Source organism: Streptomyces sp. NPDC028298 (assembly GCF_055565895.1).
On the sequence record NZ_JBVHTL010000002.1, the window covers coordinates 1123166 to 1179796 of the forward strand.

At 72.2% G+C, this 56631-nt stretch carries 51 protein-coding genes, 1 tRNA gene and 1 pseudogene (1 of these 53 running past the window's edge); 28 read left to right on the forward strand and 25 right to left on the reverse strand.

From position 1 onward, the window contains the following. From ACZ4TO_RS13435 to ACZ4TO_RS13450, 4 genes are all read right to left on the reverse strand, one after another. A partial coding sequence (locus ACZ4TO_RS13435) for a tetratricopeptide repeat protein (protein ID WP_468024202.1) occupies window positions 1-2589 on the reverse strand: 2589 nt, incomplete at its 3' end. Window positions 2590-2759: 170 nt separating this feature from the next. Continuing rightward, the gene (locus ACZ4TO_RS13440; protein WP_382789644.1) at window positions 2760-3092 is read right to left on the reverse strand and encodes a trypco2 family protein; all 333 of its coding nucleotides are present in this window, start codon (window positions 3090-3092) and stop codon (window positions 2760-2762) included. Window positions 3093-3541: 449 nt separating this feature from the next. Beyond that, window positions 3542-4114, reverse strand: a complete 573-nt coding sequence (locus ACZ4TO_RS13445) for a DUF4232 domain-containing protein (protein WP_382789647.1) — start codon at window positions 4112-4114, stop codon at window positions 3542-3544. A gap of 389 nt (window positions 4115-4503) precedes the next feature. Continuing rightward, entirely contained in the window at window positions 4504-4944 is a 441-nt protein-coding gene (locus ACZ4TO_RS13450; protein ID WP_382789650.1) for a hypothetical protein, read from the reverse strand. A 531-nt stretch (window positions 4945-5475) separates the two neighbouring features. Between ACZ4TO_RS13450 and ACZ4TO_RS13455 the strand changes: the two genes are divergently transcribed. The 8 genes from ACZ4TO_RS13455 (at window position 5476) to ACZ4TO_RS13490 (ending at window position 14176) form a co-directional block, all read left to right on the forward strand. Next, window positions 5476-6420: a hypothetical protein gene (locus ACZ4TO_RS13455; RefSeq protein WP_468024203.1), complete on the forward strand. Its 945-nt coding sequence runs from the start codon at window positions 5476-5478 to the stop codon at window positions 6418-6420. Window positions 6421-6682: 262 nt separating this feature from the next. Then, window positions 6683-9280 carry a YncE family protein gene (locus ACZ4TO_RS13460; RefSeq protein WP_468024204.1) on the forward strand — a complete coding sequence of 866 codons (2598 nt, stop codon included), beginning with the start codon at window positions 6683-6685 and terminating at the stop codon, window positions 9278-9280. A 448-nt stretch (window positions 9281-9728) separates the two neighbouring features. Continuing rightward, entirely contained in the window at window positions 9729-9851 is a 123-nt protein-coding gene (locus ACZ4TO_RS13465; RefSeq protein ID WP_382789658.1) for a lasso RiPP family leader peptide-containing protein, read from the forward strand. 6 nt (window positions 9852-9857) lie between these two features. Beyond that, the gene (locus ACZ4TO_RS13470) at window positions 9858-11711 is read left to right on the forward strand and encodes an asparagine synthase-related protein (protein WP_468024205.1); all 1854 of its coding nucleotides are present in this window, start codon (window positions 9858-9860) and stop codon (window positions 11709-11711) included. After that, window positions 11689-11949, forward strand: coding sequence for a lasso peptide biosynthesis PqqD family chaperone (locus ACZ4TO_RS13475; RefSeq protein ID WP_382789664.1), 261 nt, complete (start codon window positions 11689-11691; stop codon window positions 11947-11949). Before ACZ4TO_RS13470 ends, ACZ4TO_RS13475 begins: the two co-directional genes overlap by 23 nt. Continuing rightward, window positions 11946-12380, forward strand: coding sequence for a lasso peptide biosynthesis B2 protein (locus ACZ4TO_RS13480; protein ID WP_468024206.1), 435 nt, complete (start codon window positions 11946-11948; stop codon window positions 12378-12380). The genes ACZ4TO_RS13475 and ACZ4TO_RS13480 overlap by 4 nt, the downstream gene beginning before the upstream one ends. A 283-nt stretch (window positions 12381-12663) precedes the next feature. After that, a complete protein-coding gene (locus ACZ4TO_RS13485) occupies window positions 12664-12948 on the forward strand; it encodes a DUF1876 domain-containing protein (RefSeq protein ID WP_382790438.1) in 285 nt (94 codons plus the stop codon). Between the two features lie 232 nt (window positions 12949-13180). Further along, window positions 13181-14176, forward strand: coding sequence for a tetratricopeptide repeat protein (locus tag ACZ4TO_RS13490; protein ID WP_468024207.1), 996 nt, complete (start codon window positions 13181-13183; stop codon window positions 14174-14176). Between the two features lie 30 nt (window positions 14177-14206). On the opposite strand, the gene ACZ4TO_RS13495 is transcribed toward ACZ4TO_RS13490, so the two are convergent. Then, the gene (locus ACZ4TO_RS13495) at window positions 14207-14404 is read right to left on the reverse strand and encodes a hypothetical protein (RefSeq protein ID WP_385045024.1); all 198 of its coding nucleotides are present in this window, start codon (window positions 14402-14404) and stop codon (window positions 14207-14209) included. A gap of 542 nt (window positions 14405-14946) precedes the next feature. On the opposite strand from ACZ4TO_RS13495, the gene ACZ4TO_RS13500 reads away from it, so the two are divergent. Beyond that, window positions 14947-15342, forward strand: coding sequence for a hypothetical protein (locus ACZ4TO_RS13500; protein WP_468024208.1), 396 nt, complete (start codon window positions 14947-14949; stop codon window positions 15340-15342). A gap of 197 nt (window positions 15343-15539) precedes the next feature. Then, entirely contained in the window at window positions 15540-16661 is a 1122-nt protein-coding gene (locus tag ACZ4TO_RS13505) for an endonuclease NucS domain-containing protein (RefSeq protein ID WP_468024209.1), read from the forward strand. A 272-nt stretch (window positions 16662-16933) separates the two neighbouring features. Here ACZ4TO_RS13505 and ACZ4TO_RS13510 read toward each other — a convergent pair. After that, window positions 16934-17009 (reverse strand) — tRNA-Arg (locus ACZ4TO_RS13510). Window positions 17010-17319: 310 nt separating this feature from the next. On the opposite strand from ACZ4TO_RS13510, the gene ACZ4TO_RS13515 reads away from it, so the two are divergent. The 4 genes from ACZ4TO_RS13515 (at window position 17320) to ACZ4TO_RS13530 (ending at window position 23881) form a co-directional block, all read left to right on the forward strand. Then, window positions 17320-18927: a dynamin family protein gene (locus ACZ4TO_RS13515; RefSeq protein ID WP_382789673.1), complete on the forward strand. Its 1608-nt coding sequence runs from the start codon at window positions 17320-17322 to the stop codon at window positions 18925-18927. Beyond that, entirely contained in the window at window positions 18924-21182 is a 2259-nt protein-coding gene (locus ACZ4TO_RS13520) for a YfjP family GTPase (RefSeq protein ID WP_468024210.1), read from the forward strand. Before ACZ4TO_RS13515 ends, ACZ4TO_RS13520 begins: the two co-directional genes overlap by 4 nt. 566 nt (window positions 21183-21748) lie before the next feature. Then, window positions 21749-22216 carry a single-stranded DNA-binding protein gene (locus ACZ4TO_RS13525; protein WP_385045012.1) on the forward strand — a complete coding sequence of 156 codons (468 nt, stop codon included), beginning with the start codon at window positions 21749-21751 and terminating at the stop codon, window positions 22214-22216. Between the two features lie 279 nt (window positions 22217-22495). After that, window positions 22496-23881, forward strand: coding sequence for a Cys-Gln thioester bond-forming surface protein (locus ACZ4TO_RS13530; protein WP_468024211.1), 1386 nt, complete (start codon window positions 22496-22498; stop codon window positions 23879-23881). A 184-nt stretch (window positions 23882-24065) separates the two neighbouring features. Here ACZ4TO_RS13530 and ACZ4TO_RS13535 read toward each other — a convergent pair whose 3' ends face one another. Then, the gene (locus tag ACZ4TO_RS13535; protein ID WP_468024212.1) at window positions 24066-24839 is read right to left on the reverse strand and encodes a YcnI family protein; all 774 of its coding nucleotides are present in this window, start codon (window positions 24837-24839) and stop codon (window positions 24066-24068) included. Window positions 24840-24870: 31 nt separating this feature from the next. Further along, the gene (locus ACZ4TO_RS13540) at window positions 24871-25458 is read right to left on the reverse strand and encodes a hypothetical protein (RefSeq protein ID WP_468024213.1); all 588 of its coding nucleotides are present in this window, start codon (window positions 25456-25458) and stop codon (window positions 24871-24873) included. A gap of 128 nt (window positions 25459-25586) precedes the next feature. Between ACZ4TO_RS13540 and ACZ4TO_RS13545 the strand changes: the two genes are divergently transcribed. Both ACZ4TO_RS13545 and ACZ4TO_RS13550 read left to right on the forward strand, forming a co-directional pair. After that, a complete protein-coding gene (locus ACZ4TO_RS13545; protein WP_468024214.1) occupies window positions 25587-26546 on the forward strand; it encodes a D-2-hydroxyacid dehydrogenase family protein in 960 nt (319 codons plus the stop codon). Window positions 26547-26766: 220 nt separating this feature from the next. After that, on the forward strand, window positions 26767-27069 hold the full coding sequence (locus tag ACZ4TO_RS13550) for a chaplin (protein WP_382789692.1): 303 nt from the start codon (window positions 26767-26769) through the stop codon (window positions 27067-27069). 141 nt (window positions 27070-27210) lie between these two features. On the opposite strand, the gene ACZ4TO_RS13555 is transcribed toward ACZ4TO_RS13550, so the two are convergent. The 8 genes from ACZ4TO_RS13555 to chpG form a co-directional block, all read right to left on the reverse strand. Beyond that, window positions 27211-28077, reverse strand: coding sequence for a tyrosinase family protein (locus ACZ4TO_RS13555; RefSeq protein WP_382789695.1), 867 nt, complete (start codon window positions 28075-28077; stop codon window positions 27211-27213). Then, complete coding sequence (locus ACZ4TO_RS13560; RefSeq protein WP_468024215.1) at window positions 28061-28642, reverse strand: tyrosinase family oxidase copper chaperone; 582 nt, start codon at window positions 28640-28642, stop codon at window positions 28061-28063. Before ACZ4TO_RS13560 ends, ACZ4TO_RS13555 begins: the two co-directional genes overlap by 17 nt. 155 nt (window positions 28643-28797) lie before the next feature. After that, complete coding sequence (locus ACZ4TO_RS13565) at window positions 28798-29316, reverse strand: hypothetical protein (RefSeq protein ID WP_382789700.1); 519 nt, start codon at window positions 29314-29316, stop codon at window positions 28798-28800. A gap of 116 nt (window positions 29317-29432) precedes the next feature. Further along, the gene (locus ACZ4TO_RS13570) at window positions 29433-30086 is read right to left on the reverse strand and encodes a vitamin K epoxide reductase family protein (protein ID WP_468024216.1); all 654 of its coding nucleotides are present in this window, start codon (window positions 30084-30086) and stop codon (window positions 29433-29435) included. Further along, window positions 30086-30583, reverse strand: a complete 498-nt coding sequence (locus ACZ4TO_RS13575) for a DUF5949 family protein (protein WP_382789706.1) — start codon at window positions 30581-30583, stop codon at window positions 30086-30088. Before ACZ4TO_RS13575 ends, ACZ4TO_RS13570 begins: the two co-directional genes overlap by 1 nt. A gap of 165 nt (window positions 30584-30748) precedes the next feature. Further along, window positions 30749-30988 (reverse strand): chaplin, encoded by a 240-nt coding sequence (locus tag ACZ4TO_RS13580; protein WP_382789709.1) that lies wholly within the window; start codon window positions 30986-30988, stop codon window positions 30749-30751. 99 nt (window positions 30989-31087) lie between these two features. After that, on the reverse strand, window positions 31088-31390 hold the full coding sequence (locus ACZ4TO_RS13585) for a hypothetical protein (protein ID WP_382789712.1): 303 nt from the start codon (window positions 31388-31390) through the stop codon (window positions 31088-31090). Between the two features lie 186 nt (window positions 31391-31576). Beyond that, the gene (gene chpG / locus ACZ4TO_RS13590; RefSeq protein ID WP_339129423.1) at window positions 31577-31816 is read right to left on the reverse strand and encodes a chaplin ChpG; all 240 of its coding nucleotides are present in this window, start codon (window positions 31814-31816) and stop codon (window positions 31577-31579) included. 324 nt (window positions 31817-32140) lie between these two features. Between chpG and ACZ4TO_RS13595 the strand changes: the two genes are divergently transcribed. The 9 genes from ACZ4TO_RS13595 to ACZ4TO_RS13635 are packed head-to-tail and all read left to right on the forward strand — an operon-like array spanning window position 32141 to window position 42034. Continuing rightward, window positions 32141-32443, forward strand: a complete 303-nt coding sequence (locus tag ACZ4TO_RS13595; RefSeq protein WP_468024217.1) for a hypothetical protein — start codon at window positions 32141-32143, stop codon at window positions 32441-32443. Between the two features lie 40 nt (window positions 32444-32483). Then, window positions 32484-33683 carry a glycosyltransferase family 4 protein gene (locus ACZ4TO_RS13600; protein WP_385044983.1) on the forward strand — a complete coding sequence of 400 codons (1200 nt, stop codon included), beginning with the start codon at window positions 32484-32486 and terminating at the stop codon, window positions 33681-33683. After that, window positions 33680-35119 (forward strand): exopolysaccharide biosynthesis polyprenyl glycosylphosphotransferase, encoded by a 1440-nt coding sequence (locus ACZ4TO_RS13605; protein WP_468024218.1) that lies wholly within the window; start codon window positions 33680-33682, stop codon window positions 35117-35119. The genes ACZ4TO_RS13600 and ACZ4TO_RS13605 overlap by 4 nt, the downstream gene beginning before the upstream one ends. Before the next feature lie 4 nt (window positions 35120-35123). Beyond that, complete coding sequence (locus tag ACZ4TO_RS13610; protein WP_468024219.1) at window positions 35124-36536, forward strand: O-antigen ligase family protein; 1413 nt, start codon at window positions 35124-35126, stop codon at window positions 36534-36536. Next, window positions 36533-38374, forward strand: a complete 1842-nt coding sequence (murJ, locus tag ACZ4TO_RS13615; RefSeq protein ID WP_468024220.1) for a murein biosynthesis integral membrane protein MurJ — start codon at window positions 36533-36535, stop codon at window positions 38372-38374. The genes ACZ4TO_RS13610 and murJ overlap by 4 nt, the downstream gene beginning before the upstream one ends. Before the next feature lie 52 nt (window positions 38375-38426). Next, on the forward strand, window positions 38427-39122 hold the full coding sequence (locus ACZ4TO_RS13620) for a polysaccharide deacetylase family protein (protein WP_382790443.1): 696 nt from the start codon (window positions 38427-38429) through the stop codon (window positions 39120-39122). Further along, a complete protein-coding gene (locus ACZ4TO_RS13625; protein WP_468024221.1) occupies window positions 39119-40231 on the forward strand; it encodes a glycosyltransferase in 1113 nt (370 codons plus the stop codon). Before ACZ4TO_RS13620 ends, ACZ4TO_RS13625 begins: the two co-directional genes overlap by 4 nt. 16 nt (window positions 40232-40247) lie before the next feature. After that, the gene (locus ACZ4TO_RS13630) at window positions 40248-40907 is read left to right on the forward strand and encodes a YveK family protein (RefSeq protein ID WP_382789734.1); all 660 of its coding nucleotides are present in this window, start codon (window positions 40248-40250) and stop codon (window positions 40905-40907) included. Further along, on the forward strand, window positions 40904-42034 hold the full coding sequence (locus tag ACZ4TO_RS13635) for a GNAT family N-acetyltransferase (RefSeq protein ID WP_468024222.1): 1131 nt from the start codon (window positions 40904-40906) through the stop codon (window positions 42032-42034). The genes ACZ4TO_RS13630 and ACZ4TO_RS13635 overlap by 4 nt, the downstream gene beginning before the upstream one ends. 516 nt (window positions 42035-42550) lie before the next feature. Here the strand turns inward: ACZ4TO_RS13635 and ACZ4TO_RS13640 are convergent. From ACZ4TO_RS13640 to ACZ4TO_RS13655, 4 genes and pseudogenes are all read right to left on the reverse strand, one after another. Then, window positions 42551-43924 (reverse strand): annotated as a pseudogene (locus tag ACZ4TO_RS13640) (glycoside hydrolase family 26 protein); the annotation flags it as partial. 637 nt (window positions 43925-44561) lie between these two features. Next, entirely contained in the window at window positions 44562-45806 is a 1245-nt protein-coding gene (locus ACZ4TO_RS13645) for a chaplin (RefSeq protein WP_468024223.1), read from the reverse strand. Between the two features lie 106 nt (window positions 45807-45912). After that, complete coding sequence (locus ACZ4TO_RS13650) at window positions 45913-46170, reverse strand: chaplin (protein ID WP_361683647.1); 258 nt, start codon at window positions 46168-46170, stop codon at window positions 45913-45915. A 314-nt stretch (window positions 46171-46484) separates the two neighbouring features. Then, window positions 46485-46898 carry a rodlin gene (locus ACZ4TO_RS13655; RefSeq protein ID WP_382789742.1) on the reverse strand — a complete coding sequence of 138 codons (414 nt, stop codon included), beginning with the start codon at window positions 46896-46898 and terminating at the stop codon, window positions 46485-46487. A 251-nt stretch (window positions 46899-47149) separates the two neighbouring features. On the opposite strand from ACZ4TO_RS13655, the gene ACZ4TO_RS13660 reads away from it, so the two are divergent. Together ACZ4TO_RS13660 and ACZ4TO_RS13665 are read left to right on the forward strand one after the other, a co-directional pair. Beyond that, on the forward strand, window positions 47150-47560 hold the full coding sequence (locus ACZ4TO_RS13660) for a rodlin (RefSeq protein ID WP_382789745.1): 411 nt from the start codon (window positions 47150-47152) through the stop codon (window positions 47558-47560). Window positions 47561-47762: 202 nt separating this feature from the next. Then, complete coding sequence (locus ACZ4TO_RS13665; RefSeq protein WP_382789748.1) at window positions 47763-48170, forward strand: rodlin; 408 nt, start codon at window positions 47763-47765, stop codon at window positions 48168-48170. A 127-nt stretch (window positions 48171-48297) separates the two neighbouring features. Here the strand turns inward: ACZ4TO_RS13665 and ACZ4TO_RS13670 are convergent, their stop codons facing one another. From ACZ4TO_RS13670 to ACZ4TO_RS13685, 4 genes are all read right to left on the reverse strand, one after another. After that, window positions 48298-50232, reverse strand: coding sequence for an AMP-dependent synthetase/ligase (locus ACZ4TO_RS13670; protein WP_468024224.1), 1935 nt, complete (start codon window positions 50230-50232; stop codon window positions 48298-48300). Window positions 50233-50324: 92 nt separating this feature from the next. Next, entirely contained in the window at window positions 50325-51947 is a 1623-nt protein-coding gene (locus tag ACZ4TO_RS13675) for a vWA domain-containing protein (RefSeq protein ID WP_468024225.1), read from the reverse strand. 159 nt (window positions 51948-52106) lie between these two features. Then, window positions 52107-52970 carry an ABC transporter permease gene (locus tag ACZ4TO_RS13680; protein ID WP_382789756.1) on the reverse strand — a complete coding sequence of 288 codons (864 nt, stop codon included), beginning with the start codon at window positions 52968-52970 and terminating at the stop codon, window positions 52107-52109. After that, entirely contained in the window at window positions 52967-55651 is a 2685-nt protein-coding gene (locus ACZ4TO_RS13685) for an alpha/beta fold hydrolase (RefSeq protein WP_468024226.1), read from the reverse strand. The genes ACZ4TO_RS13680 and ACZ4TO_RS13685 overlap by 4 nt, the downstream gene beginning before the upstream one ends. Window positions 55652-55767: 116 nt before the next feature. On the opposite strand from ACZ4TO_RS13685, the gene ACZ4TO_RS13690 reads away from it, so the two are divergent. Further along, entirely contained in the window at window positions 55768-56178 is a 411-nt protein-coding gene (locus ACZ4TO_RS13690) for a GNAT family N-acetyltransferase (RefSeq protein WP_385044953.1), read from the forward strand. 52 nt (window positions 56179-56230) lie between these two features. Here the strand turns inward: ACZ4TO_RS13690 and ACZ4TO_RS13695 are convergent, their stop codons facing one another. Further along, window positions 56231-56631, reverse strand: the 3' portion of a protein-coding gene (locus ACZ4TO_RS13695) for an APC family permease (protein WP_382789764.1). 1012 nt of this gene lie beyond the right edge of the window; 401 of the gene's 1413 nt are visible here — the last part of the coding sequence; its start codon lies off the right edge, out of view; its stop codon occupies window positions 56231-56233.

The window sequence follows — 56631 nt, forward strand, 5'->3', positions numbered from 1 at the left end:
GTTCAGCGACATGGCGAAGTTGGGGAGGAAGGCGTCGGGCCGCTGGTCGGCCAGAGCCTGGTAGGTGTCCACGGCACGGGTGACGGCGGTGAGGGCGTCTTCCCTGCGCCCCAGGGCCGCCAGATGATTGGACTGGTTGTTCAGCGACATGGCGAAGTTGGGGAGGAAGGCGTCGGGCCGCTGGTCGGCCAGAGCCTGGTAGGTGTCCACGGCACGGGTGACGGCGGTGAGGGCGTCCTCCCTGCGCCCCAGGTCCGCCAGACAGCCGGACTGGTTGTTCAGCGAGGCGGCGAAGTTGGGGAGGAAGGCGTCCGGCCGCTGGTCGGCCAGAGCCTGGTAGGCGTCCACGGCACGGGTGACGGCGGTGAGGGCGTCCTCCCTGCGCCCCAGCTCCGCCAGACGGACGGACTGGTTGTTCAGCGAGGCGGCGAGAACTGCGGGATCGGCTGTCGGTGTGTCGTGGTGTTCGGCCAGGATTGTGGTGAGGGTGGCGGCCCATTCGCTGAGCGCGAGGGTGGCGTGCGGGATCTGGTCGCTCAGCGCCTGGAGCATTGTGATGTCTGAGGTGGTGTGGGTCAGCTTGGTGAGGGCGGCGATCAGGGGTGCCGGGTGGGGGGTTCGGGTGGCGGTGGTCAGGGCGGCCGGCGCCAGGACCGTCGGGGCACTGGCGACGGCGTCGCACAGGATGCGGCTGATCACCTCGTGGTACGGAAGGTGTTGACTGGTCCGGGCCAGGACGGTCAGAGCCTGGGTGGCCTGCCGGCCGGGAAGATGGGTGAGGATGCGAGTGAACAAGTCCGGTTCGCGACCGGCCTCCGTCCCAAGGTGGTGCTCAGCGATCCGGTCGGGCTGGAGACTGCCCCATTCCGCTCCAGCCGGTGCGGGGTACAGGTCTTTGAGCCAGGTGGCCAGCTCCCCGCGTACGCCGGCCGCGCTGTCGCCGGTCAGGCCAGGCAGGTGTGCCAGTAGAGCTCGGGCGTCGTCACGGTTGGTTGCGGGGACCATGCAGGCCAGGGCAACAGCCAGGGAACGGGTCTCCCCCCCGGCGCGTTCCCCGCACAAGCCTTGCCGACGGTCGGCGGTCTCATCCCAGTAATTGCGCTCGTGCCCCAGGAGCCTGCCTTCCAACGAGCGGGCCGGATCGGTGGGCTGCGGGGTACCGGTGGCGTCGAGCAGGGCGAGGAGCGCGGCCATCTGCACCGATAGCGGGGTGTCGAACTCCGATCCGGTCAGCGGCGGCCGGGCGGCCGGAGCAAGGACAGCAGGCAGAAGGGCCGGCCAGTCGACGGCGGGAGACAGGCGGTGCAGGCGCATGCTGAAGTCACCTGCCGCCCGTTGGAAGGCGGTGGCACGCTCGTCAGGCGTGTGGTGCAACGCTGGTACCGCGGCCACGGGCGCACTGGCCAGGGCCTGGCCGCGGCGGTGCTGGGCGGCGCGGGTCCACCAGTCGCCCGCAGCGCGCGCCAGAGCCAGCACCCGGACCGGGGCGGTGACCTGGTCGTGGTCGACAGCTTCGAGCAAGGCATGGAGTTGCTGTGTGCGGGTCTCTGCGTAGTCGACCACGATCAGCAACGGCCGGCGCACCTGCGACAGGACGCCCAAGGGCACGGTGGTGTCGGTGGTCAGGCGGATGGTCGTCCAGCCCCGGACCGCCATCCGGGCGGCGAGTTCGCCGGACAGCCGGGTCTTGCCCGCGCCACCCCGACCGGTGAGCAGCCGGGCGCGCACGAGGCTCTTGCCCCACCCCCAGACGCCGTCTGCAGCCGCACCAGCCGGGCCGGTCTGGCCCTCCTCCTTGGGCTCCAGTCGCCGCCTGGGTATGGCGAGCCCGGTCCCGGCCGCGCGAGGGGTGGGCTTGCACCAATGTTCCAGCTCCTTCAGGAGGTCGTCGCGACCCATGAAGGACACCACCGCCTGCTCGGGGCGCAGCAGGTCAGCGGGAGATTGTGGTGGCTGGGGAACGGCAAGGGGGTCGGTGACGTCCTGGAGGTCGGCGGGCTCCAGGAACATCGGCTGCCCGGTGTGCTGCTCCACCAGTCGGCGCACCCGCGGATCCGACGCGAGCACGTAGGCGGGCACGGCTTCCAGCTGGGTATGACTCCAGCCGGGCGCGTCACCGACCACCACGCCGGTCAGCAGCGCCGGCATGTCACGTCCGCTGCCGCACCACAGTGCCGCACCCGACATCCCGCCCCACGGCGAGGCCTTCTTCGCTGCCCCGCCGTCCTCCAGTGGTTCGGCGCCCATGTCCCCGACCAGGACGTAACGGTCCCGGTCCCGGCCGTTCTCTGGCAGCACACGCCCGTCCCGCTGCACCAGCGACACCGCCTGTGCGCCGGCCTTCCCGGCCTCCGGGAAACCGAGCGCCTGCGCGGGACAGGCCCGCATGGTCACCAGTCGTCCCCACCGCACCCCGGGCAACGGCCCTTCCGACAGATCCCCATCCGCCAGCAGCAGCGCCGCATCCCATCCCTGCGGTCCGTCCTCCAGCCGCCGCCACACGACCTGGCACTTCACCAGACCTGCCCGACCGGGAAGCTGCACCGACACACGGGACGGATCCTTCAGCACGTGCGCGGCCGTCAGCACCAGCCGACCCCCCAGCACATACCCCGATCCCCGCGCCTCCCCGGACCGCACCACCGTCACTCGCGCCCTGTCCACCCTGACCAGACCTTCCCACGATCACGCCAAGATCCCCGATAGACACGTACCCGCCTCACCGGCATCCCACGGGCGGTGAGGCGGGATGCGTGGCTCTACTCGCCGAAACGCGAACCCAGCAACTCGCCCGTCTCATCCGGACGGTCGGTGTTCACGTGATAGGCGCCGTTGGTCACCGTGTCCTTCGGCGTCAGCACCAGCTTCACCCGGTGCACCGACGCCTTCGACACCGACGCCTCCGCATCGGCCGACACCACCCACGCCTTCAGCCCGGCCTTGCCTTTGGCCTCCCTGCGCATCTCCACGGAGAACTCCAGCTCCACCGGCCCGACTTCAAACCGCGGGCCGGCGCTACTGCCTGCCGCCGCAGCCACCAACTCCGCACGCAGGTACTCCACAGCCTCCGCGATCCCGATCTCTTCAGCCACCTCAGACCCCTCCCTCTCGGAGACGCACAACCACCGAGCACGCTGGACAACGCACCAACGCAGACGACCCCACCGCCCCACGAGTTCCCACAACACCCCATAGGCCAAGAGATGATCGGAACCATCCGGAACTATCCTCGGTCCGACCGCAGGTGCTCGATCCGGCACGCAGAAGCGCCGACGCTGGGGGCGCCAAATCAGCCGGACCTACTTCTTCTTGCCCTGGGTTTTGCCGGAGATCTTGGTGACCTGCGTTTTCGCTGCTCAGGGGCGATGGGCTCGTAACTTGGCCGTCATCGTTGGTCGTCATTGGCCGCTGTAGAGCAACGTCGGACGGCCCAGAGACGGCCCAGCTTCAGCCCGCTCGACCGACAGCCGGCACCTTCGACACGCCCCGTCTGAACCTCAGCGCGATCGTCATGCAGGCTGCTCGTTTTGTGGACGGGGGGTCAGGAAGGCTTGACCGCCGAGACCGGGGTGACGGTCACCTTGTTGTCGCACTCGGCCCACCACCCGTCGTTCAGGGCGACCTGGTGCTTCCCGGAGTGCGGCAGCCCGATGACCATCGTCGGATACGCCGCCGGGGTCTTGCCCGACACGCAGTAGCCGTCGCCCTCCCCCTGGACTTGGACGAAGGTCAGCTTCACCCACGCCTTGCCGTGCGGCCGGACCGTCACGGTGGCCGCCCTGCCGGTGGGGGTGACCTTGAGCGGGGTGTTGTGGGCGGGGGAGCCGTTGCCGGCGCCCGCGACCGTCGGATGGCCCTTCAGGACGCACGTCTTCCGAGAGACGTTGGTGAACTGCACGACCGCCGCCCCGGTCCCGGTCCCGACGGGCGGGTGGGCGGCCTGCCGGGCGCTGACCTGGAGGGCGGAGGCCGAACAGGCGGGCGGCGGGGTAGAGGTGGTGGTGGTGCTCGCCGCCATGGCGGTGCCGGGCAGGATGCCGGTCACCGCCGCCGCGACGGCCGTGACCGCCGTCGTCGCCAGACCTGTCCTGCGAATGCCGTTGCTGTGACGCATGCTGTCGTCCCCCTGAGTCGTCTCGTCCGCGGGTTTCGGTCGTCGGTCGTTGCCCCGCGGTACGCGTGGTCGTGGTGCGTGAGTGCAGATAGGGCGGGAGAGCGGCAGGGTTCCGTGCGGCGACTGCTTGTGACGGAACAGTGACGACAGACTGCACCGTGCAGATGGCCGTTGCTGACACACCGAAGGCAACACGCCTTGGAAACAAGGGCGATGCGGCCACTCGATGTGCACCCGTCACGCTCTCAGCTTGGGAAGCTGAGGTGATCCAGGGGCGGGAGCCCTACTGACCTGCGGCGGAGTGATAACGATGCTTGGTGGGTGGGCCAACCGAACGGGCACGAGGGGGCATGGCGACTTCCCGTCAGGTGACATGACGGCTCCCTGCGCTACCAGGCGGGCCGCGGATCGTGGCGTTCTACGGAGAGGTCTTCCGGCAAGTTGCCGCCCGCGTCCGTCCGCCACAGGTACCCCGGATTCGGCGGGTAGTCCTCAGAGGGGGGAGCCGGGTCGTGAAAACGCTGGGTGCGTGGCAGCGGCACTTCGACCAGTTTGCCGTCATGAATCATCCACAGGCCGAAGCAGTCGTCCTCCTCGTCGTGGATCAGCACCTGTACTTTCCCCGGGTCGGGCCACGGAAGCGATTCGAGATGATTCAGCAGTCCGGAGCGCGGGGCCACCCGGTTGAACTCGATGACCCATCCACCGACGAACAAGTTGAGAGGCTCGAAGTGACCGCGCCAGCTACGTGACTCGTCAGGGTGGGTCAGCGGTTCCATGACCTCGTCCGCGTACGTCGCCAGCACGATGACCTGCGCGATTCTGCTCATGCTGGAGTATCGCCGGACGTCACGCGTCAAGGGCAACCCTTATCTGAGAGCAGTCCCGCCTGGCTGCTTCTCCTGGATCTGCGCGTCGTCGATCCAGGTGCCAGCAGGCTGAGTTTCGGAAACCCGCTGGTGAGGGGCCGTTTCGCGCCCTCCTTCGGCAAGTAACACCCCATCGTGGGCGGTGGGCTCTGTGCCGTCTCGGCGGCCTCCAAGCGGTGTCCGGCACGGCGGAAGGCTCGTCCCCGCATCCCAGTACGGCATCCCAGGCCGCGCTCGTTCGCGCAGGTCAGAGGGGGTGGGATGGTTGCGGCGTTGCGGGTTCGGCGGTGGTGGTTGCGGTGGGTCCTCGGTGGCTTTGAAGCTGTGGGGGTCGCACCGGCCGGGGTGGAGTTCGAGGGCCCCGGCAGCCTGGTGACGACTCCCGCCTTGTGCCCGTGTCCCGGGCATTCGTGTGCCCGCGGTCCGGCGTTCGGCGCCCGGCGCGGGCCGGGGCGGCCGTCCGCGGACCACCATTCAAGAAGGAAGACCGACATGAGCATGAACACCCACGCACGTCGTCGTCCGGGCCGCCGCGCGGTCTTCGCCGCCGGTCTCGTCCTGGCCGTCGGGCTCGGTGTGTCGACGCAGGCCCTGGCACAGGCTTCCGTCCCCGCCCCCGTCAAGGCCTCCGCGAAGGCGTCCGCCACGCTGTGGTCGGTCCACGGCTACAACGGCGACGTGGTGACCCAGGTCGCCGACTTCTACGGCGCGTACGTCGACGCGAAGGACGACCCCGCCGGCCCGGACACCGCACTGTCCAAGGCCCTGCGCGCCCACTACCTCACCCCCGCCTTCGCCAAGCGCCTCGCGGCCTGGGAGAAGAAGAACCAGGCCGACGGCGTCCTGCGAGCCCAGAACGTCCCGGCCCGGTGGACGGTCAGCGAGGGCGGCCGCGGCCTGGAGGTCGTCGTCACCCTGACCTACGGCGGCGGGGAATCGCCGACGACGACCACCCGACTCATCGTGAAGCAGGAGCCGACCGGCCGCATCACCGACATCCGCACGACGGACAGCGCCCGCGCGAAGACATCCTCGAAGGCGTCCTCGAAGGCATCCGCCGCGGTGCGGTCGGTCAGCGGCAGGACCGGTGACTCGGTGACCCAGGTCGCCGACTTCTACGGCGCGTACGTCGACGCGAAGGACGACCCCGCCGGCCCGGACACCGCACTGGCCACAGCGCTGCGCGCCCACTACCTCACCCCCGCCTTCGCCAAGCGCCTCGCGGCCTGGGAGAAGAAGAACCAGGCCGACGGCGTCCTGCGAGCCCAGAACGTCCCGGTGCAGTGGACGATCGGCGAGGGCCGCGACAGCCGTGAGGTCGCCGTCACCCTGACGTACGGCGGCGGGGAATCGCCGACGGTCACGACCGACCTCGTCGTCGAGGTGGAGCCGGTGTCCGGCGACGTCACCGACATCCGCGCCACGAGCACCCGCTGACGCCGCGCCCGCTCCGCCGGGTCCGCTTCCGGCTTCGGCCGGGTCGGCTTCCGGCTTCGGCCAGGTCCACTTCCGGCTTCGGCCGGGGGTTGGACCGGCTTCGGCCGGGGGTGGGACCGGCAGCGCGGACGACCCCCGGAACCGGCTCCTCCGGCGCACAACCATTCCGGCGACTCCGTTGTCACATCCATGACACAAGCATCCGAAGCTTGCCGCGCCCGGTGCCGTCCGACCTCCGGTGACGCGCGGCCTTCCACGGCTCATGGGGGTACGAACCACCTTGCGCAACCGCAGGATCTCCACCGCGACGGCACTCGCCGTCCTCTTCAGTTCCGTGGCCCTGACGGGCCTCGGCTCCACGGCCGCCCACGCCGACGGCAACGCCGTCCTGCCCGTCGCCTCCGTCGCCGATGTCCTCGTGGACAGCGTGCACCGGCACGTCTTCGTCAGCGACCGGACCGACGGCAAGGTCGTCGCCACCGACTACAGCGGCACCGTCGTCGGGACCTTCGGATCGCTGCCGGGGGCCGACGGCCTGGAGCTCTCGGCCGACTCGCGGACGCTGTACGTGGCCGTCGCGGGCAGCGACGAGATCGCGGCGATCGACACGGCGGGCCTCACCGAGGCCGCGCGCTACTCGACCGGCACCGCCGACGCCCCGGCGACCCTGGCCCGCGCCGGCGGGAAACTGTGGTTCGGCTACGGCACGGCGGCGAACGGCGACATCGGCTCCCTCGACCTGTCGGGCGCGGATCCCGTCCTCGCCGTGGCCCAGGACAGCGGCAGCCGCTGGTACTACGCGCCCCGGCTGGCGTCCAACCCGGCCGCGCCCGGCGTGCTCGCCGCCGCCGAGCCCGGCATCAGCCCGGCCGCCGTGGCGACGTACGACGTCTCCGGCGCGGACGCGCCCCGGCGCATGGCCAAGGGCGAGGCCGGCAGCAATCTGCGCGACCTCGCGGTGACCCCCGACGGCGACCAGGTCGTCACGGCCAGCGGCTGGCCCTACCGGCACCAGGTGCTGTCCACCACCGACCTGAAGGAAGTCGGCAGTTACCCGACCGACCCCTACCCGAACGCCGTCGACATCGCCGCGGACGGGACCGTCGCCGCCGGCATCGACGGGTACAACAAACCGGACGTCTACGTCTTCAAGCCCGGCACCACCCAGCCGGTCCGGACGTACGACTTCGCCGACACCGGTACCGGCACCCTCGTTCCGGACGGCCTGGCCTGGGAGCCGGACGGCGACCACCTCTTCGCGGTCACCGGCAACGGCAGCACGTACCGCCTCAACACGCTGAACGCGCCGACCAAGGCCGCCACCACGGTGACGGTGAACGCGCCCACGCCGGTCGTCCCCGGCAAGCCCCTGACCGTCACCGGAAAGATCACCGGCGGCGACCCATTCCCCGCCGGAACACCACTGACGATCACCCGCACCGACAAAGAGACACCCACGGGCAGAACGCTGCCCCCCGCGACGACCAACGACGACGGCACCTTCACCTTCACCGACACCCCACCCGTCGAAGGCGACGCGAAGTACACCGTCTCCTACGCCGGCGACACCACCCACGCCCCGACCTCCACCACCAGCACCGTGACCGTCGCCCGCAGCACCACCACGGTGACGGTGAGCGCGCCGGCCTCGGTGGTCCCCGGCAAGCCCCTGACCGTCACCGGAAAGATCACCGGCGGCGACCCATTCCCCGCCGGAACACCACTGACGATCACCCGCACCGACAAAGAGACACCCACGGGCAGAACGCTGCCGCCCGTGACGACCAACGACGACGGCACCTTCACCTTCACCGACACCCCACCCGTCGAGGGCGACGCGAAGTACACCGTCTCCTACGCGGGCGACACCACCCACGGCGCCGCGTCGGGCTCCGACACGGTGGCCGTCTCCCGGACCGCGACCACGGTGACGGTGAGCGCGCCCGCCACGGCCACCCGCGCCAAGCCTCTGACCGTCACCGGCAAGGTCGCGAACACCGACGCGCTGCCGGCCGGCACGGTGCTCACGGTGAAGCGGACGGACCTGGAGTCGCCGTCGGGCAAGGCGCTGGCCTCGGTGAAGACCAAGGCCGACGGCACCTTCTCCTTCACCGACACCCCGCCAGCCGGCGGCGCCGTGAAGTACACCGTCTCCTACGCGGGCGACGCGACCCACGGCGCGGGGTCGGGCTCCGACACCGTGGCCGTCTCCCGGAACGCGACCACGCTGAGCCTGAACAACAACGGCACGGTGTACTCGTACGACAAGGACGTCACCTTCACCGCACACCTGGGCACCACCTACAAGAACCGCACGGTGGAGATCTGGGCCAACCCCTTCGGCTCGGACAAGCCCGACGTCCTGGTGAAGAGGGCGACCGTCAACTCCAGCGGGAACGTCTCCGCCGTGGTGGACATGAAGCGGGACACCACGGTCACCGCGGTCTTCGCCGGTGACGCCCGCACCGCCCCGAAGTCGGTCAAGGTCACCGCGTACGCGCAGGTGAGCGTCTCCACCTCGGTCACGAAGCACTACAAGACGGGCAAGGTCGGCGGGAGCTCGGAGACGTACTACTGGTTCCGCAAGAACGTCGGCCCGCTGTTCACCACCACGATGAGCTACTACCCGGGCCGCCACCACCGGCTGGACGTCGACGTCTACGTCCAGGGCCAGTGGCACCGCGGTTTCGAGGAGTACTACGCGCTGGGCGCCGACGGCAAGAGCGTCATCGACCTCGGCTCCTCCGACGAGGCGGGCCTGCGCGTCCGGATCCGGTCGGCCTACGTCAACGACTCCTCCGGCGACACCGTCAACTCCACCACCTACAGCTCCTGGAAGTACCTCTACTTCACCAACTGACCCGAGGCGCCGGGCCGTTTCACCAACTGACCCGAGGCGCCGGGCCGTCGGCGGGGAGACCAGACGGCCCGGCGGCCGAGACTCAAGCGATTTCGATCAGAGACTGTCCTTTTCGGTCACTTCGAGGCCGCGGTCGGGTGGCAGTGGACAAGGCCGGGCGCCGAGGCGCTGCCGCTCGGCCGCGCCGACGGCCGGGCCACCGCCGACCTCGCCACCGTCGCCGCCTCACCGCCCCGCTTCACCCCGGCCCGGCTGGACGCACCCCGGCGGGGTGGTCGCACTCCGACCCGATTGGACGTGCTCCAGCCCGCTTCACCCCGTTCCGGACGGGCGCGTCAGATCGGCCGAAGATCGACGGCCGACGCCGGGAGGACCGCCGCAATCGTTGATCGCTGTCCGACTAACTCCTAGTGTCGTCAGGCCAGTTGACATTCACCAGGGAGGTTCCGTGGAAGAGCAGACAGACGAGCCGTACGTCGCTCCGATGCTGATCGAGGTCGGTGAGTTCAGCGAGGACACGCTCGGCTTCGGCGGGTGGCACCTCGACTCGATCTTCGGTCTCTACACCTGATCGACGATGCCGTTCGTGATCTTGCCGGACACGGCAGCCGCCGCGGCGATGCGGGCGCGTACGGCGCTCGCCTCGCCGCGCGCGGTGTCGCACGTGTCGGGCCGGCCGTGGCTGGTGGGTTCCTGGACGGACGACCGGATCACGGTCGCCACGGCCGGCCCGGTGCGGGTGGCGGTGATCGGCGACTGCCCGTTCGGTACGGAACGGCTGTCGGAACTGGCGGCCTCGATCACCACCGTCGCCGACGTGGACGGCCTGATACCACTGCTGCCCGGCACGGCTCACCTGGTGGTCTCGACGGGCGGCCGGGTACGTGCGCAGGGCAGCGTCAGCGGGCTGAGCCGGATCTTCCACGCCCGTCTCGACGGCGTCGATCTGGCGTCCGACCGGGCCGATGTACTGGCCGAGACGCTCGGCGCCGCGATCGACGAGGAGTCCCTGGCCGTACGGATGGCCGGCGGCCTCGCCCTGCCACCTCCGCTGAACGAGCGGTGCCTGTGGTCGGGAATCTCGTCCCTGGCCCCGGAACGCTGCCTGGTGTGGACCCGGGACCGGGCCGAGGAGCGCGTGTGGTGGAACCCTCCCGTACCGCGACTGGGCCTGAGCGACGGCGCGGTCGGCGTACGCGAGGCACTCGCCGCGGCGGTGGGGGACGGCGCGCCGCTCCGCGGACCCGTGAGTGCCGACCTGTCCGGCGGGATGGATTCGACGTCCCTGTGCTTCCTGGCCGCCCGCCACACACCGGAACTGCTGACGCTGCGCTGGGCCGAGGCCGACACGGCCAATGACGACGCCGACTTCGCCGGCCTGGCGATCAAGGCCCTGGACCGGGCCGAACACCTGGTGGTCACCCAGCGCGAGCTCCCCTCGATCTTCGACCTCGAAGGCGTACCGACCGATCCCGAACAGCCCGTGGTCACCGTCCGCGCGCTCGCCCGGTTGCACCACAACGCGCGACTGCTGGCCCACCGCGGATCCCGCCGTCATCTGGCGGGCCACGGCGGGGACGAACTGTTCGCGCCCGCCCCGGGCCACCTCGCCCCGTTGCTGCGACGCCACCCCGTGCTCGCGCTCCGACGGCTCCGCCAGAACCGGGCGCTCAAGCGCTGGCCGCTGGGCCCGGCCCTCGCGGGCATGCTGCGCCCGGGAAACGTGGCCGACTGGTGGCAGGCCCAGGCGGACGGCCTCGGCGCGCCCCGCCCGCCGCGGGCACCGGCCATGGGCTGGGGCCTGCACGCCGTACAGGTCCCGGACTGGATCACCCCGGCGGGCCGCGACCTGGTTCGCCAGTCCCTGAGAGACACCGCGCGACGGGCCCGGCCGCTGAGCGAGGATCTCGGCCAGCACCAGACCCTGCTCGCGGTGCGTACCACCGCGGCCCACTACCGGCTCATAGCGCGGGTCTTCGCCGACGCCGGAGTGCACCTGGACCTGCCCTACTACGACCAGCGCGTGATCGACGCCGTCCTCCGGGTACGGACCCACGACCAAGCCGATCCGCGGTCCTACAAGCCGCTGCTGGCCACGGCGATGCACGGCGTCGTGCCGCCGGCGATCCTGGGCCGCGCCACCAAGGGCGAATTCGGGCAGGACCTGCGCCACGGGCTCACCGAGAACCTTCCCGCGATCCTGAGCCTCTTCGGCGACTCCGCGCTGGCCGAGCGCGGGCTCGTCGACATCGACGCCCTCCGTCGCCGCCTCCTGGCGCCCCAGCGTGACCTCACCGCCGTCTTCGCGCTCGAAGCCCTGCTCGGCTGCGAACTCTGGCTGCGTGCCGCAACCCGACCCGCGGCACGGACCGCCACCACCCGCCCCGTCGCACAGACTGTGGAACCCGATGCCCCTGCACCTGCACCCTGACGTGGTCACGACCGACACCGACGGCGGCGCCGTCCTGCTGCACCTGCGCACGGGCCGCTACTTCCAGCTCAACACGACCGGTACGAGCGTGCTGCGCGGGCTGCTCGACGGCGGCACGCCCGACGACGTCGCGGCCGAACTCGTCCAGCGCCACAGGATCGGGTCCGAGCAGGCCGAACACGACGTCCACGCCATCCTGGACCAGTTGAACGCCGCCGGCCTGGTGGTGACCTCATGAGCGTCCCCGTCACCCTGGCCGAACAGCGGCGGCTGCCCCCGCACCGACGGGTACTGCCCCTGCTGGCCGTCGCCCTCGCACGGCCCCTTTCCACCGTCAGGCCCGCACGGCTGCGCCGGATCCTGGAACTCAGCCGCCGCGGCGCCAGGCCCGCCTGTGCCGACGAGGCCCTCGGCGCACGACAGGCGGTGGTGTCGGTCAGCCTGCGCTGCGCCGGCCAGCACTGCCTGCAACGCTCCATCGCCACCGCCCTGCTCTGCCGGTTCCGGGGCACCTGGCCGACCTGGTGCACCGGTGTGCGCACTCAGCCCTTCGCCGCCCACGCCTGGGTGGAAGCCGAGGACCAACTCATCGGTGAGCCCTACCCGAAGGGCCACTACCGGCCGCTGCTGACCGTCGGCCCCGTACCGGACAAGGCCGCCGACACCTGAGCCCGTCCCGGCCGGCACGCGACCTCCGACGCACGGACGCCCGACCCTGGTCGCGCGAACGCCTGAGCCCGCCCGCGGGGCTCGACGCCGAACGCGACGGCCGGACGACCGCGGTCACCCCATGGCCGCAGCCGCGCTCACCCCACAGCCACGGGTGCGCCGCCCCCTGTGACCCTCCGTGACCCCGCGCGCCCTCGCCTCGTGCCAGGACGGCCGGAGGAGCACACTTTTCTTAGGGGATTCGCCGGGGGCGGCTGCTTCGGAGGTGATCGCTATGACACAGATGACAGCGATGGAGGCACGGACCACGGTCGGCTGGCACGTCGAGCTGGAATTCCAGGAGGACGACCACCGCACGCGCGCGGCCGCCCTGCTGCGGCTTCCCGACGGCAGCGAGGTACGGGCCCACGGATACGCCAGCCGCCACCCCTCCGACTCGAACCAGCCCAGGGTCGGCGAGGAGGTCGCGGGCGCACGGGCCCTGAACGAGCTCGCCATGCAACTGCTGACCAAGGCCCACGACGAGATCGACGCGGCCTCGGGCAGGACGTCCCACACGCTGAGGTGACACCGCCGGACTCACCGAGGATCGCGACCACCCGCGAACCGCTCCGCTCCGGACCACTGGACCCCTGGACCCGTCCGGGATGTTCGGCCTGCTCCGGAGCCGATCAGACCGGACAGCGGGAGTGTCGCCCATAAACGGAACCCTGGATTCCATCTCTCCTTTGACGGCGTGCATACTTCCAGCGCCCCCGCCTCGTGCGTCGCCACGCTCTTCCGGAGAGACACGTTCATCCATGGGATTCCTCGGCCCCGTATGCCTGCTGCTCTGCTGCTGGCTCTGGTTCACCCTGCTGCCACTGCGATGGCAGAACGCCGGCCTCGCCGGCCCCGATGCCGCGTTGCAGCGTGTGCGCAGGGCAGCCGCCCGGGGGCGCTGGGAGCCCGCCGCCCGTCTCTTCGAGGACGTCGGCCAGGACTGGGAGCGCCGCTCCCTGTACGCCGATCGGCTGGGAAGCCTCGCCGCCGAGAAGAGCGACCTCTGGCTGAAGGCCTGGCAAGAGGCCCGACCCGGAGACCCGGACGCCGCCCTCGTGGTGGCGCGCACCCGAATCCAGTACGCGTGGAAGCTACGAGGCGGGGCGTTCGCGGGACACACGTCGAGCAGCCAATTCGAAGGATTCCACCGCGAGTTGCTGGCCTCACAGGCCGACATCGACCGGTCCTCGGCGCTCTGCCCCGAGGATCCCGGTCCCCTCGTCGCGGAAATACGGAGGGCGCTGGGGCTGGGCTACTCCCACGACGAGATGCACGAGTTGTGGTCCGGGATCACGGCCCGGGCGCCGTACCACTACGAGGCGCACTACAACGCCCTCCAATACTGGACCGCGAAATGGCGGGGCTCGCATCAACTCGCGCGGGAGTTCGCCGAGAAGGCGGCGGCCGACGCACCGCCAGGCAGCTTGCTGACCGTGATGCCGGTGATCGCCTGGTTCGAGCATCACAGGGCCGAACCCAGCGAGCCGGGATTCCGCAGCTCGCAGGCAACTGCGCTGGTCGACGCCGCGCTCGCCGACGTGGCACTCGCCGACCCGAACCATCCGAGGCTCCCGGAGGTGCGGCACCTGCTGGGGTACTTCCTGTACCGGCAGGGGCGGTACAAGGCAGCCAGGGACCAGTTCCGTCGGGTCGACGGCTTCACCAACGCCCTTCCGTGGCGGTACACCGGTTCCCTGCAATGGCTCCACTACCGAGCAGTCCGCACGAAGACGGCCCGCAAGGCGCTCATGTAGCCCCGGCGGGGCACTGCCCCCGTGGGTTCGCTACGGCCGCCGGTAGGCGTCGGGGTCGGCTCCCGCGTCAGGCGTCCGGGAGAAGCTCACATAGGCGGGGTACTCGGGATCGCCCACCTGCAACAGGGCAAAGAGATCCAGGTCATGGTTGGCGAACCGGTGCAGATACTGGAGGAACAACTCCAGCTCGGCAGCCGACAGCCGCTCGTCGTGCCGCTCGTTGCGCATGCGAGCACCATACGAGTCGAAGTCCGGGGGCGGCGACGGAGTTCGATCCGCCGTCGACGGGGCGGGAATCCGCTTGGCTTCCCGGTGTCAGACGTGGTTGTCATGCGTCACAGGCGTCCACGGTCGTCGGTAACGGAACCGGACGTCAGCGAAACAGTTCCGGCACCGGGCAGACTTCCAGCGGGTCATCCGGCCGGTCCGCCCAACACCACCAGACGTGCCGAGCGGCGCATCTCCACAGTGCCCGGCAGACCCGTCGGCCGTCGTCTTCCCGACGGGACAGCACAAGGCCACCGGACTTCATGGACCGGCCGCAATCGGGGCAGGCCCGGGCTTCGCTCGTCATCCGGCGCACCCTAGTGGAACAACGGCCACCCCCGGTGTCGTGGCTCCCCCTGTCACCCCACTCGTCGGACCCGCTCTCCTCGGCCTCGCGGTCCTTTCGAGGTCGCGCGCAGCGGTGAACGGGTCCTGACGGCTCCGGCGCACGCCTCTCAACACCCGCCTGCCGCCTCAGTCCCTCAGGCTGCGAAAGTGGTCCCATGCTGTTGGAACCCGAGAACACTCTGTTCATACGCGGCGCCATGCCCGTGCTCCTGCTGGCCGGCGCGCCCGTGCACGATGCCCTGCCGCCTTTGACGGCCACGGGCGGGGCTGTGCCCTCCTGCGAGGGATGGAGCATCGCCCCTCGGCTCACCCTGTGCGTCGTGGACGGACCGGGCGACCACGGACTCGTCGTGCCCTCCCTCGCTGCGCCCGTGATCGGCGCCACGGACGACGGCACGGGATCGAGCGGCATGGGCGACTGGTGTGCGGACGCGGAGCAGGCCGGCGGAGCGGTCGTCATGTCCCTCCACCAGATGCCCGAGGAACTCGACTGGTCGGCCTTGCTGTCCTCCGGCACCGCGCGCGGTGGCTTCATGCCCGCGCTCACCTGATCACAGATCCGCGGCCACCAGGCGCCCTGGCGGTCAGCGCGGTCGCGGTGGTCACCGTCCATCGCCGCGGTACCGCAGCGGCCCGTCGCCGGAAACGGCTTCCGGCGGCCTACCGGCAGAGGGCGACTCGCCGTCATACTGCCTTCCTCCATGCCTGGTCGGCAGCGACTCGGTGATCTGAGCGGAGGGGGAACGCGATGCCGCTGGAGTTCGGGTTGTGGCGCGTGGACGACAAACCCGTACGAGTCGCCACACGGCCGATGCCCCTGGAGTCTCGCCTCGAGGAACTCATCGAGGGTGATCCCGGCATCCTGGGACATCCGCTGCTGCTGATAGGCCGCCAAGTGCTGACGCAGTACGGCAAGGTCGTCGACCTCCTGGGCATGGATGCCGAGGGCGGTCTGCACGTTCTGGAGCTCAAGCGAGACCGGACGCCCCGCGAGGTGGTGGCTCAGGTTCTCGACTACGGTTCCTGGGTCCAGGAGCTCACGAACGACCAGATCCGCGACATCTACGCTTCCTACGCCCGCGGCAGAGGACTGGCGGAGGAATTGGACGAAGCGTTCGCGCTGCGTTTCGGTGGCACCCCTCCCGAAGCTCTGAATTCCACTCACGCCCTCACCATCGTGGCCGGCGAGATCGATGCGGCGACGGAGCGGATCGTCACCTATCTGGCCTCCGGGTTCCAGGTCCCGGTCAACGTGCTCTTCTTTCGCTACTTCGAGGACGAGGGACGCTCGTATCTGGCTCGCACCTGGTTGATGGACGAGGTCGAGGCCGCGGTCCCCTCGGGTGGAGCGAAGGGCAGAGGGAAGCAGGAGCCGTGGAACGGGACGCATTGGTACGTGTCGTTCGGCGACGAGCCCGGCAGCAGGAACTGGAACGACGCCCTTCGCTACGGGTTCGTGTCGGCGGGTGGCGGAGAGTGGTTCTCCCGGACGATCCGGTCGCTGCCACTCGGGGCGCGGGTTTTCACGCACATCCCCAAAGTGGGCTACGTGGGCGTCGGCACGGTCTCCGGGGAACCACAACCGTTCGAGGACGCCGTCCTCGGCGTCGACGGTGAAGCCCGGCGAATGACCGATCTCTCGCTGGCGGGCACCTACCGACGCCCCACGGGGAGCGCGGAGCGGGAAGGGGACGATCCGCGCGAATGGATCGTCCCGGTCAGCTGGGAGCGTGCCGTGCCGCGAGAGGAGGCCCTGTGGCGCGCGGGCTTCTTCGCCAACCAGAACTCCGCCTGCAAGCTCCGAGCCCGGTTCACGATCGAAGAGGTCTCCCGCCACTTCGGCGTCGATCAGGACACCTCCGACGCCTGACAGGACGTGGCGGCCCGCGCCCTCAGCCGCCACCGCCGCAGGACCTTCCGGCGCCCCGGTGACCATTTTTCGTCACGGGGACCGGCGAACTCCGTGGACAAGCCGTCCCGGCACACGCGGACCGGACGGCGGCGCTCCGCGATGGGATCCGGCGCCGGACCGCGACGGAAAGCGTTCCCGATTGATCATCGGGAAGGCGTTCGGTATCTCGTCACATCGAGTGAACCCTGCTCCGACCAGCAAAAAGCCCTCCCGAAGGGGAGGGCGGAGACTGGCGCCCCCGGCAGGACTCGAACCTGCGGCCAAGCGCTTAGAAGGCGCCTGCTCTATCCACTGAGCTACGGGGGCCGGTTGTGTCGGCCTGTGTCCTGGTGCCCGGGTGTGGGCGGATCCGTGACCTTGCCGGGGACAAGGATAGGGCTCCCACATCCCTGTCCCTCGCGCTTCGCCTCCGTGGCTCGATGTGGAGGTTGCGTGAAGCGGTCCTGATAATCGCAGGCGGGTACGAATCGTGCACCGCTTTTGGCGCCTCGCGCATCGGGTGTTGTGCACTCGTTATGCCTGCGCCCCAGTCATCCCTTCCGCCCCGTGTGTCCTGTCGGCGCGCAGACATACCCATATGCTTCAGAAAGACTCCAAAATTGGGCATTCTTCGCATGTGGTGACCTTGGACGTACGGCCTCAGCTGCTCGACGCACTTTCCGCCCTGCGCGACCGTGTCGCCGCCGCACGCTTTCCGCTGCCCCTGGCAGGGGCTCCACGCGCGCGTGCCAACCGCGACGAACTGCTCGCACAGCTCGACGACTATTTGGTGCCCCGGTTGAGAGAACCCGAAGCACCCCTTCTCGCCGTCATCGGAGGGTCCACCGGTGCCGGCAAGTCCACCCTCGTCAACTCCCTTGTGGGGCGCCGGGTCAGCGAAGCGGGCGTCCTGCGCCCGACGACCCGTACCCCGGTGCTGGTGTGCCATCCGGAGGACCATCACTGGTTCAGCGGAATGCGCGTGCTGCCCCAGCTCACGCGCGTGTGGATGCCCCATCGGGAGCCCGGCGACGATCTCCCCGCCACCACCGAACGCGGCGAGCGCGTGCTGCGGATCGAGACCGCCGACACGCTCCCCCGCGGCCTCGCCCTCCTCGACGCGCCCGACGTCGACTCCCTGGTGGCCGAAAACCGGGTACTGGCCGCCGAACTGATCTGCGCCGCCGACATCTGGGTGATGGTCACGACGGCCGCGCGGTACGCGGACGCCGTGCCCTGGCATCTGCTGCGTACCGCCAAGGAGCAGAAGGCCACCCTGGTGACGGTCCTGGACCGGGTGCCGCACCAGGTGCTGTCCGAGGTCTCCCGGCAGTACGGCGCGCTGCTCACCAAGGCCGGGCTCGGCGAGGCACCCCGCTTCACCGTGCCCGAGCTGCCCGAGTCCGCCTGGGGCGGAGGTCTGCTGCCGGCCACGGCCGTCGCCCCGCTGCGTACGTGGCTCACCCACCAGGTCCAGGACCCGGGGGCCCGTCACGGGGCCATGGCCCGTACCGCCCATGGTGTCCTCGACTCGCTGAAGGCGCGGATGCCGGAACTGGCCAGTGCCACCGCCGCGCAGTACGCCGCCGCGACCCGGCTCACCGCCGCGGTCGACGGGGCGTACGACAGCGAGCACGCACGCGCGAAGGGACGCCTGCAGGCCGGAGCCGTGCTCTCCGGGGACGCGCTCAAGCGCTGGCGCGCCTACCCCCTCGACTGCACCGCCGAGGAACTGCTGGACGCGCTCGTCGAGAGCCTGTCGGCCCTGCTGCTGTGTTCCGTCACGGCCGCCGACGAACGCGTGGACGACGCCTGGCGCCGTGAACCGGCCTCGGCCGCGCAGGGGCTGACGGACCGTGATCCGGCGCTGGAGAGCGCGGAGCACCGGATCGGTATGGCCGTACGGCGCTGGCGGCGCGTCCTGGAGGAGTACGCCGAGGACGAGGTGCGCGATCTCGACAAGAGCGTCGCGCCGGACTCCGCGGTCGTCGCCGCGCTGGTCGCCACCGCGCTCCTGGGCGGCCGCAGGGCGCGCAACGCGGGCGAGGGACTGGCCGAGCGGATCGGGGCCCACGGCGCGCTGCGGCTGCGCGACAAGGGCGGCCGGCTGCTCACGGACCTCGTCGACAGGGCACTGCAGACCGAACGCGAGCGCCGGCTCGCGCCCCTCGAAGCGCTCGACGTCCATCCGGAACCCCAGGCCGAACTCATCGCCGCGCTGTCCGTACTGCAGAAGGAGAGGTGACCGCGGTGACTGCCGTCACTGACCACACGGATCAAGCCGATCGTCCCGGGGACGGGGGGACCGGAGACGGAGGCCCCGGGGACGGGGGACCCGGAGTCGGGCGTCCCGGAGACGGGCGGCCGGAGGACGGCCGTCCCGCCGAGGGCCACTCCGCGGACGGCGTGGGCGAGAACGCCACCTCCCGCGACAACGCCGCCTCCCGCGAAATCACCCCTTCCCAGACGGTCGCCTCGGACGACAAGCACACCGACCGCGCGGAGGGTGCGGAGGGTACGGACGGCGTGAACGGCGTGAACGGTCTGAACGGCGCGGACCGTGCGGCCCCTTCCGGTGCTCGGTCCCTGGAAGGCGCCGGAGAGGCCGCCGGGGCGGCCACCGGGGGCGACCGGGCGGGTGGCGGCGTACGGACCGCACGGAGCGACGGTACGAGCGGACAGGGCGCCTCTCGGGACGCCTCCTCCGGAGCGGAGCCCCCCGCGCGTGGGGAGGGCGACGACCCGGCACGCTCGGAGGACGGCCCCGTCTGGGACGACGGCCTCATCGCGCGGCGCGTGACGGAGGCGGCCCCGGCCCGGTACCAGACGCCGTTGGCGGAGACCAGGACAGCCGTCCCGGCGGTGCCCGCCCCCCTCGCGTACGACGGGCCGCTGCGCTCGCGCCTGGACGCGCTCCGCGAACTGGTGGGACTGTCCCGCGCCCGGCTCGACAGCGGAACGCTCGCCGAGGCGGGCCGGGTCCTGGACGAGGCGGCGGCCCGCCGCAGACTCTCCGGGGAACACACGGTCGTCGCCATCGCCGGCGCCACCGGCAGCGGCAAGTCCCAGCTCTTCAACGCGCTCGCGGGCGTGGCGATCTCGGAGACCGGCGTCCGCAGGCCGACCACCTCGGCGCCGATCGCCTGCACCTGGAGCGACGGCGCGGCCACCCTCATCGACCGGCTCGGCATCCCCGGGCGGCTGCGCAGACGCCCGTTGCAGAGCGCCGAGGCGGAGGCACAGCTCCGCGGCCTGGTCCTGATCGACCTGCCCGACCACGACTCGGCGGCCGTCCAGCACCGCGAGCAGGTGGACCGGGTCCTCCGGCTGGTCGACGCCGTCATCTGGGTGGTGGATCCGGAGAAGTACGCCGACGCCGTGCTCCACGAGCGCTATCTGCGGCCGCTCGCCGGGCACGCCGAGGTCACCTTCGTGGTCCTCAACCAGGTGGACCGGCTCCCCGGAGAGGCCGCCGACCAGGTGCTCGACGATCTGCGGCGACTGCTGGACGAGGACGGCGTCGCGCTCGGCGAGTACGGGGAACCTGGCGCGACCGTCCTGTCGCTGTCCGCGCTCACCGGCACCGGGGTCCCCGAACTGCGGGAGTGTCTCGGCCAGTTCGTGGCGGACCGGGGCGCGGCCGCGCGGCGGATCTCGGCCGACCTCGACGCGGCCGCGGCGCGGCTGCGCCCCATCTACGCGACGGGACGGCGGGTCGGTCTCAGCGAGGAGGCGCGGGACGAGTTCGCGGACCGGCTCGCGGACGCGGTCGGCGCCGTGGCGACCGGCGAGGCCGCCGAACGGTCCTGGCGCCGCAACGCCAACCGCGCCTGCGGCACCCCCTGGCTGCGGCTGTGGCGCTGGTACCTGGAGCGGCGCGAACCCCCGACCGGGCGGCTGCCCGTGCGCGCTCCCGCGGACGAGGAGGCCACCGCCCGCCAGCGGGTCGAGCAGGCGGTGCGGACGGTCGCCGAACGGGCCGCGTACGGGCTTCCCGCACCCTGGGCGCAGGCGGTGCGCGAGGCGGCCGTAAGGGGCGCGCAGGGGCTTCCGGAGGCGCTGGACGACATGGCGGCGCGCGCGACGGCACCGGCCGGACGGCCGCCGCGTCCCGGCTGGTGGCCCGTCGCGGTGCTGGCGCAGGCGGCGATGACGATCGTTCAGGTCATCGGCGGGCTCTGGCTGGTGGGCCAGATCATCGGGGTCATGGCGCCGAACCTCGGGGTCCCGGTGCTGCTGATGGTGTCGGGCATCGTCGGCGGCCCGGCCGTGGAGTGGGCCAGCAGAATGGCGGCCCGCGGGCCGGCCCGGCGGTACGGCCTGGAGGCGGAGAGACGATTGCGCGAGGCGGCCGCGGCGTGCGGCAGAGCCCGGGTGCTGGATCCCGTGGCGGCGGAACTGCTGCGGTACCGCGAGGTGCGGGAGCAGTACGGGCGGGTCGTCGGAACGGTGCCGGCGGGGACGGCGGGGACGGCGACGGTGGGTGCCGCCGTCGGGTGAGCCGGCCGGGCGGCCGACCCGGGCATCCGCTCGCGCGGCCGACCCCGGCTACCCCCTCGGGTGGCCGACCCGGGCCATCCCGTCCGCTGGTCAACCCGGGCTACCCCCTCGGGCGGCCGACCCGGGCCATCCCGTCGGGCGGCCGACCCGGGCCATCCCGCCCGGTGGCCTGGTCCCGTACCCCGTCGGGTGGCCTGGTCCCGTACGCCGCCGAATGGCCTGCGCGGGATACCGCACCGGGGGCCTGCTCGGGATACCCCAGCCGTCGGGTGGCCTGCTCCGGGCGCCCCGGCCGTCGGGTGACCTGACCGGATACGCCGCCGGGTGGCCTGCCCGGGGTTACCCCGGCGTCGAGTGACCTGACCGGGCACCCCGTCAGATGGCCCGCTCGGGCCACCCGTCGGACGACCGTCCAGGGCCACCCGCTCGGGTGACGCGGTTTTCCACAACCGCCCGGCGGCCCACAGGGCCCAGCGGGCCCGGCCCGGCGGAGGCAGTCTGATCCCGCGGCGATCGCAGCGCATGCGGTCGCCACGGCAGACGCATCCGTACGGGAGGGCTTGACGATGAACGAGACGATGGTGTGCGCGGTGGGCAACGTGGCGACACAGCCCGTGTACCGGGATCTGGCGAACGGCGCGTCGGCGCGGTTCCGGCTGGCGGTGACCTCGCGGTACTGGGACCGCGAGAAGAGCGGGTGGACGGACGGGCACACCAACTTCTTCACGGTGTGGGCCCATCGCGCGCTCGCGACGAACGTGGGCGCCTCGGTCTCGGTGGGCGATCCGGTCATCGTGCAGGGCAGGCTGAAGGTGCGCACCGAGACGCGCGACGGGCAGAGCTGGACGTCGGCGGACATCGACGCGGTGGCGATCGGCCACGACCTCTCGCGCGGCACGTCGGCCTTCCGGCGTCCGTCCAAGGAGGGTGAGCCGGCCGCGGCGCAGCGCCCCGAACCCAGTTGGGAATCGGTCCCCGACACCCCGCCGGATGGCGCGACCCAACCGCGTCCGGAACCGGCCGGGGTGACGTGATGTCAGCGGAGTGATCGATCCGACCGAACTGCGGCTTATCGACAAATACATGGCGAACAGCCCTTATGGCTTTGTCGATAGTCGCAGTTCACGGAAGCGATCGCGATAACGATTCCGAGTCAGATCTGTTGTCGGACGACATGACCGGGAAGAGCGATGCGGCGCTTCTTTAGGATGCCGAACACAGCTCTCGGGGCTTCTGATTCTGCTGGCGGGACCGTCCCCCATGTCAAAGGGTCCTGCGCGAAGGGGAATTCTGTGTCTTCTGCGTTCTCTGTGTTGTCAGCACGCGGGCGAGGGGCAGCCCGTCTCGCCGCAGCGGCCCTCGTGTGGGGGCTCGCCGCCGCGGGCACGGTCGCCGCCGCCGGCACGGCCGACGCCGAGGAGATACCGCAGAGCCAGGCCGGAGCGAGCGCCACGATAGGCGACCTGAAGACGTACGGTTCCGCGGTCGTCCACGAGAACGGCGAGGACTCCTGGGTCTCGGCCGGACTGTTCGAGATGACCGTCGAGAACGGCGGCATGCTGCAGACCTATTGCATCGACCTCCACAACCCGACCCAGCGCGACGCCCGTTATCAGGAGACGTCCTGGAACGGCACGTCGCTGAGCGGCAACAAGGACGCGGGCCGGATCCGCTGGATCCTCGAGAACTCCTACCCGCAGGTGAACGACCTGGCGGCACTGGCCGAGAAGGCCGGTGTCTCCGGTCTGACCGAGCAGGACGCGGCGGCCGGCACCCAGGTCGCGATCTGGCGGTACTCGGACGGCGCCGACGTGGACGCCGCGGACCCGCAGGCGGAGAAGCTCGCGGACTACCTGGAGAAGAACGCGCGGAGCCTGCCGGAGCCCGCGGCCTCGCTAACGCTCACGCCGGCCGCGGTGTCCGGCCGGCCCGGTGAGCGGCTCGGACCGGTCACGGTGCACACCAACGCGGGCAGTGCGACGGTGACCCCGCCCACAGGTATCGCCGCCGCCGGGGTGAGGGTCGTCGACAAGGACGGCAGGCCGATCACCTCCGCGGCGGACGGCAGCCGGATCTACTTCGACGTGCCCGAGGACGGCGCGGACGGTTCCACGTCGCTCACCGTGCAGGCCTCGACGACCGTGCCGGTCGGCCGCGCCTTCACCTCGGAGACCCGCAGTCAGACGCAGATCCTCGCCGGCTCCAGCGAGTCCACCGTCTCCGCGACGGCGAGCGCGAACTGGGCCGCCAAGGGTGCGATACCCGCCCTGTCCGCCCAGAAGAACTGCGCCAAGGGCGGTGTGGACATCACGGTGGCGAACAAGGGCGACGCGGCGTTCACGTTCGAGCTGATGGGCGACGAGCACACGGTCGCGGCCGGGATATCCGAGACCCTCACCATCCCGCTGCAGGAGGACCAGGTCTACGACTTCACGATCGGCGGCACGGACGGCGGCGGGAAGCGGTTCAAGGGCGTGCTGGACTGCAAGACCCAGGGCACGGCGAGCGACCTCTCGACCCAGACGCTGAGCGAGCCGAGCCCGGCGTCGGTGGGTGGTTCCGGCGGGGGCACCGACCTCGCCGAGACCGGCGGCTCCGGACTGACTCCCGTCATCGCGGGCGCGGCCATCGGTCTCGTCGTGATCGGCGGTGCCGTGATGGTGCTCCTCGGCAGGAAGCAGACCCCGCCGCAGGCCTAGGGCCTGTCTGACGCGTGTCGGCGAAGACTCGCCCGCCCGCCGCCCGCCGCCCGCCCGCCGCGCGGACGACGCGACGGTGCGGACACGCGCGAGAAGTCGCCGCCGCCCCGCAGTGTCGCCGCCGCCCCGCAGTGTCGCCGCCGCCCCGCCGACGTGAGTTGACGGGGCGGCGACAGCGGCAGGGCTAGGAGCGGGCGTTGCGGACGCGTACGACGGCGAACGCGGCCGCGAGCAGACCGAGGACGCCGACGATCAGGCCCGCGGTGCCCAGGGCGCGCGCGGTGGAGTCACTGCTCTTGGCGCTCGCGCTCGACTCCTCGGCGCCCGAGGACGAAGAGGACGAGGACGGGGACGAGGACGACGCGTCGGAGCCGGAGGCCCCGGTCCCGGTCGAGGCCGGCTTCTCGGCCGCGCCCTCGGCGGTGAGGGCCAGCACCGGAGCCGGGCTCTCCGGCTCGTCCCCGCCCTTCTGCGCCTGCTCGATCCAGCGGACCACCTTGCCGTCCGAGTAGGTCTGCAGCGTCTTGAAGGTCAACTGGTCGACGTCGTCCGGGAGCTGACCGAAGGCGACCTGGAAGTCCTGGAACTCGCCGTGGCGGATCCGGCCTCCGGTCCAGGTGATCTCGGAGACGGCGTCCGTGATCGTGCCGTCGTCCGTCTTGACGGGCTTCTTCAGCTTCACGGTCGTCGCCTTCGCGGTCCAGCCCGCCTGCGGGGTGACCAGGACGCCCACGACCGGGTGGTCGGTGGGCAGGAAGATCTGCACCTTGGTGGTGCTGGCGGTGTCCTCCTCGTTGGGGACGCGGAAGCTCAGGAGGCCGTCCGTGGCTCCCTTGGCATAGCTCTCGGGGTGGACCGTGACATGCGCGAAGGCCGCGCCGGCGGCGGCCAGGACGCCCGCGGTGGCGAGGGCGGCGACGGTGCCGGTGCGGCGCAGAGTGGTGCTGATCGGGGACATCCGGGAAACTCCGTACTGAGGGGGAACGTGGTCAGGTCGTGAGGGCGAGCCCGGCCGGCGGTCCCCGGCGCGTGACGGCGTGACGCAGCAGCGCCCGGCCGAGCGGCCACGGTTCGGCGGGGGTCCGGCCCACGGCACCCTCGTACGGCCGCACCGGGGGCGGACCCGTCCTCGACCGCCACCACGCGGCGAGTCCCGGCACGAGTGTCGCGGCACGGCGCAGCAGGGACCACAGGGCGGCCTCGCCGCGCCGCAGCCACCACGTCGCCAGCAGGGCGGCGGCGACGTGCGCGGCCGTGGCGTGCGGGGTCAGGGCGTGTGCGGCCGGGTGCGCCATGTGCATCCCGTGCATGTTCATCGTCATGCGCGGCCGGGCGGCCTCGAAGCCGAGGTGGAGGCCAGCCTGCGCGACGAGCATGGCGCCGCCTATCCCGGACAGGGACCGTTCGCGGCCGCCGAGCGCGCAGCCGGCGGCGAAGACGGCGAGGAGTCCCGCGCCCTCGGCGCGGAGCGGCGGCGCCTGGCCGGTGGCGAGGGCGTGCCCCCCGGCGGCCAGCAGCACGCACAGTACGGCGAACACCGCGGCGCGCAGACTCCGTACCGCCGGCGACGCATTCATAGTGCCCAGATACTGCCATGGGGAGGGAGTGACCGTTGCGGCTTCCCCCCGCGACCCTCGGTCCCGGTCCGCCGGGCTTCCCCGATCACCGCTCGGGTAGGGTCCGGCTGAGCCTGAAGGGACCCGAAATGCGTCTTCGCTGTGCCGTGCTGGACGACTATCAGAGCGTCGCGACCCGGATCGCCGACTGGTCGTCCGTCGCGGACACCGTGGAAGTCACCGGATTCGACCGGCACTTCGGCGACGAGGACGCGCTGGCCGCCGCGCTGGCGGACTTCGACATCGTCGTCACGCTGCGCGAACGCGTGCCCTTCCCGGCGTCTCTGCTGGCCCGGCTGCCGCGGCTGAAGCTGCTGATCGCCTCGGGGATGCGCAACACGGTGATCGACTACGCCGCCGCCGAGGCGCACGGGGTGACCGTGTGCGGGACGCCGAGTTCCTCGACGCCCCCGGTCGAGCTGACCTGGGCCCTGCTGCTCGGCCTCGCGCGGGGAATCGTCACGGAGAGCAACTCCCTGCGGGAGGGCGGTCCCTGGCAGAGCACCGTCGGCGCCGATCTGTACGGCCGACGGCTCGGTCTGCTCGGGCTGGGCAAGATCGGCGGCCGGGTGGCCCAGGTGGGGCTCGCCTTCGGCATGCGGGTGAGCGCGTGGAGCCAGAACCTCACCGCGGAGCGGGCCGAGGAGGTGGGCGTGGAACGCGCGTCCTCCAAGCAGGAACTGCTGGCGGACAGCGACTTCGTCTCCATCCACCTCGCGCTCGGCGACCGCACCCGGGGGCTCGTCGGCGCCGCCGAGCTGGCGCTCCTCAAGCCCACCGCCTACCTCGTCAACACCTCCCGCTCGGCGATCGTCGACCAAGAGGCCCTGCTGGCCGCGCTGCACGCGGGGCGTATCGCCGGGGCGGGCATCGACGTGTTCGACACCGAGCCGCTGCCCGCCGGCGATCCGATGCGCTCGGCGCCCCGGCTGCTGGCCACCCCCCACCTCGGCTATGTGTCGCGGTCCAACTACGAGACGTACTACGGGGCGGCCGTCGAGAACATCCGGGCGTTCCTGGCGGGCACACCACTGCGCCGACTCGGCTGACCGCACCGCCCGCTGCACCGACTCGGCCCACCGCACTGCCCGCTCCCCCACCCGCCCGCCACTCCGGCCGCCCCGGGCCGGACGAACGGCCGTCCCCCCGGCCCCTGTTCGAACAGTGATCCCCTGGCGGAACGCCCGTGACCAGGTGTGGACGGACGCGTTGAAGGGGAAGTGCGGTCGCGTCCGAGCCATCGCACTCGTCGAGTCTAAGGAGAACGTGATGTCTCGCATCGCGAAGGCCGCCGCAGTCGTCGTCGGCACGGGTGCCGTGGCCCTCAGCGGCGCCGGCATGGCCATGGCTGACGCCGGCGCCCAGGGTGGGGCCGTCGGCTCGCCCGGTGTCCTGTCGGGCAACGTCATCCAGGCCCCGATCAACGTGCCGGTCAACGTGTGCGGCAACACGATCGACATCGTCGGCCTGCTGAACCCGGCGTTCGGCAACACCTGCGTGAACGGTGGCGGCCACCTCAAGGAGCACCACGGCGGCAAGGAGCACCACGAGGCCCACGGCTACGGCAACTGAGCCGGTCGTCCGGCACGCGCGAGGCCCCCGGCGGGACGTCACCGCCGGGGGCCTTGCCGTTCCCGGGACGCGTGGCCACGCGTCCCGGCAGATGTCTCTATGTGTACCAGTAGATGCCGGTACGCGCGCCGAAAACCGCCGCTAGGCGTAGCGGTAGATGTGACTGTGGTCCTCCATCGAGGCCGGCGTCACACCCCACGGGGGCATCTTCTCGTGGCGGGCGACGATGCGCCGGTACTGGGCGTCGCGGGCCCCCGGGGGACGCTCGGGCAGATAGCGGGCACCTCGGTGCTTCTTCTGCCAGCGCGACCACTGGAGGTCGACGAAGGCGTGGTGCAGCCAGAATACGGGGTCGTTGACGGAGGCCCCGCCCAGCATGTGGCCGCCGACCCAGCGGTGGACCCGGTTGTGGTTCTCCCAGGTGGCGTTCCCCGTCCCGTGCCCCCATCCCTCCAGCCGGTTGCGGAAACCGCGCCTGGTCGTGGAGTCGTAGGGCGCCACGTCGTAGACCGGGTCGGCGAGGGCCGCGTCCAGCGTGGCCCGTGTGGGAAGTTGGATCGGCTTGCGCGGGCGGCCGAACTCGCGCATCAGGAACGCGCCGTCGGTCACGCCCTCCTTGATCGTCCACTTGCCCTGCGCGTAGGCGAAGGGGCCCGTCATGACCTGCCGGTCCGAACGCCGTCCGTCGCCGCCGAGCAGGTCCTTGGTCCACGGCGCGGAGGCCGGGGTGCGGTCCCGGGTCCAGTCCCAGTACGGCACGCTCACACCGGAGTCCACGCGTTGCAGCGCCTGCTCCAGGTCCAGCAGGAAGCAGCGGTGCCAGGGCAGGAACGAGGGTGCCATGTGGGCCGCGCGCAGTCCGCCGTCGCCGTCGGCGACGTAGTAGTCGATGTGCCGGCGGACGAACTCGTCGTACTCCCCGCGGCGTTTGACCTCCAGCATGGCCTTGACGAAACGGCGGCGCTCCGCGCTCGTGAGGGCGCTGACGTTCTTACGCGTGTACACCATGGTGGTGGCCGCTCCCCTCCGTACCGCCGTCGCGGGTGCCGATCGTCGGCCCTCCGGAGCCGCCCGCCCCGCTCCCCATGCTCCCCATGCCCCCCATGCCCCCCATGCTTCTGAGCTGCTCGGCCGGGCCCAGTTGGTCCACGGCCGCGCGTGCCGCGGCCAGCGGTGTCGGATACGACTCGTAGTGGTCGACCATGCTCAGATAGCTGCCGTCCGCGCGGCGCATCAGATGCAGCGGGCGGCCGTCCACCGTGACCTGCCACTCGTCGCCCCCGTAGGCGGCCCGGCCGTCGGAGCCGCCGCGCGTGCCGAGGATGTGCCGGCCGTGGTACATCTCGTCGAAGGAGAGGTCCCGGCCGCGGTGGCGCGGCGGCCGTGAGGCCGCGACGACGGGGGCCAGCGCCACCCCGACGGCCGACACGAGCAGTCCCCGCATCGCGCCGCGCCGGGTGAGCGCCAGTCCGCCCGCCACGCGTCCCGTCCCGCGGCCCCGCGCCGGGGCGTCCGGCACCCGGCCGTCGCGCCCGCGCCTCGGTACTCTGCCCGGCATCCACCTGGCGAACATGCTTCTCTCCTCCACGAACTCATGCTGTGACGGTCGGTTTCGGGAAGCCCGACGGCGGCGGGCCGAGGGCCCACGGCGACGAGGGCCGGCGTGCCCCCGGGCGCCGGAGGCGGGCCCGAGGCGGGCTCAGGGGTCCGCGCCGTCGGGCGGAAGGTCTAGGAACCGGAGCCCATCTCCAGGTTCGCCACCGGCACGGTCTTCAGCAGCGGTGTGAGCACGGCGGCCTGAGGCGTCTTCAGCCCGGGAAGACCGAGGTGGTCGGGGTTCGGCGCGCCGATCGGGGTGTCCAGGCTCGCTCCGGGGGTCAGCGCTTCGAGGCCGGCCGCGGGAGCGGAGAGCCCGAGGTGGTCGAAGCCGTGGCCGAGGACGCGCGGGAGCGGCGTACGGAGCCGGGCTCCGGGCAGCCCGCCGCTGAGGGGCACCTGCGGCACGGCCCGTTCGGGGATCATCCGGCCCTCGACGTACCGCGGTCCCTCCAGCCGGCCCGGCAGCGGCAACGGCAGTTCACCCGAGACGCTGGGCGCCTTCAGGCCGAGGGACCGCTCGACTCCGTCCAGCGGCACCGGGATCGGAACGGTGTCGGCCGCGACGGCGGGCGCTGCCGAGGCGACACCCACCGCCGCGGCCACCCCGGTCATGACGGCGGCGAGCGTTCCTCGTGTGGTCGGCTTCATCTCAGGTACGGGCCCTTTCAGGATTCGGCGGATCGGCGTCCGTACCCGTAACGATTCCGGGACGTCATCAGCTCAAGATTCCCCCGACGGCCTCATTAGTCGTCCGATAGGCGGATTCAGCTCGTCCAGAAATCCCACCAGCGGGTGAGGATCAGCATTCCGATGACGCCGATGTGCAGTGCCGGGAGAACCCAGGTGAACTCCGCGAGGAATACTTTCAGCCATTCCGGTGCGGGCAGGAATTCGTTCCGCACGTTGAACGACGTGACGTACCAGAACATGATGATCGTGGCGACCCAGGCCAGACAGCACCACAGACAGAGCGCGTTGATCCGGTAGAAGGACTGGAACTGGAGCCAGCTCACGAATCCGACGCCGAACAACGTGCCCGCGTTGAAGGTCAGCCAGTACCACCGCGGAAATCGGGCTCCGGTGAACAGGCTGACGCCGACACAGATCACCACGCTGTACGTCACCAGGCCGAGCATCGGGTTGGGGAACCCGAAGGCCGAGGCCTGTTCGCTCTTCATGACGCTGCCGCAGGAGACGACGGGGTTCAGGCTGCAGCCCGGGACGAAGTTCGGGTTCTCCAGCAGCTTGAACTTGTCGATCGTGATGACCCACGCGGCGAGGAGGCCGGCCGCCCCGGTGATCACCAGCAGCACCGCGAGGGCACGGCTGCTGCCGGCGGTGTGTCCGCGCGCGCCGTCGGCTCCGCCGCCCGTGCCCGGTGCCTCGCCGCCCGTCCCCCGCCCCGCGGCGGCCGTCATCAGCCGCGCAGCCTACGCGCGGGCAGCAGCACGTGGGACGCGCTGAGCAGGGTCTCCTCGTCGCCCGCGAAGGCCGTCAGGTCCTCGGGTGCCACGGGGTGACCGGGCCGGGCGACGGGCCAGGCGCGGGTGGCGAACAGGAAGTAGGCGTAGCCGCGTTCGCCGACCGCCGCGAGCCACTCCGGCGGCGCGACGCACTGGGCGTTGAGGTGCGGCATGCTGACGACGGCCTGGCCGGCCTCGACGAGCAGGGTGAGGGGCAGGCTCGGCTGCCGGGATCCGTCGATGAGCGTGTCGCCCACGGGCAGTCCGTTGTCGATCAGGAGCTGCCGGATGGCCGCCGCGGATCCCTCGGGACCCCCGTCGCCGTCTCCCAGCGAGTAGGCGAGGAGATAGGGCATGTCGCCGTCGGGGGTTTCTCCACTGAATGCCATGACGGCGAGCGTGCCGAGATCGGCGGCCCGAAGCGGGCTCATTTCACTTGAGGTTGAGGTCACCGCGGAACCTTATCGATGCGCCCGTTCGGGTTCTGCGCCGAAATCACCCGCCCGGGGGATGTCCGAGGGCGTGACCACACGAACGAGGTACGCGGCTCGAACAGCGCGAAGGGCCGATTCCGCACCTGGGGAACCGGCCCTTCCCGTCACTTCGGCGGTACGGCGTCAGTGGTTCAGGCAGGTGTTGCCGAAAGCCGGGTTCAGCAGGCCGACGACGTCGACGGTGTTGCCGCAGACATTGACCGGAATGTGAACGGGAACCTGCAGGACGTTGCCCGACAGGACACCGGGGGAATTGACCGCGGCACCCTCGGCGCCCGAGTCGGCGGCGGCGCTGCCCGCGGCGGCACCCGCGGCCATTCCGGCGGTGGCGAAAATAAGAGCGGCCTTCTTGGCAGTGTTCATTGTGAGCCCTTTCATCGGAGATTTTCTCCAGAGCCTAGGGAAATGCCCGACGCGCATTGTGGAAGACACGCACACGGGAGATGCGAATAACGGATACGACTAACCCTGAAGGGGAAGTCCGCCGAGGAGCTGCGCCGGGGCGGCGGTCGTGTTGAGCGTCTTCGTCGCGTCGTTCACGCCGCTCAGCACGGAGCCCTTGCTCTCGGTGTCGAGCGCGTTCGACTGGTGCTGGAGGGGAAGAACGTCCTGCACGCTGAGCGAGTGCTGGCTGGTGACGGTCTCCAGGGCGCCGTTGAGGCTGGAGGGCGTGAGGCCGGAGGCTCCGGCGGCGAACGCGGGCGCGGCGGCACCGGCGACGACGAGGGACCCGGCGACCGCGGCGGCGGCCTTGAGAGACTTCATCGTGTTCCTTTCTTCGGCGACGGATGCCGCCGGCGGGAATTCCTCTGTGCGCTGCCTAACGAGCCCCGAACGCGACGGAAACTCCGCGTGCGGAAAATTCCCGTACCACCGGCGTGGGCCGCGACGCGGACCGGCCGCCCCCCGTTTCCGGAGAGCGGCCGGCCAGAAGGGTCCGCGATGACGACGTCAGCCGTTGACGCAGGTGTTCCCGAACGCGGGGTTCAGCAGGCCGATGACGTTGACGGTGTTGCCGCAGACGTTGACCGGGATGTGAACGGGAACCTGCAGGACGTTGCCCGACAGGACGCCCGGGGAGTGGGCGGCCGCGCCGTGCGCGCCGCTGTCGGCGGCGGCGATGCCGGCGGTGCCGGCCACGGCGGCGGCGGCAACGGAGGTCAGGGCCAGGCCCTTCGCGATACGCGACATGGAGAAGTGCTCCTTGAGAAATCGACACAACATCCGGGCGGGATGCCCGGCTCTGGTTCAACGCGTGGCGCTCACGCGGGTTGTGCCTCCAAAGGAGTGATGTCCGGGACGGCCGGGCTTCACCAATCCGACACACATCGTCGCTTTCACTGATAAATGCGGACACCGGCTAGAGTCGGGCTCTCCGAGGGCGTCCGGAAGCGGGCGTCGAGGGGCGCCGGCAGCTCGCGGGGAGCCGAAGCGCACGCGTCTGATGCATCGGATTCTCGGATTTCCGTCCGTCCGCTGGTCCAGAACCTTTTCCCCGAAAGGGCACCGCCGGTCATGCGAACTTCCCCGGGCCTGCCGCTGCGCCGTGCGATCGCGGGCCGCTCCGCCCCCGCCACCCTCCGGACCCCCTGCGGCCCGGCGTCCGCGGAGCCATCCCTCACCGGCAGGACGCGGCCCGCCAACTCCTCAACGGGCCGCCGCAGTTCCACGAGATCCGCCCCGCGCCACGACCCGGACCTCCTCGGTCCCGGCAAGGAGATCCGCGCCGGGGGTGACCAGTTGGCCTTCCGGATCGTTTCGCAGCGGGACGCGGCCTGGGTCGGAGCACTGTTCGCCGCCGTCGCAGCGAAGCAGTGACGCGCGCCCCGGCGCGCCGCCCGTGAGCAAGGAACCGCGCATGCATCTGCCAACAGACCCTCCGCCGCGGGTCCTTCATGTCACGCAGCCGGTCGACGGCGGTGTCGCCCGCGTGGTCACCGACCTCGTCGGCGCCCAGCTCGCCGCCGGGACGCGCGTGACCGTCGCCTGCCCGGACGGCAACGGCTTCGCCCGGGAGGTGCGGGCGCTCGGCGCGGACGTGCGCCCCTGGCACGCGACGCGGGCACCGGGGCCGCAGCTCGCCCAGGAGGTACGCAGGCTCGGCCGGGTGCTGGCGCGGGTACGGCCCGACGTGGTGCACGCCCACAGCGCGAAGGCGGGGCTCGCGGCCCGGCTCGCGCTGCGCGGCCGGGTGCCGACGGTGTTCCAGCCGCACGCCTGGTCGTTCGAGGCCGTGGACGGTGCGGCGGCCGCGCTCGCGCTGCGCTGGGAGCGGTGGGGTGCCCGCTGGGCGTCCCGGGTGGTGTGCGTCAGCGAGGCGGAGCGCATGACCGGCGTACGAGCCGGAGTGCGCGCCCCCTGGAGGGTGATCCCCAACGGCGTCGACCCCGAGCGCTTCCGCCCCGACTCCGTGGACAGCGCGCGAGCCGGGATCCCGCTGCTCGCGGGGATGGATCCGGCGGCTCCGCTGGTGATGTGCGTGGGACGGCTGTGCCGCCAGAAGGGGCAGGACATCCTCCTGGAGGCCTGGCCCGCGGTGCTGCGGCGGGTGCCCGCGGCGCGGCTCGTGCTCGTCGGGGACGGGCCGGACGCGGCACGGCTGCGCGCCGGGGCACCACGAGAGGTGCTGTTCGCCGGGGCCGCCGCCGACGCGGTGCCCTGGTACCAGGCCGCCGACCTGGTCGTACTGCCGTCCCGCTGGGAAGGCATGGCGCTGGCCCCCCTGGAGGCCATGGCCTGCGGGCGGCCGGTCGTCATGACGGACGTGGACGGCGCCCGCGAGAGCCTGCCACCGGGACACGACACCCACTGCCTGGTGGCCTCGCCCGAACCGGCGCCGCTGGCCGGGGCGATCGCCGCGCTGCTGGCCGACGCCCCGCTGCGCGCGTCGCTCGGCCGACAGGGGCGCGGCCACGTACTGACCACGCACGACGTGCGCCTCACGGCCGACGCGGTCGCGGGGGTGTACCGCGAACTACTGACCGGGCGACAGCCGCAGCACGCCGGGGGCGTCATGTGCGCGGACCACACCGAGTGCAGGGAGTCCATCCACTCGTGACTGCGGAAAGCACCGTTCCCTCCCCCGGCGGCCAGCCCCGGGAGTACGGATCCTCATCCCTCACGGTCATGCCGTCGCGCGGGACCGGCGGCGGTCTCAGATTCCCGGCCGGACAGCGGCGGCGCACCGTCAGGCGCGCCTCCTGGCTGCCGCTCGCGGCCGTGGACGCCGTCGCGGCGCTGACGGCCGGACAGACCCTCGCGGAGGTCCAGCGGCACCCGCCGGCCCTCGTCGCCCTCCTGCTCGGCGTGGTGTTACTGAACGCGCGGGCCTCCCTGTACCGGCCGGCACCCCTGCCCGCCCTGCTCGACGAACTGCCCGCCGTCTGCGCCCGGATCGCGGTCGTCTGGTGCGCCCTGGCCGCCGTCCTCGCCGCGTTCGCCCCGGACGAGGCGCTGTCGGCCCGGACGCTGGCGCTGGGATGTGCCGCGCAGGCGGTGATCGGCCTGGCCGGCCGCGGCGCGGTGCACTGGCGCCGCCGCCGGGCCCTCGCGCGGCACCCCGCCGCCGCCCTGGTGATCGGTCCCGCCGGGACGGCCCAGCGGGTGGCCGCGGCGTTCCTGCGCCACCCGGACTGCGGGGTGCGGCCGGTCGGTGTCGTCGCCGACCGGCCGACCGGCCTCGACGTCCTGCCGGTGCTCACCACCGGTGAGGAGGTCCAGCGGGCGCTCATCCAGAACAGCGTGCGCGCCGTGCTGGTGGTGGAGCCGCCGAGCCGGCGCGGGCCGACGCTGCGGGCGCTGGCCCTCGCGGGCTGCGCGCTGTGGGAGGTCGACCCGGACTCGCCGTCGTACGACCGGGCCGGTGGGCACACGCTGGCCGGCTTCGCCTGCCGCCCCCTGTCGGTCGGCGGGCGGCGCGCCGGTTTCGGGAAGCGGTTCCTCGACGTCGCCGTCTCCGGTGCGCTGCTGCTGCTGGTCAGTCCGCTGCTGCTGGCGTTCGCGGCCGTCCTGCGGCTGACCGACGGACCCGGTGTGGTGTTCCGGCAGGAGCGCATCGGCAAGGACGGACGGCCGTTCACGCTGCTGAAGTTCCGCACCCACCGCCCGGTCGACGCGCACGAGGCCGCGACCCGCTGGAGCGTGGCGGGCGAGCAGGAGATGAGCCGCTTCTGCCAGTTCCTGCGGCGCACCTCGCTGGATGAGCTGCTCCAGCTCATGAACGTCCTCAGGGGCGACATGAGCCTGGTCGGCCCGCGCCCCGAACGGCCCTACTTCGTCACCAAGTTCAGCCAGACCTACCCCGGATACGCGGCCCGTCACCGGATGCAGACCGGCATCACCGGACTCGCCCAGGTGCACGGGCTGCGCGGCGACACCTCGATCGAGGACCGGTGCCGCTTCGACAACGCGTACATCGACAACTGGTCGATGTGGCAGGACATCTGCATCCTGCTGCGCACGGCCGTGGCGCTGGTGCGCCCGACGGGGAGCTGAGCCGGTGAGCCAGGCCCTGCCCCTCGCTCCCCTGGACAGCGTGACCGCGGCCCTGCGGCGGGCGCTGCCGGTGCTGCCCGTCGTCGCGGTGATCGCGCTGCTCGGGCTGCCGATCGCACCGAGCGGCGAGGGCGGCGCGAACATCGCGGACGCCATGTCCGGTCTCGTGGTGCTGTGCTGCGCGGTGCGTCTCGTACGGACCCGGCGGCGCCCCCTGTCCGCGACCGCGGCCCTGGTCCTCGGGCTCCCCGTGGTCGGCATCTCGGTCGCGGCGGCCGGGGCGACGGACCCGGGGGCGGGGATCACCGGCCTCACCCGGTATCTGCAGATCTTCGTGCTGGTACCGGCCGCGGTCCTGCTGCTCGTCCGCGACCGGCGCGACTTCCGGCTGCTGGCCTGGTCGTTCGTCGCGCTGGCGCTGTGGCAGGGGGCAGTGGGGGTACGGCAGTACGTCACCGGGACCGGCGCCTCGTACCAGGGCGAGGACGTCCGGGCGGTCGGCACCTTCGGACCCACCGACGTGATGGGCATGGCGACGGTGGTCGCGTTCGGGCTGGTGTGCGCGGTGGCGCTGGCCCTGGGAGCGGGTGAGGAGCGGCGGCGCGCGGTCGCCGTGGTGTGCGCGCTGGCCCTGCTGCCGCCGCTGGCCCTCTCGTTCAGCCGGGGCGCGTGGATCGCCACGGCCGTGGCCTGCGGCGCGCAGCTCGTGCTGGCGGGGGTGCGGCGCGCGGCGCGGACGGTCGCGGTGCTGGCCGCGGCCGGGGTGATCCTGGTGGGCGGGCTGGGCTTCGGCAGCGCGATGCTCCAGGAGCGGGTCGCCAGCATCACGCAGGTCACCGACGCGCCGGACCAGTCGGTGACGGACCGGTACACGATGTGGGCGGCGGCGACCGACATGTGGCGCGAGCACCCGCTGACGGGCGTCGGGCTGAAGGGCTTCCCCGAGTACCGGGACGGTCATGCCTCACTCGCGCTGTCCTCGGGCAGCGACATCGCGGGCGCCGGGGCCGCCTTCCACAAGCAGGCGCTGCTCTCGCCGCACAACATGTATCTCCTCGTCCTCAGTGAGCAGGGTCTTCTCGGACTGCTCGCCCTGGCGGGCGGCTGGCTCGTCCTGCTGGTGGGCGCGCTGCGCGGGCTCGTACGGGTGCGCCGCGCGGCACGGGACGGGACGGAATCCGGCCTCGCCTCCGGCCGGAGGCCGCCCGGCACGGACTGCGCGCTCGTGGCGTGCGGGCTGCTCGTCTGGCAGTTGGTCGACTTCGTGTACGCGGACATCGGCGGCCCCTCGACGGTTCTGACCGGCGTCGTCTTCGGCGTCATCGGCTGGTGGGCGCTGATGGATCCGTCGGTGACACCGGGCACCGAGGGATCGGCGCCGACGGCCGCCGTTCGGGAAGAGGCCGCGGCACGATGACGGTGACACCCCCCAGGACGGGCGAGGACCCGGACACGAACCCGGCCCTCGGAACGAGCACGGACACGGGCGCGGGCAGGGATGCGAGCGCGAGCCTGGATGCCTGCGCGAGCGCGGGTACGAGCGCGAGCGCGGGCCGGGGTACGAGCGCGGGCACCAGCGCAGGCACGGGCGCGGGTACGGGTACGGGTACGGGCACGGATACGGGTGAGCGGAAGCGTGCCCGTTCCGGGACGCGTGACGGGCGGGTGCCCGGGGCGCGGGAGAGCGGGGGCCGGCCCGAGACCACGTCCAACCGGTTCCTCGCCAGGGCGGCCCTCGTCACCATCGCCCTCTCGATCGCCGGAGCCCTCCTGGGCCTCGGCCGGGACCAGGCGCTCGCGCATCTGTTCGGGGCCGGGTCGGACACGGACGCGTTCCTCGTCGCCTGGACGGTGCCGGAGTTCGCGGCGACCCTGCTGATCGAGGACGGGCTGGCCTTCGTCCTGATCCCCGCGTTCAGCGTGGCGGTGACCCGGCGCGCCCGGGGAGCCGCCGGCGATCCCGTGCGCGCGCTGGTCGCCGCCACCCTGCCCCGGCTGACCTTCGCCTTCGCGGCCGTCGGGGCGCTGCTGATCGCGGGGGCGCCGTACCTGGTCGAGGCGCTCGCGCCCGGCCTGCCCGATCCCCGGCTCGCGGTGGACTGCACCCGGCTGACCGCGACCTGCGTGTTCTCCTTCGGGCTCGCCGGGTACTGCAGCGCGGCCCTGCGGGCGCACCGCCGGTTCGTGGCACCGGCGGCGATCTACATGGCGTACAACGCCGGGATCATCGCGGTGATGTTCGTCCTCGGCGCGCGCTACGGCGTGCGGTCGGCGGCGCTCGGTGTCGCGGTCGGCGGCGCCCTGATGGTGGTGGCGCAGGCCCCGTCGCTGTGGCGGCAGCTCCGGCGCGGGGAGTCGGCGGCCGGGACCCCGGACGGTGAACCGGCCCGCCCGATGGACCTCACCCTCGTCGGCACGGTGCTGCTCTTCGCGCTGTGCCGGCAGTCCCAGGTCCTCATCGAACGCTTCCTGGCCTCCTCGCTGCCCGCCGGGGCCATCTCGCATCTGAACTACGCCCAGAAAGTGGCCCAGATGCCGATGGTGCTGTCGCTGATGCTCTGCACGGTCACCTTCCCCGTGGTCGCGCAGGCCATCGCCGAGGGCGACACGGAGCGGGCCCGCGACCGGGTGGAGCGCGATCTGACACTCGTCGCCTGCACGGTGCTCCTCGGCACGGCGGCGGTCGTGGCGTGCGCCCCGCAGATCATCCACCTGCTCTTCCAGCGCGGCGCGTTCACCGCCCAGGACACGGCGGCCACCGCGGCCGTCATGCGGGTGTACGCCCTCGGACTGCTCGGCCACACCCTGGTGGGCGCGCTCGTGCGCTCGTACTTCTGCTCGGGGCGGCCGACCTGGTACCCGCTGTTCGCGATGACCGCGGGAATCGTCGCGACCTGCTGGACCGGGGTCCTGGCCGTCGGCCCCTGGGGGGTCTGCGGCATCGCAGCGGCCAACGCGGCCGGCATCACCCTCACCGCCGGGCTCCTGCTGTACGGCATGGGTCCGCGCAGCGTGCCGATCCGCACCCGCGCGGTGCTGTCCGAGATCGGCAAACCGCTGCGGGCCGCCCTGACCGCGGCGGTGACCGGTGGTCTGTGCGCGAGCGGCGTGGATGACCCGCTGCTCGGACTCGTCGTCGGCGGCACGGTCGTGACCGTCGTCTTCGCCCTGCTGGCCTGGGCCTTCCGGGTCGAGGGGTTCGCCTCCGCTCTCCGTTCCGTCACACGAAGGGTTTCCTGTGCCCGTTTCCGCTGACAGCAGCAGACGTACCGGTACGAACGCCCTCGACGCGCCGCCCTGGGTGGCGATGTACCACTCCGTCGGGGACTGCTCCGACGACCCCTACCGTGTCACGGTCTCCCCCGGCCGCCTGGACCAGCAGCTCCGCTGGCTGAGCCGGCACGGTCTGCGCGGGGTGAGCGTCGCGGACCTGCTCGCGGCCCGCGCCCGCGGCCAGGGCCGGGACCTGGTGGGGCTGACCTTCGACGACGGGTACGCCGACTTCGTCGAGACCGCTCTGCCCCTCCTGCGGCGCCACGGGTTCGGCGCCACCCTCTTCGTGCTGCCCGGCCGGCTCGGCGGCGACAACGCCTGGGATCCGCTGGGCCCCCGCAAGCCGCTGCTCGGCAAGCAGGGCATCCGGGTCGCCGCCGCCTCCGAGGGCATGGAGGTCGGCTCGCACGGACTCACCCACGTCGACCTGACGCGGGCCGACGACGCCGTGCTGCGCGCCGAGGTCGCCGAGAGCAGAGCGGTGCTCTCGGAGTTGATCGGTGCTCACGTCGACGGCTTCTGCTATCCGTACGGGACCGTCGACCGCCGGGTCGTCGACGCCGTCCGCGACGCCGGCTACCGCTACGGCTGTGCCATCGACCCCGGCCCGCTGACCGGCCCGTACGCCCTCCCCCGTGTGCACATCGGCGAGAACGACACCGCCGTCCGAATGTTCCTCAAGCACCGGCTACACCGGCTGCGCCGCCGCCCCGTCGAGGCGGGCCGGTGAAGGCGCTGCACATCATCACCGGCCTCGGGATCGGTGGCGCCGAGCAGCAACTGCGGCTGCTGCTGCGGCACCTGCCCGTCACCTGCGACGTCGTGACGCTCACCAACCCGGGCCCCGTCGCCGCCGGGCTCGCCGCCGACGGTGTGCGCGTCACCCATCTCGGCATGGCCGGCAACCGGGACCTCGCCGCGCTCCCCCGTCTGGTGAAGGTGATCCGCGCGGGCCGCTACGACCTCGTCCACACCCACCTCTACCGGGCCTGTCTGTACGGCAGGCTGGCCGCCCGGCTGGCCGGGGTGCGGGCGGTCGTGGCCACCGAGCACTCACTCGGCGACTCGCAGATGGAGGGCCGCCCGCTCGGTGCCGGCGTACGCGCCCTGTATCTGGCCGGCGAGCGGCTCGGCCGGTCGACCGTCGCCGTCTCGCCCACGGTCGCCGAACGGCTGCGCCGCTGGGGCGTGCCCGCACCGCGCATCGAGATCGTGCCGAACGGCGTCGACATCGCCCGCTTCCGCTTCGACCCCGACCTGCGCGAACGCACCCGCCGCCGGCTCGGGCTCCCGCAGGACGCGTACGTCGTCGGCGGGGTCGGCCGGCTCGCGCCCGGCAAGCGGTTCGACGTCCTGATCCGCGCGCTGGCCGACCTGCCCGGCGACTGCCGGCTGCTGCTGGTCGGCGGCGGCACGGAGGAGGTCGCGCTGCGGCGCGCGGCGCACGACGCCGGGGTCGTGGACCGGGTCCTGTTCACCGGCGAGCGCCCCGCCGACGGTGCTCCCGGCGCCGACCTGCCGTCGCTCATAGGGGCCATGGACGTCCTCGCCTCGCCCTGCCCCGAGGAGGCGTTCGGGCTGGCCGTCGTGGAGGCGCTGGCGGCCGGACTCCCGGTGCTGTACGTCTCCTGCCCGGCTGTCGAGGACCTGCCGCCCGGAGCGGCCCGCGGCGCCACCCGGGTCGACGGCGGCGCGGAGTCCTTCGCCCGCGCGCTGGCCGGCGTCCGGGCCCGGGGCCCCGCCCCCCGCTCGGCCCCGGAGGCGGCCCACCACTACTGCATCACCCGCAGCGCCGCACAGCTCATGGACGTGTACGCGGCCGCTGTCTCGCGCACCTGACTGGAGTGAGTTCCACATGTCCGAAAACCTCACCAGGGGCCACCGTCCCTGGGGTTCGGCCCCTTCCCGGGCGAGGACCATGCCGGCGTGGTCGCTGCTCGCGGCCACGGCCGTGCTCGGCGGCGTGCTCGGCGGCGCGTACGGCGTGGTGAAGCCCCCGTCCTACACGGCCACCAGCTATGTCATCGCCGTACCGACGGACAAGGGCGATCCCTCGGCCGCGCTCGGCTTCGCCCAGGCCTACGGCCGGGTCGCCACGCAGCTCGCGGTGCTCGGGGACGCGCAGGTATGGGCCGGCGTGCCGGTGAAGACGCTGGAGGCGAGCGTGCGGACGGCGACCTCCCCGGACGCCCCGATGGTCGCCGTCTCCGCCACCTCCACCCACCCCGACCAGGCCGCCGACATGGCCAACGCGGTCACCCGCTCGCTGACCCAGCACGCCAACGCGAGCCAGAAGAGCACCCACGTCCAGCTCCTGTCGTTCTCCCGCGCGGTGAAGCCCGCTTCGGCGTCCTCGCCGTCCCCGACGGTGACGGGCCTGGTCGGCGCGAGCGCGGGCGGACTGCTCGGCGGGCTCGTGCTGCTCGTCCGGCCCCGCCGGACCGGCGGCGACCCGGCCCGCCCGGCCTCGGTGCCGAGCCCCGCCACCGCCGCCGATGTGCACGGCCAGCGGTGAGCGCGACGACCCTCCAGGCCGGCGCGCTCGACACCGCGCGGGCCGAACTCGTCACCGAGGAAGGCGAGTTCGCCGACCTCGCGGCGGCCTGGGGGCGCCTGTACCGCCGGTGCGGCGCCGCCACCGCCTTCCAGAGCCACGCCTGGCTGCATTCCTGGTGGCAGTCGTACGGGACACCGGGGCGCCTCAGGCTCGTGGTGGTACGCGAGGGCGGTGAACTGCTGGCGGTCGCGCCGCTGATGCGGGCCCGCCGCCGGCTGCCGGCGCTCGTGCCGCTCGGCGGACCGATCTCCGACTACGCGGACGTGCTCCTCGACGACGAACACGCCGACCGCGCGGCGGCCCTGCTCGCCGAGGGACTGTCGGCCGCAGCCCGCACCGCGCTGATCGACTTCCGCGAGGTCCGCCCCGGCGGCGCGGTGGAGCGGGTCTACGAGCACTGGCGCGGACCGCGCCGCCAGGTCGGGGACTCCCTGTGTCTGGAGCTCCCGGCCGCCTCGATGGAGGAGCTGATCGGCCGTCTCCCCTCCTCCAAGGCCCAGCGCGTCCGGGCCAAGCTGCGCAAACTCACCGCGCTCGGGGTCGAACGGCGGGTGGTGGGCCACGACGAGGTGGACACCGCCCTCGGCCGGCTGCTCGAACTGCACCGGCTCCAGTGGGAGGGCCGGAAGGTGACGTCCGAGCACCTCCATGAACGGTTCTCCGAGCACCTGGTCCGCTCGGTGGGCCCGATGGTGCGGTCCGGGGACGCGGTGGTCACCGAGTTCCGGCTGGACGGCGCCGTGATGGCCGTGGACCTCACCCTGCTGTCCCGGCGCCTCGCGGGCGGCTATCTGTACGGCGCCCATCCGGGGCTGCGCGAACGCAAGGCGGACGTCGCGGTGATGCTGCTCGACGCCTGCTCCCGGCACACCGAGGGCGGTGACCGCGGGACGCTGAGCCTGCTGCGCGGCGACGAACCGTACAAGCACCACTGGCGCCCGGACCCGGTCGTCAACCGGCGACTGCTCCTGGCCCGCCGGCGTACGGCGCCGCTGATGTCGGCGGTCGTCTGCGACGTCGCCGCGCGCCGGCGGGGCAAGGAGCTGCTGCGGAGCTGGAGGGAACGCGGCGGCGACGGGCCCTGACCGGCCCGCCGCCGTCCGGGGTCACCAGCCGCTCGACCACCAGTCGCCCGACCACCACTGGTCCGACGGAAGGTCGAGGTGCACGCACGGCTTGCCGCCGATCCAGTACTCCACCCAGTCACCGAGATCCAGCGACGTGCAGCGGGCCGGGTCCGGTGCGGTGTCCGGGACGGGCTCGCGTGCCGGGGGCGGTGTGGGCGTCGGGGTCGGAGTGGACACCGGCACCTGCACCGGGGTCTTGGCGGGCGTCGGGACCGGCTCGGGCGTCGGCGTCTTGACCGGAGTCGGCGTCGGCTTCGGCTTGGACGTCGGCGTCTTGACCGGAGTCGGAACCGGCTTGGGCGTCGGCGTCTGGACCGGCGTCGGCTTGGGCTTCGGCTTGGACGTCGGCGTCTTGACCGGAGTCGGGACCGGCTCGGGTGTCGTGGCCGGCTCGGGTGTCGCGACCGGTTCCGACGTCGGGGTCGGCTTCGGCTCGGGCTTGGAGGTCGGCTCGGGCGTCGGCGTCGCGACCGGCTCGGGCGGGGTGGCCTCGGGCGTCGGGGTGGAAACCGGTTCGGACGTCGGCGTCGAGGCAGGTGCGGAGGCCTCGGGTGTCGGTGTCGACGCCGGTTCGGACGTCGGGGTCGGTGCCGGAGCCGTCGGCTGCGGACCGGTGAGATGGGACAGCGCGGCCCGGTAGGCCTGCGCCGCCAGCGGGTTGTCCTGGCACTGCCACACGCCGTGCGGGCAGTAGTCGGTGAGCGTGTTGTACACGGGCTTGTGCTCGTCGATCCAGGCGAGCATGTCCTTCATGTACGTCGCGTTGTCGCCGTTCCGGTAGAGGCCCCACTCGGGATAGGAGATGGACTTGCCGTGGGCCCTGGCGAAATCGACCTGCTCCTGAAGCCCGTACGGCTCCTTCACCTGCTCCTCGAACGAGAGTCCCGAGGGCTGGTCGTACGCGTCCATGCCGAGGATGTCGACCGTGGCGTCCCCGGGATAGCACTCGGTCCAGGGAACGGCGTCCCGCCCGCGGTTCGGGGCGAAATCGAACCGGAACCTCTGCCCCGGCACCGACCGCATGGCGGTGACGATCCTGTTCCAGTACGTCTTCCACGCCTCCGGGTCGGGACCGCAGCGGTGGGTGTACGTGACGCCGTTCATCTCCCAGCCGAGCACGATGACGGTGTCGGGCACCTTCAGCTCGACGAGCCGCTCGGCGAGCGCGCGGAAGTGGTGGTCGAAGGCCCCCGTCGCGGCCTCGCGCAGCAACAGACGGACCTCGTCGTCGGAAAGGCCCTCCTCGTTGCGCTCCATCATCGGGACGTTGAGGACGAGCATCCGGTCGTCCTGACGGCGCCTCCAGTCCGCCCAGGCGTCCAGGAATCCGGGCGCGCCCTCGATGTTGCTCCAGCGGTCGCCGGGCAGATACGTGTGTCCGACCCGCAGTTCGGTACCGCCCAGCCACTGGCTGAGCTGCGCGATGCGGGCGACGCCCTCGGGCCCGTAGTCGAGGTAGGCGCCGAAGGGCGGCAGCCCCGCGGTGCCCGGCCCGGCGGGCAGCGCCGGGTTCGCCCCGTCCCCGGCAGGCTTCGCGGCCGCGGCCGGCGCTGCGGCAGCGGCACCGGTCGAGGTGGACGGCCGGGCGGGCGTCGACACGGGCCGCGCGGCCGGCCTCCCGGCCGAACCCCCGGCCGGGCTCCCGCCCGCGGCCGGAACGCCCGCGCCCGCCGCGGAGTTCACCGGCGGGTTCGCCGCCGTGGGGGTCGGAGCCGGCGGGTCGCCCACCCGCGCCGCCCCGGTGCCCACGGCGTACGCCGGACCGGACGCGAGGGCGACCGACGTGACGATGCCGGCCGCGATGAACGCCAGCCTTCCGCTCCGGGGCCGCTGCTGCTGTGGGGCCATGCCTGCTCCTCTCCCTCTTGGACCTCGGATTTCCTTTCCGATGACTGACACTCAGTCACACGCATGTTCATTCAGCCAACCGGCGTTCCGGTCTCGCGATCTGACGATCACACTCAGGAGTGACCGGCCCGGTCACCGCGCCTCGCGCTTCCGGTCGGCTCCGAGGAAAGTCCCGTCGGCGGGTCGCGCTTTGTCAGCGAGACGGATCCGCCACCTCCCGCCGGCCCGTCCCTCGCGGACCCGGCCAGCGTGTTGCGCCAAGTGGCCGCCCCGGATCCCGGCCCGCCGGACTGGTCCCGTCGGATGACGTGGGCGCCCTCGCCCGGCGAGCGGGCGGCGTGCGGTCCGACGTGTCTGCCGAAACGTTTCCGCATGATCGGCCGAGACTTCGACGCGTCCGTGCCGGGGTTCCCCGTGGGGGCCGGGTGTCTTCGCGGCGGGTGTGTGACGGGTGTCTTCGCGGCGGGCGTGCGACGGGTGTCTTCGCGGCGCGCGCGCTCACCGCCACGGCCACGGCCACGGCCACGACCGGGCCACGCGCCTCGTCCGCGGCGCCGGGTTCACGGCGGACACGCGGGTGCGCGGATCGGCTCCGGGTGCCGGGCGCGAGAGCGCGAACGGCACCCGGAGCGGGGCGTCACGGGCGGGACATCGCCCGGCTGCGCCGGTACAGCAGGGCGCCGCCGACCAGCAGCGCGGCGCTGATCGCGCCGTTGGCGAGCATTCCCTCACTGCCGGTCTCCGCCAGGGTGGGCGGGGTGTACTGCCGGTGCACGGGGGGCTGCTCGTGGATCTTCACGGGCGGGGTGTGCACGGTCGGCGTGTGCGGGGTGTGGTGCTTCGGCGGCTGCGGAACCGTCCGCGGGGGCGTGTGCGGAGGGGTCGCCGGCGGAGTGCAGTGGTGCGGGGTCGTCGGGTGGCCGTGCGGCGCGTGGTGGTGGGCGCACGAGTTGCCGAACACGGGGTTCAGCAGACCGATCACGTCCAGGGTGTTGCCGCAGAGCTCGACCGGGACGTCCACCGGAGCCGCGGCCTGGTCGCCGGACAGGACACCGGGCGAGCCGTGGGTCTGGCCGTACGCCGAGGCGCCGCTCCAACCGCCGTGGTGGGCGGCCGAGTCACGGTGGCCGGGGCCCATGTGACCGGAGTGACCCTGGCGCGAGTCCCCGTACCCGGAGTCGCCGTGGCCGGAGTGGCCCTGGCGCGAGTCCCCGTAGCCCGAGTCCCCGTAGCCGGAGCCCTGCCGGGAGTCGCCGTGGCCGGAGTGACCCTGGCGGGAATCCCCGTACCCGGAGTCGCCGTAGCCCGAGTGACCCTGGCGCGAGTCCCCGTGGCCCGCGTCGCGGTGGCCGCCGCGCTCGCCGCCGTAGCCGCCCTGGTCACGGTGCTCACCGCCGTAGCCGCCGTGCTCGTCGCCGTAACCGCTCTGGCCGCGGTGCTCGCCGCCGTGGCCGGGGTGACCGCCGCGCTCACCGCCGTAGCCACCGGCCGGGTGACCGGCGGGGTGACCGGCGGGGTGACCCCCGTGGCCGCGCGCGTGGTCGGTGCCGCCGTGGACGCCGCCGCGTCCGGGGTGGTGCGCGGAGCCGGCGTCGTGCTGGACGGGGTGGTGCGGCGTCATGTGCCTGCCCTGCGCGACCGGGCCGTTGGCACAGGAGTTGCCGAACGCCGGGTTGAGGGCGGCGACGACGTCGACCGTGTTGCCGCAGATGTTCAGCGGCACGTTCACCGGAACCTGGACGTTGTTTCCCGACCCCACGCCGGGTGAGTCCGAAGCGGTCGCGGTCGTGCTGGAGTCCGCGAAGGCCGGACTGGCGTACAGGGACATGATGCCTGTCGCAGCCGCGGCCAGGACCACTCCCCTACTCAGGTTCGTTCGCACTCTCGTTGTCTTCCTGCTGGGAGAAGTGAGGAAGCCGGCCTTGGGGTCCGCGAGGCGGTCCAAGGCCGGCCGTGGCACAGCCGGAGGCGGCTGAAGTGCCGAAACGTCAGCCGTTGGCGCAGACGTTGCCTGCCGTCGGGTTCAGCAGCGCGAGCACGTTGACCGAGTTGCCGCACACGTTGACGGGGATGTGGATCGGGACCTGGATCACGTTGCCCGAGAGGACACCGGGAGAGTTGGCGGCCAGACCCTCGGCGCCCGAGTCCGCGAACGCCGGGGCAGCCATGCCCAGAGCCATGATCGCGCCGATGACGACGGAAGTGCTCTTCCTGAGCTTCACGTGCTTTCCCTTCTCTGCGGTCATGCCCCTTTGTCGGCCGAAACCGAGCGAGCACACTTGGGCGGCTCGCATCATGACCTGCAGGCTGTAAACGAGGGACCCGCCGCCGAAGAAACTGTGAAACGTACGCCCATGGGGAATTCACTCGAATCGCCCCACCCGGAATGGACACGGGAGCTTCACAACAGGAGAAACGCTCCTTCCGAAGAAGAAGCGTTTCGCCCGGAGCGGGAATGTCAACACGGCAGAACTGGAATTCATATATACGACGAGAACATGCGCCGGGGCCCGGAACCGCCCGCCCGAACACGGCGTGCGGCCCGGGCCCCGGCCGGGCGTCAGCTTCCGAGGGCGCCGTTGCCCGACAGGACCGGGATGTTGTCCGCGATGTGCGACAGCGGCTCGTCACCCTTGGCCTGGGTGGAGTTCTCGGCGCACTGCTGGTTCTGCGGGGCCGACAGGACGGGGACGTCCTGGAGACCGGCCTGCGCCAGCACGCCGAGCACGTTCTGGACGTTGGCCTTGACGGGCAGACCGACACAGAGCTTGTTCAGCGAACCCTGGACGGCGGAGAGCTGGGGGCTCATGTCGCCCTTGGTGAGAGCGTTGCCGTACGCCTGCTCGGCACCGTTGCCGTTCACCGTGGTGACGCCGTCGTCGTTGCCGATGGCCAGCGCCTGCGAGGCGGCCGCCGCCGAGACGCCGACGACGGAAGCCGCGACAGCCGCCACGGCCATTGCCTTCTTGAACATTTCTCCGGGTTCCTTTTCTGCCGGTGAAGCGTATTCCTGCTGTCACCTCAACCGAAGCCGGCGGGATTGGTTGTCCATAGTCACCCGAACGGATCGCGGAACCCTCCAGAATTCACCTGACCTATGGCCTGAGGATTTACTCGCCACGCCGTTCACATGGGCCATTGGGGTGAATCGGAGCAACCATGCGGCCCGGGGTCAGTTGTCCAGGTCGCTCCGGTGGACGGGGTTACTCCAGAAGGGATCAGCAAGTGATCAAGAAGGTTATGGCTGCTGCGGCGATCGCCGCTTCCGTCGTCGGAGCCAGTGCTGCCGCCGCGCCCCAGGCGCTGGCCATCGGCAACGACGACGGCGTCACCACGGTGAACGGCAACGCCGCCTCGCAGATCTACGGCAACCAGGCCACGTACGGCAACATGAGCCCGCAGATGGCGCTCATCCAGGGTTCGCTGAACAAGCCCTGCATCGGCCTGCCCGCCAAGATCAACGCCCAGAACGTGCTCGGCGCCGCCCAGATCGGTCTGCAGGACGTCCCGATCCTCTCGGCCCCGCAGAACCAGCAGTGCACCGAGAACTCCACCCAGGCCAAGGGCGACGAGCCGCTGTCGCACATCCTGGACAACATCCCGGTCCTCTCGGGCAACGGCGCCCTCGGAAGCTGATTCCACCGCCGCGCACAGCGGGCCGCCGGCTCGTCCGGCGGCCCGCTGCCGCTGTCACCTCCTCGACGACAGCGGCGGCGAGCGCCGGCCCCGGTCACACCGCGGGCCATTCGGGGGACACCCCGCAACCACACCATCCGCAGCACTGTTGATCATGGCGCGGCTCCGCTCGGAGTCCGCTCTCCGAAAGGGCAAAACGAACATGAAGAAGCTCTGGGCGACCGCGGTCATCGCCGCCTCCCTGGCCGGTGCCTCCGCCGCCACCGCGCCGCAGGCGCTGGCCATCGGCAACGACGACGGTGTCACCACCGTCAACGGCAACGGAGCCGTCCAGAAGTACGGCAACCAGGCCACGTTCGGCGACATGAGCCCGCAGCTCTCGCTGGTCCAGGGCTCGCTGAACAAGCCCTGCATCGGCCTGCCGGCCAAGCTCAACGTCCAGAACATCGCCGGTCTGGCGCAGATCGGTCTGCAGGACGTCCCGGTCCTCTCGGCCCCGCAGAACCAGCAGTGCACCGAGAACTCCACCCAGGCCAAGGGCGACGAGCCGCTGTCGCACATCCTGGACAACATCCCGGTCCTGTCGGGCAACGGCGCGGTCGGCAGCTGACCACCCCCGCACCACGGACAGCGGGTCGCTCCTCGGAGCGGCCCGCTGTTCCCGTGTCCGGCCACGGTTCCCGCTTCCGGCCGCTGTTCCCGCTCGCGGCTCGTGTTCCGTACCGGCCGGGGATGCCTCAGCCGCCGTACAGCTTCTCGATCTCGGCCGCGTACGCCGTCGTCACCGCGTGTCTGCGCACCTTCAGGGACGGGGTGAGGAGCCCGTTGTCCTCGGTGAACTCGCCCTCCACCAGGGCGAAGGCGCGAATCGACTCGGCCCGGGAGACGGCGTCGTTGGCGTGGTCCACGGCCTTCTGGACGTCCGCGCGCATCCGGGGGTCGCGGGCGACGTCCGCGAGCGGGGTGTCCGCCGGGAGCCCGCGGACGGCGAGCCAGTGGGCGACCGCCTCGACGTCGAGGGTGATCAGCGCCGCGACGAACGGGCGGTTGTCGCCGACGACGAGGCACTGGCCGACCGGCGCCCGGCCGCGCAGCCGGTCCTCCAGGACGGCAGGCGAGACGTTCTTGCCGCCGCTCGTGACGAGGATGTCCTTCTTGCGGCCCGTGATGGTCAGATAGCCGTCCTGGTCCAGCGCCCCGAGATCGCCGGTGGCGAACCAGCCGCCGGTCAGGACGGCGTCGGTGGCGGCCGGGTCGTTCCAGTAGGCGCCGAAGACGACACCGCCCTTGATCAGCACCTCTCCGTCGTCGGCGATACGGACGGAGGTTCCCGGGACGGGCAGGCCCACCGTTCCCGGGCGGGGTCCGAGCGGCGGGACCACGGTGGCGGCGGCGGTCGTCTCGGTCAGGCCGTACCCCTCGTAGACGATGATTCCGGCGGCGTGGAAGAACAGGTTGAGGTCGCGGTCGAGCGGGGAGCCGCCGCTGATGGCGTAGTGCGCGCGGCCGCCGAGTTCCTTGCGGATGCGCCGGTAGACCAGCAGGTCGTACAGCGCCCAGGCCGCGTACAGGCCGGGCCCGGGGCCCTTGCCCGTCCCGAGGAACCGGTTCAGGTACGCCTCCCCGAAGCGCACGCCGACGCGGTGGGCGCGGTCGAAGGAGGCGGCGCGGCCCATCCTCTCGGCGGTCGCTCGCCCGGTGGCGTGGATCTTCTCGAAGAGGTACGGGACACCGACGAGGAAGGTGGGCCGGAACTCCCGCAGCGCGGGCCGCAGTTCGTCGGGCTTGATGCTCGGGCAGTGGCCCAGTTCGATCCGCGCCATCAGGCAGGCGATCTGGAGGGTGCGGCCCATGATGTGGGCCAGCGGGAGGAAGAGGATCGTCGCGGCGGTCCGGCCGGTGACCTGCTGGAAGACCGGGTGCAGCAGTTCGACCGTGTTGGCGGCCTCGGCGTGCAGGTTGGCGTGGGTGAGGACGCAGCCCTTGGGCCGGCCGGTGGTCCCGGAGGTGTAGCAGATCGTCGCGATCGTCTCGGGGGTGAGCGCGGCACGCCGCGCGGCGACCTCCTCGTCGGCGATGTCCCGTCCCAGGTCGGCGAGTTCGGCGAGGGCTCCCGCGTCGAGTTGCCGGACGTGCGGGGGCCGGGGATGGCCCGCGACGGCGGTGGCGACGGTCTCCGCGTTCGCGGGGTTCTCGACGATCACGAAGCGGGCCCCCGAGTCCCGGACGATCCACTCCACCTGCTCGGCGGAGGAGGTGGGGTAGACCGGGACGCTCTGGCCGCCGGCGGCCCAGACGGCGAAGTCGAGGACCGTCCATTCGTAGCGCGTACGGGACATCACCGCGACCCGGCCGCCCGGTTCGAGGCCGGCCGCGATCAGCCCCTTGGCCGTGTCGGTGACCTCGCGGGCGAAGGCGGCGGCGGTCACCGGCGTCCAGCCGCCGTCGACCGGCCGCCGCAGCACGACGGCGCCGGGAGCCTCGGCGGCGTTCGTGAACGGCAGGTCGGCCGTGCTGCCGCCGGCCGGAGCGGGCGCCAGGGCGGCGGCACGCGCCTCGCGGACCGTGCCGCTCTCGTCCCTGACGAGCTCGTCCCTGACGAGCTCCACCCGGCCGCGGTCCGCCGCCTCCGCGTGCCGCTTCGCCCGTCGCAGATCCTTGCGTACGCCCATCACGGCTCCCGGTCGCAGGGTTCTTACCGCCGAGTCAACTTACCCGTGCGTAACGGAATTTCAATGGGTCGCACACGATTCACCGGGGCTCGCTAGCGAGCGCAGCCGTCGGTGCAGACGTCCAGTTCGTCGGCCTGGCCGATCGCGGTCGCGAGCGCCGAGACGTCCTTGTCCTCGGTCACGTTCGCCAGCGTGCGGGCCCGCGAGGCGAGTTCCCGGAGGGAGGGCACACCGGGCAGGGAGCTCCAGCGGGCGTCGCCCGCGCGCAGGTCGTCGGCGAAGTAGGCGGCCACGGCGGTGACCTGGAAGGAGTACGGCGAGTTCCAGACGCCGTCGCGCAGGTCGCCGGTCTCCAGGCCGCCGGACGCCTCGTGCGGGGCGCGGGAGTCGGGGTCGAGCCAGCGGACGGTGGCGGTGGCCAGATGTCCGGAGGCGCCGGGGCGGGTGCGGACGGCGTAGAGGGCGGTGACCGTGTGGCCGGGGCCCACTTCGCCGCCGTCCACCCGGTCGTCGCGGAAGTCCTCGTCGGCGACCTTCCGGTCGTCGTAGCCGATCAGCCGGAACCGTTCGACCGTCTGCGGGTCGAAGGCGACCTGCGCCTTGGCGTCGCGTGCCGTGAGGTCGATGTTCTGCGGAAGCTGGTCGCAGAAGACGGTGAGGGCGTCGTCGCGGTCGGAGACGTACGTGGTGTGGCCGTCGCCCTTGTCGGCGAGGCGTTCCATGAGGGCGTCGCCGTAGTCGCTGCCGACACCCACGCCGAAGAGGGTGATGCCGTGGTCGCGGCGGGCCGAGGAGATCCGTTCGAGGATGTCGTCCGCGTCCGTGTCGCCGGTGTTGGCGAGGGCGTCGGAGATCAGGACGACCCGGTTGGTGGCCCCCTCGCGCAGCCCGTCGACGGCGGTCGCGTACCCGGTCCGCACGCCCGCGCCGAGGTTGGTCGAGTCGGTGGGCTCCAGGCTGTCGATCGCCCGGTGGACGCGGGCACGGTGGGCGCCGAGCCGGGTCATCGGCAGCACGGTCTCGGCCTCGTCGCTGAAGGTGACCAGGGCGACCGAGTCGTCGTCGCGCAGCCGGTCGGTCATCACGTCGAGGGATTCCCTGGCCAGGTCGAGCCGGCCCGGCTCCGCCATGGAACCCGAGATGTCGATGACGAAGGTGAGGGCGGCGGGCGGGCGTTCGCGCTCGCTCTCGGCGGGCCGGGTGGCGAGCCCGACCCGGACGAGGGACCAGCGTCCGTCGTTCGTGCGGGCGCCGTCGACGGACAGCGAGAAGCCGTTGCCGTCGGGGCGTTCGTAGTCCTGGCGGAAGCTGTTGACGAACTCCTCGGGGCGGACGGTCGAGGGGTCGGGGGCGCGGCCGTCCGCGAGGCTGCGGCGGGCGTAGCCGTACGACGCGGTGTCGACGTCGAGGGCGAAGGTGGAGAGGTAGTCGGGCGACGGCTGGACGTCCGGGGCGTCCGACTGCTCGCCCTCGGTGCCGCGCTCGGCCGCGCCGCCGGTCGGCTGGGCGGGCGCCGGCAGCGGGAGGTTGTTGCGGCCGCCGGACCTGTCCGGGCCGTCCGTGGATTTGCTGCTGTCGCCCGCGCCGCATCCGGTGAGCAGCAGCGCGCCCGCGATCGGCAGGGCGAGCAGCGCTCCGGCCGCCCTGCGGCGGCTCCCCCGCCGTGCGCCGCCGCGCGGATGGCCCGTGTCGGCCGCCGTCCGTGTGTACTTCATCCCCATCTGTGCCCCCTCGGCGTACGGCCCGTGTGTGGGCCGACCAGTGTGACTGTGACGGCCGAGGGGGCCGTGACGTGCGCTCGGACGGGTTGCGGAAGGGTTGCGAAGCGGCCACGACGCGGGATCGCCGAGACCGGTGGGTGATCTTCCGGTGGGCTACGACACGATGTCCTTCTGCCGGAAGCCGCGGAAGGCCAGGGCGAACAGGACGAGCGCGTACGTCACGGAGATCGCCGTTCCCTGGATCATGCCTCCCCACTCCGGTGTCGGCTGGATGGCGTCGGCCCACGCGAACTGCCAGTGGGCGGGCAGGAAGTCGCGCCAGTGGCCGAGTGCGGTGACCGCGTCCAGGACGTTGCCCACGATGGTCAGGCCGACCGCGCCGCCGACCGCGCCGAGCGGGGCGTCCGTCTTCGTCGACAGCCAGAACGCGAGCCCTGCGGTGACCAGTTGGGACACGAAGATGTACGCGATCACCGCGAGGAGCCGCTGGGCGGCGGTGCCCGCGGGGAGCGCGCCGCCGGTGGGGATCTCCAGCGGGCCCCAGCCGTACGCGGCGGTTCCCACGGCCAGCGCGACGACCGGCAGCAGGATCATCGCGGCGAGGCTGAGGCCGAGCGCGACGGTGAGCTTGGACCACAGCAGCCGGGCTCGGGGCACGGGCGCCGCCAGCAGGTAGCGCAGGGAGGACCAGCTCGCCTCGGAGGCGACGGTGTCGCCGCAGAACAGCGCGACCGGGATCACCAGGAGGAAGCCCGCCGACACGAACAGGTTCACCGCGGCGAAGTTGGCGCCCGACGCGGTGGCCGTGTCCATGAGGGTGACCTGGTTGTTGCGGCCGCCGGGGTCCCCGCCGATGGCGAAGGCGGCGAGCAGCACGAAGGGCAGGGCCGCGAGGACGATCCCCATGACCAGGGTGCGGCGGCGCTTGAGCTGGCGGACGAGCTCGACGCGCAGCGGCAGGGTGCGGCGCGCCCGGTAACCGTCGGCCGTCTCGGTCCGCTCGAGGAGCGTGCTCATGCGGAGCCTCCGATCAGGGTGAGGAACGCGTCTTCCAGACGGCGGTGGGGTCCCACCGACGCCACCGGCACTTCGAGGCGTACGAGTTCCACGACCAGGCGTTGGGCGCTGCCGCCCGGGTCGAGGCGGACCAGGAGTCCATCCTCGGTCGCGACGGCCGAGAGCACGCCCGGCAGCGCGCCCACCTTCTCCACGACCGGCGCGTCGACGGGCGCGCCGGTGCCGACGAGCAGGGTGTCGCCGGAGCCGATGATCTCGGACACCGGTCCTGCCTGGACGAGCCGGCCGCGGTCCATGACCACGAGGTGGGTGCAGGACTGCTCGACCTCGGCGAGGAGATGGCTGGAGACGATGACCGTGCGGCCCGCGGCGGCGTAGCGGATCATCACCTGGCGCATCTCGCGGATCTGCGGCGGGTCGAGGCCGTTGGTGGGTTCGTCCAGGATCAGCAGGTCCGGGAGGCCGAGCATGGCCTGGGCGATGGCGAGACGCTGGCGCATCCCCTGGGAGTAGGTGCGCACAGCGCGGGCGAGGGCGTCGCCGAGTCCGGCGATCTCCAGGGCCTCCTCCATGTGGGCGTCCTCGGGGGGACGGCCGGTGGCCCGCCAGTACAGTTCCAGGTTCTCGCGCCCGGTCAGGTGCGGGAGGAAGCCCGCGCCCTCGACGAACGCTCCGACGCGGGAGAGGACCGGCGCTCCGGGGCGGATGGCGTGCCCGAAGACGTGGATCTCGCCGTCGTCGGGCTTGATGAGGCCCATGAGCATGCGCAGGGTGGTGGTCTTGCCGGCCCCGTTGGGCCCGAGGAGGCCGAGGACCTGGCCCTTCTCCACGCGGAACGACAGCTCCCGTACCGCGTACCGGTCGGCGGACTTGGCGTAGCGCTTGCTCAGGCCGGTGATCTGGAGCGGGACTTCGGCCAGTTCGGGGTCGGGCTCCGGGGCGCTCGTGCGGCGGCGGCCGGTCACCAACAGCGCCAGCGCGGCGAGCGCGCCGGCGAGCGGCAGCCACCACACCCAGGAGGGCAGCGGCGCCGCGGCGGTCTTCACGCCGGGGGCCGTCGGCACCTGGAGGCCGCCGCTCCGGAGCGAGACGGTGTACGTGGCCGGGGCGGCCGGGGAGGCGTAGCCGAGGTCGGTCGAGGCGAGGACCAGGCGCAGCCGGTGGCCCTTCTGGACCGCGTGGTCGACGGCGGGCAGGGTCAGGGAGACGTCCTTGCCGTTCTTCGCGCCCTCGACGCGGACCGGGGTGACGAGCTGGGAGGGCAGCACCTGCCGGGTGCCGCCGGGGCCGACGTCGTACACCTTCGCGAAGAGGACCGCGTCGTCGGTGCTGGACCGGACGTGCACGGTGACGGTGGGCGAGCCGGTGATCCGCAGGTCCTCGCGCAGTGGCACCGACTCGAAGCGGGCGTACTGGCCGGGGAAGTCCAGGGAGACGCCGACGCCGAGGCTGGAGAGCTGGGAGAGGCCGCCGCCGCCGAGTCCGGGCAGCGCCGAGATGGCGGGCGGGGTGGCGCCGGCCGGGTTCTGGAAACGCTGCTCGCCGCCGATCAGGGCGACCGTGTGCGGGCCGCTGTCGAGTCCTGGGTAGGTGTCCGAACTCGCGCCGCGCAGCAGGGCGGCGCCGTCGGTGGAGTCCACGCCTCCGGTGCGGGTGACGCGGAAGGCGGGGCCGGTGGCGGCGCTCTTGTCGTCCTTCAGATAGCGGTCGAACCAGGAGACGACGCGGGAGGTGACGCGGTCCGTCTCCATGTCGCCGCCGTCGTGTCCGCCCGCGATCCAGTCGACGTCGACGGGAGCGCCGTTGGCCTTGATCGCGGCGGCCATCGCGTCGGCCTGGCCGAGCGGGAAGAGGGAGTCGGACTGGCCCTGGGTGATGAGGGTGGGGACCTTGATGCGGTCGCCGACGGCGGAGGGGCTGCGCTCCTCCAGTAGCTTCGCCGCCGCCGCGTCCGGCTTCCCGGACTCCGCGACCCGGTCGTACATCGCGCACAGCTCGGGTTCGAAGCGGGCGCAGCCGCCGCCGGAGTTGATGAAGATGCCCGCCCAGAGCTTCTTGAACACGCCGTTCGGGAACAGGGCGTCGGCGAGGTTCCAGTAGGTGATCGACGGGGCGATGGCGTCGACGCGCCGGTCGTCGGCGGCGGCCAGCAGGGAGATCGCCCCGCCGTACGAGGCGCCCGCCACGCCCACGCGCGGGTCGCCGCTGCCGTCGAGCCGGACCTCGGGGCGCCGGGCGAGCCAGTCGACGAGCCGGGAGACGTCGGCGACCTCGGCCTTGGGGTCGTTCAGCCCGATCCGGCCGGTGGACCTGCCGAAGCCGCGCGCCGACCAGGTCAGGACCGCGTAGCCGTCGCGGGCGAGCTTCTCGGCCTGGTCGCGGACGTCCGCCTTGCTGCCGCCGAAGCCGTGTGCGAGGAGGACGGCGGGGCGGCGCTTCGAGGACGGTCCCGCGGTGAAGTACGAGGTGTCGAGCCGCACTCCGCCGTCCATGGTCATGACGCGGTCGGAGCGGTGGACGGCGGGCGCCTCGTCGGAGGCGACGGCCGTCCAGGTGCCCGCGCCGGCGAGCACCACGAGGGCAGCGGCGGCGGCCGCCCATCTCCCGCGGGCTCGCGCCGTCGTGCGAGCGGCGAGATGTCCCCGGCGCGGCCCGCGCGGCCGGGGCAGTCGAAGATCCATGCCTCAACGGTACGGGCGCCGGGCGGCGACAGGGACAGCCGCCGGGCTGAACCGGCCCCCCTCCCGGGGAGGTACGGCGGGGGCCGCGTGTACCGCGTCCGTGGTACGAACGGGCCATGGAGCTGCGCCGCGCCGCCACGGCCCTGGAACTGACCGCCGCCGAGTACCTCTTCGACGCTCCGGTGCGTCCCGAATGGGCCCGGCGGTTCCTGGAGACACCGGGCCACCATCTGTTCCTGGCCTACGAGGACGGGGTGCCGGTCGGCTTCGTCAGCGGTGTCGAGACGGTCCACCCGGACAAGGGCACCGAGATGTTCCTGTACGAGCTGGCCGTGGCGGAGGCGTTCCGGCGGCGTGGCATCGGACGGGCGCTGGTGCGTGAACTCGCGGCCCTGGCCCGCGAACGCGGCTGCTACGGCATGTGGGTGGGTGTGGACAGGGGAAACGACATCGCCCTCGCCACGTACCGCGGTGCGGGTGGCGAGGACGACGGGTCGTGCACGGTGATGACGTGGGACTTCGGCTGAGGTCCCCGGGGAGCGGCGGGCCGGGCGAGGGAGCCGGGGGGTGCCGCTCCGCTTACGCCTGGGCGTCCTCCGGGATCGACACCAGCCAGCGGGTGTCGCGGCGCGGGCGCAGGTAGAAGGCCCAGTACAGGGTGGCGGCGGCGGTGATGCCGCCGGTCCACAGGAGGTACTGCGTCTCCTGCTGGGTCAGGACGTAGGCGAGCACGACGATCAGCAGGACGGGCATCGCGGGCCACAGCGGCATCCGCCAGGCGGGGGTGTGGCGGTGGTGGCCGCGCCGGGCGAGCAGGGCGGCGACCGCGACGAGCAGGTACATGGCCGTCACCGACACGCCGGTGACGCCGTACAGGGTGTCGAGGTTGACGAAGCAGAGGGCGGCGCCGGGGACGCCCACCAGGAGGGTGGCGACCCAGGGGGAGCCGAACCGGCCGAGCCGGGACAGGCCCTTGTTGA

Excerpts from the sequence above, each read along its gene's own strand:
- ACZ4TO_RS13445 (WP_382789647.1), bottom strand. The coding sequence starts at position 4,114 with ATGCGTCACAGCAACGGCATTCGCAGGACAGGTCTGGCGACGACGGCG.
- ACZ4TO_RS13450 (WP_382789650.1), bottom strand. The coding sequence starts at position 4,944 with ATGAGCAGAATCGCGCAGGTCATCGTGCTGGCGACGTACGCGGACGAG.
- ACZ4TO_RS13455 (WP_468024203.1), top strand. The coding sequence starts at position 5,476 with ATGAGCATGAACACCCACGCACGTCGTCGTCCGGGCCGCCGCGCGGTC.
- ACZ4TO_RS13460 (WP_468024204.1), top strand. The coding sequence starts at position 6,683 with ATGGGGGTACGAACCACCTTGCGCAACCGCAGGATCTCCACCGCGACG.
- ACZ4TO_RS13470 (WP_468024205.1), top strand. The coding sequence starts at position 9,858 with ATGCCGTTCGTGATCTTGCCGGACACGGCAGCCGCCGCGGCGATGCGG.
- ACZ4TO_RS13475 (WP_382789664.1), top strand. The coding sequence starts at position 11,689 with ATGCCCCTGCACCTGCACCCTGACGTGGTCACGACCGACACCGACGGC.
- ACZ4TO_RS13480 (WP_468024206.1), top strand. The coding sequence starts at position 11,946 with ATGAGCGTCCCCGTCACCCTGGCCGAACAGCGGCGGCTGCCCCCGCAC.
- ACZ4TO_RS13485 (WP_382790438.1), top strand. The coding sequence starts at position 12,664 with ATGACAGCGATGGAGGCACGGACCACGGTCGGCTGGCACGTCGAGCTG.
- ACZ4TO_RS13490 (WP_468024207.1), top strand. The coding sequence starts at position 13,181 with ATGGGATTCCTCGGCCCCGTATGCCTGCTGCTCTGCTGCTGGCTCTGG.
- ACZ4TO_RS13495 (WP_385045024.1), bottom strand. The coding sequence starts at position 14,404 with ATGCGCAACGAGCGGCACGACGAGCGGCTGTCGGCTGCCGAGCTGGAG.
- ACZ4TO_RS13500 (WP_468024208.1), top strand. The coding sequence starts at position 14,947 with ATGCTGTTGGAACCCGAGAACACTCTGTTCATACGCGGCGCCATGCCC.
- ACZ4TO_RS13505 (WP_468024209.1), top strand. The coding sequence starts at position 15,540 with ATGCCGCTGGAGTTCGGGTTGTGGCGCGTGGACGACAAACCCGTACGA.
- ACZ4TO_RS13525 (WP_385045012.1), top strand. The coding sequence starts at position 21,749 with ATGAACGAGACGATGGTGTGCGCGGTGGGCAACGTGGCGACACAGCCC.
- ACZ4TO_RS13535 (WP_468024212.1), bottom strand. The coding sequence starts at position 24,839 with ATGTCCCCGATCAGCACCACTCTGCGCCGCACCGGCACCGTCGCCGCC.
- ACZ4TO_RS13540 (WP_468024213.1), bottom strand. The coding sequence starts at position 25,458 with ATGAATGCGTCGCCGGCGGTACGGAGTCTGCGCGCCGCGGTGTTCGCC.
- ACZ4TO_RS13545 (WP_468024214.1), top strand. The coding sequence starts at position 25,587 with ATGCGTCTTCGCTGTGCCGTGCTGGACGACTATCAGAGCGTCGCGACC.
- ACZ4TO_RS13550 (WP_382789692.1), top strand. The coding sequence starts at position 26,767 with ATGTCTCGCATCGCGAAGGCCGCCGCAGTCGTCGTCGGCACGGGTGCC.
- ACZ4TO_RS13555 (WP_382789695.1), bottom strand. The coding sequence starts at position 28,077 with ATGGTGTACACGCGTAAGAACGTCAGCGCCCTCACGAGCGCGGAGCGC.
- ACZ4TO_RS13560 (WP_468024215.1), bottom strand. The coding sequence starts at position 28,642 with ATGTTCGCCAGGTGGATGCCGGGCAGAGTACCGAGGCGCGGGCGCGAC.
- ACZ4TO_RS13565 (WP_382789700.1), bottom strand. The coding sequence starts at position 29,316 with ATGAAGCCGACCACACGAGGAACGCTCGCCGCCGTCATGACCGGGGTG.
- ACZ4TO_RS13570 (WP_468024216.1), bottom strand. The coding sequence starts at position 30,086 with ATGACGGCCGCCGCGGGGCGGGGGACGGGCGGCGAGGCACCGGGCACG.
- ACZ4TO_RS13580 (WP_382789709.1), bottom strand. The coding sequence starts at position 30,988 with ATGAACACTGCCAAGAAGGCCGCTCTTATTTTCGCCACCGCCGGAATG.
- ACZ4TO_RS13585 (WP_382789712.1), bottom strand. The coding sequence starts at position 31,390 with ATGAAGTCTCTCAAGGCCGCCGCCGCGGTCGCCGGGTCCCTCGTCGTC.
- chpG (WP_339129423.1), bottom strand. The coding sequence starts at position 31,816 with ATGTCGCGTATCGCGAAGGGCCTGGCCCTGACCTCCGTTGCCGCCGCC.
- ACZ4TO_RS13595 (WP_468024217.1), top strand. The coding sequence starts at position 32,141 with ATGCGAACTTCCCCGGGCCTGCCGCTGCGCCGTGCGATCGCGGGCCGC.
- ACZ4TO_RS13600 (WP_385044983.1), top strand. The coding sequence starts at position 32,484 with ATGCATCTGCCAACAGACCCTCCGCCGCGGGTCCTTCATGTCACGCAG.
- murJ (WP_468024220.1), top strand. The coding sequence starts at position 36,533 with ATGACGGTGACACCCCCCAGGACGGGCGAGGACCCGGACACGAACCCG.
- ACZ4TO_RS13620 (WP_382790443.1), top strand. The coding sequence starts at position 38,427 with ATGTACCACTCCGTCGGGGACTGCTCCGACGACCCCTACCGTGTCACG.
- ACZ4TO_RS13630 (WP_382789734.1), top strand. The coding sequence starts at position 40,248 with ATGTCCGAAAACCTCACCAGGGGCCACCGTCCCTGGGGTTCGGCCCCT.
- ACZ4TO_RS13650 (WP_361683647.1), bottom strand. The coding sequence starts at position 46,170 with ATGACCGCAGAGAAGGGAAAGCACGTGAAGCTCAGGAAGAGCACTTCC.
- ACZ4TO_RS13655 (WP_382789742.1), bottom strand. The coding sequence starts at position 46,898 with ATGTTCAAGAAGGCAATGGCCGTGGCGGCTGTCGCGGCTTCCGTCGTC.
- ACZ4TO_RS13665 (WP_382789748.1), top strand. The coding sequence starts at position 47,763 with ATGAAGAAGCTCTGGGCGACCGCGGTCATCGCCGCCTCCCTGGCCGGT.
- ACZ4TO_RS13670 (WP_468024224.1), bottom strand. The coding sequence starts at position 50,232 with ATGGGCGTACGCAAGGATCTGCGACGGGCGAAGCGGCACGCGGAGGCG.
- ACZ4TO_RS13675 (WP_468024225.1), bottom strand. The coding sequence starts at position 51,947 with ATGAAGTACACACGGACGGCGGCCGACACGGGCCATCCGCGCGGCGGC.
- ACZ4TO_RS13680 (WP_382789756.1), bottom strand. The coding sequence starts at position 52,970 with ATGAGCACGCTCCTCGAGCGGACCGAGACGGCCGACGGTTACCGGGCG.
- ACZ4TO_RS13685 (WP_468024226.1), bottom strand. The coding sequence starts at position 55,651 with ATGGATCTTCGACTGCCCCGGCCGCGCGGGCCGCGCCGGGGACATCTC.
- ACZ4TO_RS13690 (WP_385044953.1), top strand. The coding sequence starts at position 55,768 with ATGGAGCTGCGCCGCGCCGCCACGGCCCTGGAACTGACCGCCGCCGAG.